Source organism: Mycobacterium sp. E802, assembly GCF_001666875.1.
GTDB lineage: Bacteria > Actinomycetota > Actinomycetes > Mycobacteriales > Mycobacteriaceae > Mycobacterium.
Genome location: NZ_LZJD01000086.1, coordinates 54728 through 110292 on the forward strand (window position 1 = coordinate 54728; position 55565 = coordinate 110292).

A 55565-nucleotide genomic window follows, 5' to 3' on the forward strand; every position below is an offset into this window, starting at 1 on the left:
GCGCTGACCGACGCTGTCGACGTGCACAACAAACGCCACCCCGGGGTTGCGGCCAAATGCTTCGTCGAGCCCGATTCGCCCGGCAAGGCACTGCTCAAGCACGTCACGGATTCCGGGCTGGTGGTCGTCGGCTCGCGTGGCCGCAACGCGCTGGCCGGTGTCCTGCTCGGGTCGACGAGCCTGAATCTGTTGCACCACAGCCCCGTTCCGGTGATGATCTGCCGCGCGGTGGCAGGAGATTTGCATGAGTGACCATGACGTCCGGCACGGAATCGTCGTCGGTGTCGACGGGTCGTCGGCATCGGATACGGCGGTGGCCTGGGCCGCACGCGATGCCCAGCTTCGCGGCGTCGAGCTCACGTTGGTGTACGCACTGCCCGGGGCGATGTCGCCGGTCTGGCTGGACGTCGCGCTGCCCGAGGAGTATCTGCAGGCCCAGGATGATCAGGCGCAGAACGTTCTCGACGCCGCACGCCGGGTCGCCGTCGACGCCACGACCAAGCCCGGCGCGCACCCGCTCCGGATCGTCGAGAAGGCCGTGCCCGGCCACGCGGTCGCCACCTTGATCGAATATTCCCGACGCGCCGACCTTGTGGTCGTCGGTTCCCGTGGGTTGGGCAAGTGGGGACGTCGGCTTCTCGGATCGGTGAGCTCAAGCCTGGCCCAGCACGCCCATGGGCCGGTTGCGGTGATCCCGGAGAACGAGCCGCCGTCGACGGCGCCGGTGGTCGTCGGGGTCGACGGTTCACCGGCTTCCGAGCTGGCCACCGAAATCGCGTTCGACGAAGCGTCGCGACGCAGGGTGGAGCTCGTCGTGGTGCACACCTGGACCGATGTGAACTTCGAGTTCCCCGACATCAAGTGGGACGATCTGACGCCGCGCGCCGAACGGGCGCTGGCCGAACAGCTTGCCGGGTGGGGCGAGCGGTATCCCGACGTCGCGGTGCGTCGGGTGGTCATGCCCGACCGGCCCGCCCGCCAACTGCTGGCGCAGGCCGAGACCGCGCAACTGGTGGTGGTCGGCAGCCGGGGCCGAGGCGGCTTCACCGGGATGCTGCTGGGCTCGGTCAGCTCGGCCGTCGTCCATTCCTCCACCGCACCGGTGATCGTCGCGCGTAGCTGAAATCCCGTCCGGTTCCCGGCCTGGCCGCTACATTCGGTCCTATGGCGGTGCGGGCCTCGCGGGAGGCCGTGTTCGATGCCTCACCCGAGGCGATCATGGCTGTGCTCGCCGACGTCGAGACATTGCCGGCCTGGTCGCCGGTGCATCGACGGGTCGATGTGCTCGACCGGTACCCGCACGGTCGTCCCCATCACGTCAAGACCACGGTGCGGCTTCTCGGGGTCACCGACAAGGAGATTCTCGAATACCACTGGGGTGAGAACTGGATGGTCTGGGATGCCGAAGCGAATCTCCAGCAATGCGGCCAACACGTCGAATACAACCTCACTCCCGAGATGGACCGGACCCGGGTGCGGTTCGACATCATCGTCGACCTGGCGATGCCCATCCCGGACTTCCTGATCCGTCGGGGCAAGAAGCTGGTGCTCGACGTGGCCATCGAGCGGCTCCGGCGGGAGGTCATGAGTAATGCTCACCATGCGTGAAACGGAATTGTGGTGCGCCCGGGGGCTGTTGATGCCGGTATGCCGACCGGAGTCGTCCTTGCCCTGAACCCGTCCGCCTCGAACGTCGTCGACGCTGCGATCGCACAGGCCCGCGCCGCGTATGCGGCCGGGGTCCGCCGGCTCTGGCTGGCCCAGCAGTTCGACGTCGACGCCATCACCCTGGCCGCGTTGATCGGGGCCGCGGTGCCCGGCCTGGCTGTCGGCACCTCGGTGGTGCCGCTCAACCCGCGTCACCCGCTGGTGGTGGCGTCGGCGGCGCAGACGGCCCAGGCCGCCGTCCACGGGAACTTCACGTTGGGTATCGGCCTGGGATCCCATGCCCCCGAGCACCGCGCCTTCGGCACGGTGTGGGCCGATCCGGTGGGCCGGCTGCGTGAGCACCTGCAGGTCCTGCGCTCGGTCTTCCACGATCGCGCAGTCAGCTTCCACGGCAACGAGTTCACCGCGGACCCGGAGTGGCCCGTGCATGTGCCCGGCGGTGCGCCGGTGCCCGTCTACGTCGCCGCGATGGGTCCCAAAGCGCTCGCGGTGACCGGAGAACTGGCCGACGGGACGCTGCCGTATCTCGCCGGGCCGCGCACGGTCGGAGAGTTCATCGTGCCGACGATCACCGCCGCGGCCACCGCGGCAGGGCGGCCGCAACCGCAGGTGGTGGCCATCGTGCCCGCCCTGATCGACGACGACGCCGACGCGGCCCGCGACGCTGCCGCAGCGCGGCTGGCGTTCTACGAGACCATCCCGTCGTATCGGAAAGTGATTGCCCGCGAACAGGTTTCCAGCATCGTCGAGCTGGCGGCAATCGGATCCGCGAAGCATGTCCACGCGCAGTTGCAGCGCTACCTCGACGCCGGCGCGACCGAGGTGGCGCTCAGCCCGATCCGGACCGAGGCGCAGGATCTGGCCGCGCTGTGGGAGGTGGCTGCCTCGCTGGGATAGGCCTGCCCACTACCACATGCGCTCCGGCTACGGGGCGGAATCAAGCGACAATGTGTCGCTATCTGTGGTGGATTCCTTACATGATGACAGCGCGGGGCTGTCGAGGCGACTGGCAGCATGACAGGCCACACGTTAATACCGTCCAAAGGGTGATCGCCGTTGTCTCGCACGCTTTTCGACCGCCTGCCGCCGGAACCTGTTGTGCCACAGGAGCTGCCCGGACGTCCGGCGATCCCGGTGTACCGGTCCCCGCGTAACCTGCCGCCACCGGCTCTCGACGAGTGGAGCTGGCAGCTCGACGGCAGCTGCCGGGACCATCCGGCCGAGGTGTTCTTCCCGGATGAGGTTCGCGGCCGAAAGCTCCGCCGGCAGGAGGAAGCGGCCAAGGCGATCTGCCTGCAATGTCCCGTGCTGAAACGCTGCCGGGAGCATGCACTGTCGGCCCCGGAACCCTACGGCATCTGGGGGGCGATGACGGCCAGGGAGCGTGCCGTCAAGCTGTGCAGCAGGTTCGGTTCCTGACGGGTCGAGCCGGATCACCGGCGGGGTCGTAGCACCCCGAGTCGCCGGATCGCTTCTTCCAACGTGTCGTCGCGTTTGCAGAATGCGAAGCGCACCAAGTGATTCCAGCTGTCGGCATGCTCCTCCCGTCCGCAGAAAGCTGACATCGGTATCGCCGCCACCCCGGCCTTGTGCGGAAGTTCGGCGCAGAACTGTGTGCTGTCGGAGTAACCCAACGGTCGCGGGTCGGCGCACAGGAAGTAGGTGCCGCGGCTGTCGTGTACCTCGAACCCGATGTCGGCCAGCGCGTTGCCCAGCCGGTCCCGCTTGGCCCGGAACGATTCGCGCAAATCGGCCACCCAGCCGTCCTCGTGATTGAGTGCGTGGGCCACCGCGGGCTGGAACGGCCCGCCACCCACATAGCTCAGGTACTGCTTGGCGGCCCGTACACCGGCGATGAGGTCGGCAGGTCCACAGGCCCAGCCGATCTTCCAGCCCGTGACGTTGAACATCTTGGCCGCACTGGAAATGGTCACGGTCCGGCCTGCCATGCCCGGATAGCCGGCCATTGGGCGATGCTCGACCCCGAAGACCAGCTGCTCGTACACCTCGTCGGTGATCACCAGCAGATCGTGCTCGATCGCCAGCGCCGCGATGGCTCGCAACTCGGCGTCCGACGCCACCGCACCGGTCGGGTTGTGCGGTGAGTTGAGGATCAGGGCCTTCGTCTGCGGGGTCACCGCCCGGCGCAGACCTTCGGTGTCGATCGCAAAGCCGGCACCCTCGGCGACCATGGGAACGGTCCGGCGGATGCACCCGGCCATCGCGATCACCGGCGAGTAGGAGTCGTAGAAGGGCTCGATCACCAGCACCTCCGAGCCCGGCTCGACCAGGCCCAGCACCGAAGCGGCGATGGCCTCAGTGGCGCCGACGGTCACCAGCACCTCGGTGTCGGCGTCATAGTCGATGCCGAAGTGGCGTTTGCGCTGGGCAGCGATCGCGGCCCGCAGCTCGGGAATGCCGAGCCCGGGCGGGTACTGGTTGTGGCCGCTGGAGATCGAGTCGATCGCGATTTTGAGCATCTCGGCCGGGCCGTCCTCGTCGGGAAACCCCTGACCCAGATTCACCGCACCGAGCTTCGCCGCCAGGGCGGACATCTCGGCGAACACTGTGACGGCGAACGGCTGCAGCCGTGTGACAGTCATGTTGCATGAGGCTAATGCGGGAATGATTGCCGCGCCGCCGACGCTCTTATGCGGCGTGACCTACACACTGAACGCCGACGCGGCATTGCTACAGCCGATCCAGGTGGGCGATACCGCCGCCACCAACCGTCTGTTCATGGCACCGCTGACGCGTTCGCGCGCCGACGCCGACGGCACCCCCTCACCGCTGGCCGCGCAGTACTACTCGCAGCGCGCCGGCGCGGGCCTGATCATCAGTGAGGCCACCGCCGTGGCCGAGACCGCCAACGGCGCCTACATGAACACCCCGGGCATCTACACCGATCGCCATCAGCACGGTTGGGCGGAGATCGCGGACGCGGTGCATGCCGCGGGCGGCAAGATGTTCGTCCAGCTCTGGCACGTCGGCCGCTTGGCGCACCCCGAGATCAGTGGGTTCGAACCCGTCGCGCCATCGGCGATCGCCGCGGACGTCATCACCCACACGCCCACTGGCAAGAAGCCGTTGCCGACGCCGCGGGCCCTCGACATCGACGAGATCCCGGCCATCGTCGCGCAGTTCCGTGCCGCCGCGCGCCGCGCGATCGATGCGGGCATGGACGGCGTGGAAATTCACGGTGCCAATGGCTATCTGCTGCACCAGTTCGCCTCCGATGTGGTCAACCAGCGCACCGACGCCTACGGTGGGTCGCCGCAGAACCGGGCCCGGCTGACCGCCGAGGTGGTCGAGGCCGTCGTCGACGAGATCGGCGCGGGCCGGGTCGGCTTACGGATCTCACCCGGGAACACCGCCGGAGGCATGCGCGAGACCGACACGATCGGCACCTACGAGGCCCTGCTGGAGCGCATCGAACCGCTGGATTTGGCCTATCTGCACGTGGTCATCGACCCGGCGGCGCACGATTTCGGTGTGCTGCGCGCGCTGTGGCCAGGCACGTTCGTGCTCAACACCGGGCGCGCCACCGGGACGGACTTCTGCCAGCTGGAGAGCTACGCCGAATGGGGCGCGATCAGCGCGGCCGCGGTGGGGCGGGCGTTCTTGGCGAACCCGGACCTGATCGACCGGCTGGTTCTGGGTGCCGAACTCAACGAACCCGATGTGTCGACCTTCTATGCGCCGGGCCCGATCGGCTACACCGACTACCCGACACTGGCCGAGGTTGAGGAGCCCCGCTCGGCCTGATCTGCGGCGGGGTGCTTTAGTGCCGCGCCGTTTTCCACGTGAGGGTCGTTGCAGCGGGCGTCGAGCAGCCCTGGTGTGGAAATCGGTGCGCCGGGCTGCGTGGTGGCGGCGGCGTGTGCCTGCTGTCGCGCCGTTTTCCACGTGAGGGTCGTTGCAGCGGGCGTCGAGCAGCCCTGGTGTGGAAATCGGTGCGCCGGGCTGCGTGGTGGCGGCGGCGTATGCCTGCTGTCGCGCCGTTTCCTACGTGAGGGTCGTTGCAGCGCGCGTCGAGCAGCCCTGGGGTCGAAAACGGTGCGCCGGGCTGCGTGGCGGCGGCGGCGTATGCCTGCTATCGCGCCGTTTCCTACGTGAGGGTCGCTGCACGACGCGTAGAGCAGCCCTGGGTCGAAAACGGTGACGCGACCGCGAAGGAGATGCTGAGCACAGGCCCAACCAACGGGTTGGGCGAGGCTGCTACGCTGCCGTTCAGAGAACCGCACTCGTGACGGGGCGGTTCCACAACCCAACCTGAACCTGAACGCCGACACGGCAGGGGAGCAGACATGTCCGAAGAAGCCTTCATCTACGAGGCGATCCGTACGCCGCGCGGCAAGCAGCGCGGCGGCGCCCTCAACGAGATCAAGCCCGTCAACCTGGTCGTCGGCCTGATCGAAGAGATCCGCAGCCGCTACCCCGACCTGGACGAGACGCTGATCAGCGACGTCATCCTCGGCGTCGTCTCACCCGTCGGCGACCAGGGTGGCGACATCGCCCGCACCGCGGGCCTGGTGGCCAAGCTGCCCGAGACCACCGGTGGTTTCCAGCTCAACCGCTTCTGCGCCTCCGGCCTGGAAGCCGTCAACCTGGCCGCCCAGAAGGTCCGTTCCGGTTGGGACGACCTGGTGCTGGCCGGTGGTGTCGAGTCGATGAGCCGCGTCCCGATGGGCTCCGACGGCGGCGCCTGGGCCTCTGACCCGGAGACCAACTACCGCATCGGCTTCGTCCCGCAGGGCATCGGCGCCGACCTGATCGCCACCATCGAGGGCTTCTCCCGCGACGACGTCGACGCCTACGCGGCCCGCTCGCAGGAGAAAGCCGCAGCGGCCTGGTCCGGCGGCTACTTCGCCAAGTCCGTCGTCCCGGTCAAGGACCAGAACGGCCTCGTCGTCCTCGACCACGACGAGCACATGCGTCCCGGCACGACCGTGGAGAGCCTCGGCAAGCTGAAGGCCGCGTTCGACGGCATCGGCGCGATGGGCGGCTTCGACGACGTGGCGCTGCAGAAGTACCACTACGTCGAGAAGATCAACCACGTCCACACCGGCGGCAACAGCTCCGGCATCGTCGACGGCGCCGGTCTGCTGCTCATCGGTAGCGAGAAAGCCGGCCAGAGCCAGGGCCTGACCCCGCGCGCCCGCATCGTGGCCACCGCCACCAGTGGTGCCGACCCGGTCATCATGCTCACCGGCCCCACCCCGGCCACCAAGAAGGTGCTCGACCGCGCCGGCCTGACCGTCGATGACATCGACCTGTTCGAGCTCAACGAGGCCTTCGCCTCCGTGGTGCTGAAGTTCCAGAAGGACCTCAACATCCCCGACGAGAAGCTCAACGTCAACGGTGGCGCCATCGCGATGGGCCACCCGCTGGGCGCCACCGGCGCCATGATCACCGGAACCATGGTCGACGAGCTCGAGCGTCGCGGCGCCAAGCGTGCCCTGGTCACGCTGTGTATCGGCGGCGGCATGGGCGTGGCCACCATCATCGAGCGCGTCTGAGAGGGCTGAAAACCAATGGCTGAGAACACCATTCAGTGGGACAAGGATGCCGACGGCATCGTCACCCTGACGTTGGACGACCCGACCGGTTCGGCCAACGTGATGAACGAGCACTACAAGGAATCCATGCACAACGCCGTGGAAAAACTTGTGGCCGAGCAGGATTCGATCACCGGTGTGGTGATCACCAGTGCGAAGAAGACCTTCTTCGCCGGTGGTGACCTCAAGGGCATGATGAACATCGGTCCCGACGACGCCGCTGAGGCGTTCGAGATGGTCGAGACCATCAAGGCTGACCTGCGCAAGCTGGAGACCCTGCCCAAGCCCGTCGTGGCCGCCATCAACGGCGCCGCGCTCGGCGGCGGCCTGGAGATCGCGCTGGCCACCAACCACCGCATCGCCGCCGACGTCAAGGGCAGCCAGATCGGCCTGCCCGAGGTCACCCTGGGCCTGCTGCCCGGTGGTGGCGGCGTGGCCCGCACCGTGCGCATGTTCGGTATCCAGAAGGCCTTCATGGAGGTCCTGAGCCAGGGAACCCGCTTCAACCCGGCCAAGGCCAAGGAGACGGGCCTGGTTGACGAATTGGTAAGCAGCGTGGAGGAATTGGTCCCCGCGGCCAAGGCGTGGATCAAGGCCAACCCCGAGGCCCACACCCAGCCGTGGGACGTCAAGGGCTACAAGATCCCCGGCGGCACCCCGTCCACCCCGGCCTTGGCCGCGATCCTGCCTTCCTTCCCGGCACTGCTCAAGAAGCAGCTCAAGGGCGCCCCGATGCCGGCACCGCGGGCCATCCTGGACGCCGCTGTCGAGGGTGCGCAGGTCGACTTCGACACCGCCAGCCGCATCGAGAGCCGTTACTTCGTCTCGCTGGTCACCGGCCAGACCGCCAAGAACATGATTCAGGCGTTCTTCCTGGACCTGCAGGCCATCAACGGTGGCGCCTCGCGTCCGGAGGGCATCGCCAAGCAGGAGATCAAGAAGATCGGTGTGCTGGGCGCGGGCATGATGGGCGCCGGTATCGCCTACGTGTCGGCCAAGGCCGGCTACGACGTCGTCCTCAAGGACGTCAGCATCGAAGCCGCCCAGAAGGGCAAGGCGTACTCGGAGGGCCTGGAAGCCAAGGCGCTCAAGCGTGGCAAGACCACCGAGGAGAAGATCGCGGCGCTGCTGGCTCGCATCACCCCGACGGCCGACCCGCAGGATCTCAAGGGCGTCGACTTCGTGATCGAGGCCGTGTTCGAGAACCAGGAACTCAAGCACAAGGTGTTCCAGGAGATCGAGGACATCGTCGAGCCCAACGCGCTGCTCGGCTCGAACACCTCCACGCTGCCGATCACCGGTCTGGCGACCGGCGTCAAGCGCCAGGAGGACTTCATTGGCATCCACTTCTTCTCGCCGGTCGACAAGATGCCGCTGGTGGAGATCATCAAGGGCGAGAAGACCTCTGACGAGGCGCTGGCCCGGGTGTTCGACTACACGCTGGCCATCAAGAAGACCCCGATCGTGGTCAACGACAGCCGCGGCTTCTTCACCAGCCGCGTGATCGGCACCTTCGTCAACGAGGCGCTGGCCATGCTGGGCGAGGGCGTGGAGCCCGCGTCGATCGAGCAGGCCGGTTCGCAGGCCGGTTACCCGGCGGCGCCGCTGCAGCTGAGCGACGAGCTCAACCTGGAGCTCATGCACAAGATCGCCGTCGCCACCAAGGAAGGCGTCGAGGCCGCCGGTGGCACGCACGTGCCGCACCCCGCCGAGGCCGTGGTGGAGAAGATGATCGAGATCGGTCGCCCGTCGCGCCTGAAGGGCGCCGGGTTCTACGAGTACGTCGACGGCAAGCGGACCCAGCTGTGGCCCGGCCTGCGGGAGACCTTCAACTCGGGTACCTCGCAGATCCCGCTGCAGGACATGATCGACCGCATGCTGTTCGCCGAGGCGCTGGAGACCCAGAAGTGCATCGACGAGGGCGTGCTCACCTCGACCGCTGACGCGAACATCGGCTCGATCATGGGTATCGGCTTCCCGCCGTACACCGGTGGCTCGGCCCAGTTCATCGTTGGCTACCAGGGTGAGCTCGGTGTCGGCAAGGAGGCCTTCGTGGCCCGGGCCAAGGAGTTGGCCGCCCGCTACGGCGACCGCTTCCTGCCGCCGGCCTCGCTGGAGAGCTAAGCGCAGTACGTCAAAAGCCCCCGACGCGAGTCGGGGGCTTTTGCGTGCGCCCACGACTACGGATTTCCAAGGGCGCGGACGCGTCCGGCCGCCATCAGGCTGGATACCACAGGTCGTATCGGGTCCACTCAGAAAGGTGGGTGATTGTGGACGTTTATGAGGCGGTGACGACCCGGCGTGCGGTGCGTGGGTTCACCGACGAGCCCGTTTCGAAGGAGGTGTTGCAGCGCGTGCTGTCGGCAGCAGCCTGGGCTCCGTCGGCATCGAACATCCAGCCCTGGCGCATATTCGTGGTGACCGGCGAACCACTTGCGCGGCTCAAAAAGCTTGCCGTCGAGCGCGTTGCCGCCGGTGACTCGTGGGACGAGCCGCAGTACGTGATGTATCCCGCTGAACTCAAATCGCCCTACGGTGAGCGTCGATCCCAGTTCGGCAAGGAGCGTTACAGCGCGCTCGGTATCGAACGTGCGGATTGGGAGGCCCGGCAGCGGGCCGCCATCGCGAACTGGGACGCCTTCGGAGCGCCCGCCGCGTTGTTCTGCTACGTCGACCGCGACCTCGGCCGTCCCCAGTGGTCGGACCTGGGAATGTATCTCCAGACCGTCATGCTGTTGTTGCGCGCTGAGGGCCTGCACAGTTGTCCGCAGATGTCGTGGGCGAAGGTCTACAAGACTGTCGCGGCGTTCGTGTCGCCCCCGGAGGAACTCATGCTGTTCTGCGGTATGTCGATCGGGTACGAGGACACCTCGGTCAACTACATCCGTACCGGCCGAGCCCCTCTCGACGAGACAGTCACCTTCATCGACGATTAGCGCGACCCTTCTGGGCCTGTCCTCAGCCGGCAGGCCAGTTCGGCAGGGGCATGGTGTCGTAGAGCCGTACCCCTCTGGTGTTGAGCCGGGCCAACGCTTGGGTGACGCCCAGTGGCAGCAACGAGATCACCTGGCCCGCGCCGACGAGTGCGCGGATGCCCCAACCACTCGTGGGCACAATGGCTTTCGCGTTCACGCGGGCCAGCTTTCGGCTGCCTTCGACCGGTCCGCGCATGGTGCGTTCGTACGCGGCGAACGCCGCGGCGTGATCGTCACCGGCACGCACCATTTCGGCAGCCAACACGTATGCGCCGTACACCGCGAGGCTGGTGCTTCCGCCGACCGCGGGACCGGGGCAGTAGCCCGCATCTCCGACGAGGGTGACTCGGCCTCGGGACCACGACGTCATCTCCAATTGGGTGATCGCATCGAAGTAGAACGTCGGTGTCCGTGGCACCTCGTCGAGCCAGCGATCCACTTCCGTGCTCGTCCCCGCGAAAGCCGCACGGAGGGCCGCCTTGTGGCGTTCGACGTCGCGGTAGTCAAAGTCCAGCGGTCGATCCGGGCGGAAGATGAATACCGCGCGGGCGTCGTCGAGGTGGTCGGCGGTGTAGATCCCGGCCATGTGACCGGGTTTGAAGTAGCCGCTCATCTCGCCGTCGCGGGCCATGTTCTTCGGCACGGACACCACCGACAGGTATCCGCCGAGGAAGTTCTCGGAGATGTTGTCGCCGAACGTCAGTCTCCGCACGCCCGAGTGTAGGCCGTCGGCCCCGACCACGACGTCGAAGCGCCGGGACCCGTTGTGCTCGAAGGTGACATCACCGTCGGGGGAGATGGTGGTGATCGTGTCGCCGAAGAGATACTCGACATCGTCGCGGCCGGCTCGGTAGTAGATCTCGCTGAGGTCGTCGCGCATGATCTCGACGTGCCGGTCGGACATGGCGCCGATGAGCTTGAGGTAATCGAGTTCCGCGGGTCGTGAGGCGCCCGGCCGGTGGACGACGAGTCGGGTGGTGCCGGTGGCGTGCGACATGATCTCGGGCAGTACGCCCATGCGCTCGGAGATCTCCATGGCGGGGCGGAACAGGTCGACGGCGTGCCCGCCGGTCTTACGCAGTGCGGGTGAGCGTTCGACCACGGTGACGTCGAAACCGTGTCGCGACAGCCAGTAGGCGAGTACCGGCCCGGAGATGCTGGCGCCAGAGATGAGTACCTTCACGATGCCCCTTACTTAACGGTCGGTAAGTGATCCTGTCGTGAGCTTACCGATCGTTAAGTAAGTTAGGGTGGCTACGTGGCCAAGCCCGCTGTGGATACCCGCCAACGCATCTTGGACGTGGCGCGCGAACTTTTTGCCGAGAAGGGTGTGCTGCGTACCAGCCTGCAGGACATCGCCGATCGTCTCGGCATCACGAAACCGGCGCTCTACTACCACTTCCGGTCACGGGAGGATCTGGTTCGCAACATCGTGCAACCCCTGATCGACGAAGGTGAGGCCTTCATCGACGAGCAGGAGCGCAGGCGCGGCGCGGCGCGGGCCACGGCACGCGAGCTTCTCGAGGGCTACTTCGACTTTCACTACCGGCATCGCGCCGACCTCGTGCTGATCGTCTCCGAGCTGACCACGTTGGCCGACCTGGGGTTGATCGACCAACTGCTGGCCTGGCGCGCTCGGCTCGGCGTGCTGGTGTTCGGCCGCCGGCCCACCCTCGAACAGTCCACCCGCGCCGTCATCGCTTTCGGTGGTCTACAGGATTGCTGCCTGCAGTTCCCCGACGTGCCCTATGAGCAGTTGCGCAGGACCACCGTGGACGGCGCGATGGCCGCGCTGGGGTTGTGACTGCGCTTCTCACCCGTCACGGCTGAACAGATAAAACCGCGCCGGATTCTTCCCGTTGTGGTCCATCGCGGGCTCGTCACCGCTCGATACCAGGGACCAACCGTCGCTGAAGCGCCGCTGCACCTCGTCGAAACCGATCCCCGGCACACCCGTCGATGTGCCCGGGATGAAGGCCACGATCAACAACCGCGCACCGGGCGCGGCCACCGCACTGACCTCCCGGACGTAGGCGTCACGATCCGCGCCGCTCATCCCGTGCAGGCAGCCGCTGTCGATGATGAGCCCGAACCCCGCTCCGAGGCCGGATGAACTCAATTGCGTCACATCAGCTTTCACGAATCTGACGGGCAGCGTTCCAGCTTTGTCCCGCGCCTTCTTCAGCGGCTTGTCCACATAGTCCACCCCGGTGACCTGCCAGCCGTTCCTGGCCAGGTACACCGCGTTGTCCCCGGTGCCGCAGCCCAGGTCGAGCGCGGCGCCCGGGGGCAACGAGCCACCTTCGATCAGGCCGGTCAGGCTGTGCGCCAGTGGATGGCCGTCCCAGGGCGTGAAACCAAGCCGGTAGAGCCAGCGGAACAGGCGTTGCCGCGAACTCATGGCCTCACAGCGACCCCAGATCGGCGGACAGCCAGTGCTCGGGCTTGAGGTAGATGGTGACGCCCTCGCCGTGCTCGCGCCGGGCGAACTCCAGGTAGGGCTCCACCTTCTCCGGCGGCAGGTACCGCCGGACCATCTCGACGAGCTGCTCATCGGTGGACGGTTCGATCCGGCTGACCGCACCGTCGACGGCCACATACCGCACCGACGGCTCCAGGCGCTCGGCCATCAACGAGAAATGCCCGGCCGCTTCGATCAACCGGTGCTTCCGGGAACCCAACCCCGTCTGCACCCACGGTTCACCGCCGGGGGTGTACTGGTACCAGATGGGGACGGTCAGCGGACCGCGCTTGTCGCCGGCGTACACCGACAACGCGGCGATGTGCGGCTCGGCCAGAAACTGTTCGCGTTCTTCCTTGGAAAGGGCCATGAAAACCAGGCTAGCCCCGTTCCCCGACACGGATCGGCGTCGTAGAGTCGAGATCCATGCGCTTTGGACTCTTCATCCCGCAGGGCTGGCGTCTCGACCTCGTTGACATTCCCGCTGAAGACCACTGGCAGGTGATGAGCGGTCTGGCGTCATACGCCGACGCCGGCGCCTGGGATTCGCTGTGGGTCTACGACCACTTCCACACCGTGCCGGTGCCCACCGACGAGGCCACCCACGAGGCCTGGACGCTGATGGCCGCGTATGCGGCGACGACGTCGCGGATCAAGCTGGGCCAGATGTGCACCGCGATGAGCTATCGCAATCCGGTGTATCTGGCCAAGGTTGCCGCCACCACCGACATCATCTCCGGTGGCCGGGTGCAGATGGGTATCGGCGGTGGCTGGTACGAGCACGAGTGGCGTGCCTACGGCTACGGCTTCCCTTCGGCCGGTGAGCGGTTGGGCCGGCTCGACGAGGGTGTGCAGATCATGCGTGACGCCTGGCGGGACGGGCGGGTCAGCTTCGACGGAAAGCACTATCAGGTGGACGGCGCCATCGTGGCGCCCAAGCCGTTGCAGGACAACGGAATTCCGTTGTGGATCGCCGGCGGCGGGGAGAAGGTGACGCTGCGCATCGCGGCCAAGTACGCGCAGTACACCAACTTCACCTCCGAGCCCGAGGGCTTCGCGCACAAATCCCAGGTGCTCGCCGCGCACTGCAAAGACGTCGGCACCGACTACGACGCCATCGTGCGCTCGGCGAACTTCAACGCCGTCATCGGTGATTCGGAGTCCGACGTCGCCGATCGCGTCGCGCGGCTGCGGGACCGGCAGGTACCGGTCGCCGGTGAGGGTGCCGTCGACGCGATGCTGGCCAACGCCACCGCGCCGGAATCCGCAAGCGGCACACCGGAACAGGTCGTCGAGAAGCTGCAGCGGATGCGTGATCTCGGTTGCGAATATGCGATCCTGTACTTCCCGGAAGCCGCCTATGACCGGTCGGGAATCGAACTGTTCGAGCAGAAGGTCATTCCGGCACTGAGCTGACCTGATAGTGAGCGATGCGCCACCCTTCGTCAGTGCCCGGCACTTTGGCCACCGTCCACCCGCAGGATCTCGCCGGTGACAAAGCCGGCACGCTCCAGGTACAGCACCGCATCCACCGCGTCGTCGATCTCACCGAGTTGGCCCATTCAGCCCGGCCATGAAATCGTGCGTGGAGGGATCGTGCATCGGGGTGTTGATCGAGCCCAAGGCCACCGCGTTCACCCGGATGCCGCGGCCACCAGGCCGGCGCCGATGCCCTGGGACGCGCCGGTGATGACGGCGACGCGGGTGGCGGTGTTGTCGGTGTCGGTGCTCATGTCAGTCCCTTTCGGTTGTCCGGTCTGCCCGGTTGCACTGCTCAACGCGGCGAGGCGCTGACTCATGTCCGGCCGGCGGGATCTGTCGGCTCCCTGCTGAGAGGCGCAGCCTATTACGCTGCAACGGTGGAGTTGCGCCAGCTGCGCTATTTCGTCACCGTCGCCGAAGAACTGAACTTCGGCCGGGCGGCCGAGCGTCTGCGGATCGCGGGGCCGTCGCTGTCCCAGCAGATCAAGGCCCTCGAACGTGATCTCAAGGTCACGCTGTTCGACCGGGACCGGCGTTCGGTGGCGCTCACTCAGGCCGGTGGTGCGCTGCTGCCCGAGGCCCGCGCGCTGATCCAGCGGGCCGACGAATTGCGCAGGCGGGCACACGGTTTGGCGGTGTCGGACCCGGTGCGGATCGGCTACGTGAACTGGTGCCCGACCGACTGGGCCGAACGCGCCGCAGGGGTGGCCCAACTACGGGTGGACACCTGGGTGATGCCCTCACACACCCAGGCCGCCCGGGTGGCCGACGGCAGCCTGGATTTGGCCATCTGCTGGGTGCAGAACGCTGATCTGGCGGCCCTGGCGCTGCAGGCTCGGCTGATCGGGGTGGACCGGCTGTACGCGTTGTGTCCCGGCACCGACGAATCACCGGTGACCGCCGGCGACACCACGGTGCTCATCGATTCGGATGCGGCCAGCTGGTCGTCGTGGAATCGCTACGGCGAACAGTTCGCCGCCGCCGTCGGCGCACCGGTGATGCGCACCGATGACGGCGGCGTCACCGGGCCCACCTTCTTCGAGCACGTCCGCCGGCTGCGTCGTCCGGTGCTCAACAATCCCAAGGGGCAGACCACCGCACTGCCCACCGGGCTGGTACGCCGCCCGGTGGTGGCTCCCTCACCGTTGTGGACCTGGTCGCTGGTGTGGCGCCGGGACGAGGCCAGTCCGGCCGTACTGGCCGTGGTCGACGAGTTCACCCGCGGCGTCGGCGATTTCGGGCTCGACGACGCGGATGTGTGGCTGCCACCCGATGATCCGCATCACCCCGGCCACCAACGCGGCGATTGACACGACCAGTGCGCCAACCACCAGGGCCGGACGGAAACCGTGGTGCAGCAGTGGTGTCACCACGATCGGTCCGAGGATCTGCCCGGCCGAATACCCGGCGGTGAGCAGCGCGACGGCCCGCGGATAGCGCAGCAGCCGTCCGGCGGCCAGGGCCAGCGTGCTCACCCCGATGAAGGTCCCGCCGAACAGCACGGCGCCGGTGAGCGCCGCACTCACCCCGCCGGCCAGTCCCGCGACGGCGATCCCGGCGGCCTGCACGCCCAGCGCCGCCATCAGCAGCGCCGGATGCGACCACCGGGTGCTCAGCGCGGCCCACAGCGCCGCGGACGGGACGGTGGCCAACCCCACCACCAGCCAGGCTCCACCACCCAGCCAGCTCGGCGTGCCTTGCGCGACGGCGGCCACCAGGAAGGTGCCGGCGATGATGTAACCGATGCCTTCCAAGGTGTAGCTGACCAGCAGCAGTGCGAAGGCGCCGTGCGGCGGACGGTTTCGAGCTTCGGCACCGGTTGTCGCGGTATCCGGCGCCGGGTGCATTGACCAGGCGGCGAGGCTGAGCACCGCGGCCACCGCTGCGGCCGCCCACCAGGCCACCTGCCAATCTCCGGCGGCGAGCACCAGCACCGCCGAGAGTGCGATGCCCGCGCCGACCCCGCCGAACCCCCACCCGGCGAGGTGCGCCGGGTGGGCGTGCAGGTGCTCCATCATGGTGTTGACCGCGATGACGAACACCAGCGCGCTGGTGATTCCGGCCAGCGTGCGCAGCGTGATCCAGCCAATGGCGTTGGTGGTCAACGGCATTGCCGCCAGGCTGACGATCAGCGCGACCAGGCACAGCCGACACGCGAACATCGATCGGGCCAGGCGCGGCCAGACCGTTCCGGCCAGCGCACCGACCAGATAGCCGACGTAGTTCGCGGTGGCGAGGTCGGCGGCGGTGTGAGCGCTTACCCCGGCCTGCGCGGTCATCAACGGCAGGATGGGGGTGTAGACGAACCGGCCGATCCCCATGGCGGCGGCCAGCACGGCGGCGGTGCGGGCGACGTGTGCATGATGGCGCATCGGTTCATCGTGCGGGGCAATTCGTTCGAAGAGCCATGACCGAATACCTCGCAGCTTCGAGGTATTGCCTTCCACCGGAAGGGATGTTCGCCGTCGGCACCGGTGTTGTCAGTGCCATGACGAACAACATCACCGCCCTGGTCACCGGCGCCAACCGGGGCCTGGGGCGACATCTGGCGGCTGAGCTGTTGGCCCGTGGGGCAAAGGTCTATGCGGCGGCGAGAAATCCGGAGACGGTTGATCTGCCCGGCGCGATCCCGATACAGCTCGACATCACCGATCCGGAATCGGTGCGTCGCGCAGCTGCCGTCGCCGACGACGTGACGGTGCTGGTGAACAATGCCGGGATCTCGACGCGGGCGCAGTTGTTGACCGGGCCGATCGAGGACATCCGCGCCGAGATGGAGACGCACTACTTCGGCACGCTCAACGTCACCCGCGAATTCGTCCCGATCATCGAACGCAACGGTGGCGGGGCCATCCTCAACGTGTTGTCGGTGCTGTCCTGGTATCACCCGCCGACGTCCGGGGCGTATTCCGCGGCCAAGGCCGCCGCGTGGGCGTTGACCGACGCCCTGCGAACCGAACTGGCGCCCCGCGGAATTCACGTGACGGCCCTGCACGTCGGCTATATGGACACCGACATGGTCTCCTACATCCCGGCCGACCAGAAAACCGACCCAGCGGTGGTCGCGGCCCAGGCCGTCACCGGCCTGCTCGATGGTCAGGCCGAGATCCTCGCCGATGACCTGTCCCGCCGGGTCAAGGCGCAACTCGCTTCGGCCTAGCGTTATCGGTACTGCTCACCATCGCCGGACGAGGGATGGCACGATCGTTGACTATGGAGAAGATCTCGCTCACCGCAGTTGCCCGCCAGCAGTTGGAGACGGCCCGCTCCGCAAGCAACGGGCGCAGTGCCCACACCGTCTACGGCGGTCACGAACACTCGCTGCGTCAGACGCTGATCGCGCTCACCGCGGGCACCGGCCTGGACGAGCATGAGAGCCCCGGAGAGGCCACCCTGCAGGTGATCGAGGGCCGGGTGAAGCTGGCCAATGCCGAGGCCAGCTGGGAAGGTTCGAAGGGCGATCACATCGTGATCCCGCGCACCCGGCACAGCCTGCAGGCGCTGGAAGATTCCGTGGTGCTGTTGACGGTGGTCAAGGCAACGGGACCGCACACCTAGAGGTAGGCCTCTGGCGGTGTCCGTGGTGAGTCCTTGTACCCATTCACTCAGGTGGTACTTGGATCACCGCGTTCACCGACTTGCCATTTCCACGCTGTGTGCGTTGGCGCTTCTCGTCAGCCGATTCGGAAAATCGGTGTATTTCGCCCCGCTCTGCTGCGGCTAGCGTTGACTGTACGGAAGGGGGGTGCAGTGGAACCTTTTGGCATCATCGACAAGTTTGTCGACGGCGTATCGGAAGTGGCGGAGAAGGTCAAAGACACCGCCGAATGGGTCAAAGAGATCGCCGATACCCTCGGGCTGCCTAAGCTCGGCGAGGTTGCGAAGCAAGTCGGTGACCGCGCTGGTGTCTTGGTCATCGCCCCAACTGAGATCCTTGAACAGGGTCAGAAGCGCATCGAGAAGATGCTCAAATCCTGTGGTGAGGGTCAGCCGGAGGATGGGATGAGTTTCCTCGAGTCGGGTCGGGTTTTCAAGGCCGCCCTCCCTCTGGTTGACGGCGCGTTTCCCAGCGACGAATGGTCGGACAGTGATGCGGCTGGCCGGTACTCCGCAAAGAACGACCAACAAAAGAGTCGCGTGGTAACGCTCGCTGATCTGGATAGCCGACTTCACACATTGATAAGCGCCGAGGCGAATCTGCTTCCCCCGGTACGCAGATCGCTGGAGAACCATCACAAAAGCTTGGCGGACTTCGGCGAATTCACGAAGTACTTCGGAGCATTCGGCCGTCAAGGAAAGGCTGCACAGTATCTGATGGAGACCATCATGGTTTCGAGCACACTGGCACTCGCCATTCCGGAGTACGAAGGAATGCAAGATGAGGCGGACGCTATCGCGCAGGCTGTCGCCCAGGTGGGCGATGAATATAAGAGGCTCGCGGACGGTGTCACCATTTCGGACTCCGCAAACGACTTTGACCCGCCAAAGCCGCCACGTGCGAGGAGATGACGATGAGCGCACCGTTGGGTTCCCTGAAGGTCAACGCGGCGTACGTTCGATTGCTGGCATACCAGCAACAACAGGTCGCAGATGCTGTCTGGGATGCGCGTTTCAAACCGGCGCAGGTCGGTGAGTATGTGAAGAAAACTCACGGGACCGTCTGTGATGACACCTCTAAGGCGCTCCAGCGTGCTGTGGACGAACGTGGACGTGCGACCTTCCTGACTCAATCGCAGTCCGAGGACCTCGCCGTGAAGCTTGAGCACGCGGCGGCAACGTACGAGGAGATCGACAGACAAGCAAAGGACACTATTGATGGGCAGATGCGGCCCGGAGGCTGAGTTTAGGGCGGCGCGCCTGTGAGCGGTGACTCGTGGGACGACGACGACCTGGAGGACGATTACGTCGCTGGCGCGCAGGACAGCGATGCGCTCGGGGCGCTGGACATCTTCGCGCCTGACGACGAAGAGTTCTGCGACGATCGTGACGGCCTGGACGGCGCCCTCTATGCGGGGGAGACGTTGGAGGATCCGGTTTTCACCGTGACGAACCCGGCGGGCACGATCTCGGCCACCGCGTACTTCACCGGGCCGGTTCAACGGATAGATCTCGATGCGAGCGTCGTCAGAATGACCGAACACGAACTCGCAGAGGAGATACAGGTGATCGCCGAGTTGGCACAACTCAAGGCGCGATCAGTGGCGCACACCTTCTTGCTGGAGGGCATGACCCGGATGGGACATGACCGATCGGAATGGAGTTCCATTCTGAACCGGGATATCAATCTGCCGTCGCCTGATCAGGCGGACGAGAAGATCGCCGAGGTGTTCGCGACCCGGTACGGGCACGACGAGCCCTGATGTATAAAAAATCTGATCAGTGTTCGTTCAGACGACCCACGCAGCCAATTAAGCCACTGACCGTGCGCTCCTCAGCGATTGTCTGCCCATTAGCGGTTACCCGGCAGGCCAATTCTTGGTCGGACCCGTCTGCTGTTCGCGCGGAGACATCGAAGTAAGCGTCCGCGCCGTGAAGTATCACTTCCTTGCGCCATGGGAGGGGGACTGTCGCCGGGCGCGCCTGACGCTCTGAGTCCCGATACGAAAGCTCCACGGTCCCGACTGCACCGGTTACCTCGTATATCACGATGGTGCTTTGCTGGGCTTGCGCATCGTCGTCATTCTTGGAAGCAACGGTTTTGGTCACGACGGTGATGACCACGACCATGACCACGACGACCGCGGTGAGTCCGAGGATCCACAGCCACGGGCTCTTGCGCCTCCGGGGCGTCGGTGGTTGTTGCGGATAGCCGGGGTAATTAGGGGGCAGTCCCTCGGCGCCGCCCCACTGTTGGCCGGCTGGCGGCGGGTAATCGCCGCCGCTTCCATATGTCACCGTTGAATCCCCTCGTGCGAAATCGGTGAGTCGATAGTAGCCACGCGCGCAGGCAGTTCGATGCGCCAATGTGCGACGACGCTGCTGACCTCGCCGCTAAGAACTCCGTCGCGCCGTCAGATCGCCGGGCCGAGCAGGGTTACGGGTACATCATCAAAGACGCCGACGACCTGCTCGGCCAGGAACCGTTGCCGGTGGGCGGCGTATTCCGCGTCCAGCGAGTCCCGCGAGACCACTGAGTAGAACACCGCCCCGCCACCGTTGGCCTTGGGCCGCAGCAATCGGCCCAGGCGTTGTGCCTCTTCCTGCCGGGACCCGAAGGTGCCCGAAACCTGAACGGCCACAGAGGCTTCCGGTAGGTCGATGGAGAAGTTCGCCACCTTCGAGACCACCAGGGTGGAGATCTCCCCGCGGCGGAACGCGTCGAACAGCGCCTCGCGTTCGGCGTTCTTCGTTGACCCCTGGATCACCGGGGCGCCCAGTTCCTCGCCGAGTTCCTCAAGCTGATCCAGGTAGGCGCCGATCACCAGGGTCGGCTCGCCGGGATGACGTTCCAGGATCGAGCGCACGACGGCGATCTTGGTGTGCACCGTCGAGCACAGCTTGTAGCGCTCCTCGGGTTCGGCGGTGGCGTAGAGCATGCGCTCGTTGTCGGTCATCGTCACCCGCACCTCGATGCATTCCGCCGGTGCGATCCAGCCCTGGGCCTCGATGTCCTTCCACGGGGCGTCGTAGCGCTTCGGCCCGATCAACGAGAACACGTCGCCTTCGCGGCCGTCCTCGCGGATCAGCGTCGCGGTCAGGCCCAGCCGCCGGCGCGACTGCAAGTCGGCGGTCATCCGGAACACCGGTGCGGGCAGCAGGTGCACCTCGTCGTAGATGATCAGCCCCCAGTCGCGGGTGTCGAAGATCTCGAGGTTCTTGTATTCGCCTTTGCTGCGCCGGGTGATCACCTGGTAAGTCGCGATGGTGACCGGGCGGATCTCCTTCTTCTCGCCTGAGTACTCGCCGATCTCGTCCTCAGTCAGCGAGGTGCGGGCCACCAGTTCACGTTTCCACTGCCGGCCGGCCACGGTGTTGGTGACCAGGATCAGCGTCGTCGCGCCCGCCTTGGCCATCGCGGCCGCGCCCACCAGCGTCTTACCGGCACCGCAGGGCAGCACCACCACACCGGAGCCGCCCGCCCAGAAGGAGTCGGCCGCCATCTCCTGGTAGTCGCGCAGGGCCCAGCCGTCCTGGGCCAGCTCGATGGGGTGGGCCTCGCCGTCGACATAGCCGGCGAGGTCCTCGGCCGGCCAGCCGATCTTGAGCAGCATCTGCTTGACCCGGCCGCGTTCGCTGTTGTGCACGATCACGGTGTCGTCGTCGATGCGCGCGCCCAGCATCGGGGCGATCTTCTTGTTGCGCAGCACCTCTTCCAGCACCGCGCGGTCCAGGCTGACCAGCGTCAATCCGTGTGCCGGATGCTTGATCAGCTGCAGCCGCCCGTAGCGGGCCATGGTGTCGACGATGTCGACGAGCAGCGGTTGCGGCACGGGATACCGCGAGAAGGACACCAGCGCGTCGACCACCTGCTCGGCGTCATGGCCGGCCGCCCGGGCGTTCCACAAGGCCAGCGGCGTGATGCGGTAGGTGTGCACATGCTCGGGCGCGCGCTCGAGCTCGGCGAACGGCGCGATCGCCGCGCGCGCCGCACCAGCCTGCTCGTGGTCGACTTCGAGCAGCACCGTCTTGTCGGACTGCACGATCAGTGGGCCGTCAGTCATCCCGGGCTCCTCGTAGGAAAGTCATCGGCGTCCATTATTCCGAATCGGTGCGACTAGCCGGGGGTCAGCGGTGCGCAGCGCTGCGCCGAGCACAAGGTTGAAGATCGCAGCCACCTGGTGACCGCGATCTTCAGCGTAAGCGCCGCGGAGTCCGGCACCCTCAGTCGTCGGCGGAGACCACCGAGGTCACCCGGTGGATCGCGAACTCGCGTACCCGCCCGGCCGCCGGGTCGAACGCGGTCAGCTGGCCACCGCGCACGTTGATCGGGGAGACCACGCGTTGGGTGGCCACCCCCGCCGGGTCGACGTAGCCGATCACCACCGAGGTCTGGTTGATCGCGGCGTCTTGTAACTGGGTGATGGCCATGGCCGGGTCCAGTCGCACGCTGGAGAACGGGCCGGCGGCCACCTTGCGCAGCACCGCGACGATCGCGCCGAGCGTCTGGGCCGTCGGCGGGGTGGGCGGACGGTAGACGCGACGCCGGGTCGGGGCGACGACGCGCGCGCCGCGCGCCCTGATGTCGACGACGGTGCCGGTGGAGTCTTCGGCCGCGGGGGCGAAACCGGCCTCGCGCAGCACCGTGAGTACATCGGCGATCGGCGCCTGCGACACCGCCACGGTGGGGGCGAGCAATCGGAGCTCGAGGCGGTCGGCTCCCGGCGAGGCGACGGCCTGGGCCAGCAGGGCGGGATCCTCGCACCGCAGGAACGACGCGGCGATACCGACGCGCAGCTGGCCGTGGCGGCGTGCGACGTCGTCGATCAGGTAGGTCAGGCCTTGCGGCACCGGGGTTTTCGAATGTTTGTCGAACAGCGCGTGCAGTTCGCCGGCCGTCCGGCCGGCGTCGAGCGCGCGTCGGATGGAGGTCTCGCTGATCCGGTAGACCATGGCCGCGCCCGCCGATTCCACGGTGGCGACCTCGGCAAGATGCTCGGCCAGATCCCGTTCCAGCGGGCCGGGCACGATCACGGTGAGATCGGCCTGAAGCAGGAAGTGGTCGAGCGGTTTCGGCAGTGCCTTGGCCATCGCGGCCAGCACGTCCTCGTCGGCGTCGCCGGCCAGCATGCCGCGCGCCGGTGTGCTGATCGCCCCGCGGCCGACCATGCCCAGCGCGTGGGCCTCGGTCAGCAACCCGCCGATCGTGCCGGGCTGCAGCCGCACCGCCCAGCGCGGGCGGCGCCAGATCATCGCGCGGGAGGCCTCGCCAGCGTCGATCCCGGTGCCCGGCGGCAGGTCGGCCAGCACGCTCAACAGTAGGCGGCGGTCCAGGGGAGCGGCCGTCGAGTACAACGAATCCGACAGGGCGGCAAAGGGTTTATTGTCCGGCCCGCGGCTGCCGATCAGGGCCGGCCGCGCCGGCAGGTCCAGCCAGGTCGAGGCCAGCAATTGCCAGCGGGCCGCAGTCGTGGCTTCGACGAAGCGATCGGCGGCCACCGTCGGCGCCCAGTAGGGGCCGGCGCCGTCACCCGGGTCGGGGTCCGGCATCCCGGCCGCGATCAGCCCGGCACCGGCCGTGAGCTCCAGCAACAGTCCCAACCGCGGCTCGTCGATGCCGGTGATCTTGGCCAGCCTTTTGACGTCGCGCACGCCCAGTCCGCCGGCGCGTAGCTCGGGAACCGGTGCGCTGCCCAGGGTTTCGATGATCAGCTCGATCTCGCGCAGCAGGTCGATGGCGGCACCGGCGGCCACCGCATCCACGTCGGCCGGCGTGGTGGTCGACGTCTGCAACACCGGTGCGGTCAACTCCGTCGGGCCGAGCGCCTCCCCGCGCATGGCCTGCCCGACCAACCGGGGCAGGATCACCGTCTCGTCGTCGATCCGGCGCAGCAGCCCGGCCTCCACCAACCGCGGCACCGGCCGGTCGGGCGGCGTGCCCGGTGCCGCGTCGCGGGTACGGCCGACGGGTGAACCCTCCAACAGGCGGGCCAGCAGATCGTTCTGCGGATCATCGAGCCCACCGAGCCGCGCGGCGATCTCGTCGGCACTGAGCTCGGACCCCTCGACGGTGGCCTGGCCGACATGCCAGGGCAGCCCCGAGGCCACCTCGGCGGCCACCCGGACCTCGGACTGGCCCCATAGGAGGGCCCGCTCGCGCAGATCGTCCAACGCCGCGGTCAGTTCCTCCGCGCCGACCCGCCCGCCCAGCAGCTCGGTCAGCTGCGTCACCGCGACCGCGTGGGCGTCGGCATGCAGGACCAGCAGCGCATCGAGGACGGCCAGCCGCAGGAAGTCCAAGGCGTCGGTGGCAGCCTTGACCGATTGCCGTGAGGTGGCACGTGCGGCCAGGGCGGCGATCGTTCCTGGTGGCGGCTGGCTCAGATCGGGCCGCAGCTCCAGCAGGCGGATGAGACCCGAGTCATCGAGGTCGGACAGCCAGGCACCCAACGGGATTCCGGGGGTCTTTGCGGCGGTCATATCCTGACCAGCGTAAAGCTACTTCGGGCGGTGCACCGCGCCGGTATCGCCACCAGATCGGCGGCCTGCCACAATGTGGGGCGTGGCTGACAAGAAGAAGAACCATTACGTCGACAATGGCTGGCCCGTGCTCTCCGACGGTGACGATCATGCCGTCAGCGAGCTCGCCACCGACCGCACCGGCGCGCTGTCCCCGTTCGGTGACGTGACCTTTCCGCTGCCGGCCGAAGAACTGCCCTTCATCCAGTCGGCAACCGTCGTCAACCGGTAACGGTGGAGCTGTCGCATCTCGACTCCTCCGGCGCGGCGCACATGGTCGACGTCACGGCCAAGGACGTCACGAAGCGCACCGCGGTGGCTACCGGGACGCTGCACACCCGGCCGGATGTGGTGGCCCTCATCGCCTCGGGCGGATTGCCCAAAGGTGATGCCCTGGCCACGGCGCGTGTGGCCGGGATCCTGGCCGCCAAGCGGACTCCCGACCTGATCCCGCTGTGCCACCAGTTGGCGCTGACCGGCGTGGACGTGGATTTCGATCCCGGCGAGGGGGCGGTGGCCATCACCGCCACCGTGCGCAGCACCGACCGCACCGGCGTCGAGATGGAAGCGCTGACCGCGGTGAGCGTGGCGGCGCTGACGCTCTACGACATGATCAAGGCAGTCGACCCCGCCGCACGCATCGACGACATCAAAGTGGTGCGCAAAGAAGGCGGTAAAACGGGACTGTGGGAAAGAACGTAGGAAAACACGAAGCAGTGACGCGTTCGGCCCGCGTCATCATCGCCTCCACCCGAGCCGCGGCCGGGGTATACGACGACCGGACCGGACCGCTGATCGTCGGTTGGCTGTCCGACCGTGGCTATGACGTCACCGAGCAGATGGTGGTGCCCGACGGGCATGCCGTCGGTGATGCGTTGCGCGCCGCGCTGTCCGAACGTGTCGACGTGATCATCACCTCGGGCGGTACCGGCATCTCACCCACCGACGCCACCCCTGAGGCGACGGTCTCGGTGCTCGACTATCAGATCCCCGGCCTGGCCGATGCCATCCGCCGCGCCGGTGTGCACAAGGTTCCGACCGCGGTGCTCTCCCGCGGTGTGTGCGGTGTCACCGGACAAACCCTGATCGTCAACCTGCCCGGATCAGCCGGTGGGGTCAAGGACGGCCTTGGCGTGCTCGCCGGCGTGCTGGAGCATGCGTTGGACCAGCTCGGTGGGAAGGACCATGCCAGATGAGTGCGACAGTCGTGCGGGTCGATTTGACCGAGACACCGATTTCGCTGACCGAATACGAGGCGCTGGTGGCCCATGAGGCGGCCGGGGCGGTGGTCGGTTTCTCCGGGGTGGTGCGTGATCACGACGGCGGCCGTTCGGTCACGCGGCTGGATTACTCCGCGCATCCGAATGCCCTGCAGACCCTGCAGGAGGTGGCCGCGGAGGTCGCCGCGCAGGCCGAGGGGGTGCGGGCGATCGCGGTCAGCCACCGCATCGGCACCCTGCAGATCGGCGACGCCGCCCTGGTGGCCGCCGTGGCAGCAGACCATCGCAGGGCGGCGTTCGAAACCTGCGCCCTACTCGTCGACACCGTCAAAGAGCGGCTACCCGTGTGGAAACACCAGTACTTCTCCGACGGCACCGACGAATGGGTCGGTTCGGCCTGAAACTCAGCCGCTGATGACGATGTTGCCGTCGAGGCCCTGATTCTCGATGGCCTGCTGGATCTGATCGACGTAGCTGACCGGCTGTGCGGGCGCAGGCGCCGCTTCGGGAGCCGGGGCCTCAGGGGCCGGAGCGGGGGCCTCGGGAGCCGGCGCCTGCAGTGCGGCATCGGTGATCGGGGCGGCCTCGGGTGCCGGAGCCTCGGGAGCCGGCGGCAAGGCTTCAGGTGCCGGCGGCAGGTTCTCGGGTGCCGGCGGCAAGGCTTCGGGGGCAGGCGGCAGCGGGGCGTCCATCGGGGCGGCCTCGGGTGCCGGGGGCGGCGCGTCGGGCGGCGGCGGAAGTTCACCGTTCACCTCGGGCGCATCCAGCGGGGCTGCCTCGGGCTCGGCCACGACGTTGCGCGGGGTGGCGCTGGAAAGGCCGCGCCCGCAGGTGGGCCATGCGCCCTTGCCCTGGCTGGCGAGCACGCGCTCGGCCACGGCGATCTGTTCTTCCTTGGTGGCCAGGTAGGCGGTGGGTGCGTACTCGCCGCCGCCGTGGGAGGACCACGTGCTGGGGGAGAACTGCAGACCACCGTGGTAGCCGTTACCGGTGTTGATGGCCCAGTTGCCGCCGGACTCGCAGCGGGCTACCTGGTCCCATTCGCCGTCGGTCGCGGCCATCGCGTGGCCGGCCATCGCCAGGCCGCCGCCACCGAGCACAGCCCCGGTGAAGGCGATTTTGGCGACGCTTTTTGCTGACGACGATGAAGTGGGCTTGCGGTGCCGTCCACTCATAAGCGTGAGGATTCCTCTCGTATGCGCCCACGAGGTCAGCTGTCGGGTTCGGGTGGGAGAGGTCACCCGGCCGGCGTCGTCGAAACGACGGCGGCTTCACCCCAAGGAACCGCACGCGATTCCTGGTCCTGATAAATCGGTGGACCGGTTGGGTCCCCCGCCTCCATCCTGGTGTTCGTCGTAACCCCCGCCCGGTGGATGGAGCTCGGCGCTACCGGGATGGGGTGGGTCAACTGATTAGGGTCGGTTGACTTGGAAATGAACGGTAACTGTTCCCGGCTACCGCGTCACCTTTGACGGCCTCGGGCGTTTTCCCCGCGAGCAAACATTAAAAGTTGTTTAAAGGTGCTGGTTACCGCCGCGTTCTCGCAGGTGAGAGCGGAGCTCCACCCCGCCGTAGCCAGCTCGTGACCATTTCGTTATGTGACGGGAATCACGTTAGCCGCCGGCGAAGGGGGGTAACACATCCAGCGTTTGAAGCGTTGAGACTGGCTTGCCCATATCGCGGACGGCCACCCCGTCCGACAGGTATGAGCAGCGCTTTAATACTCGGGCGAGTTCCGCGTCGCGCTCGCTGAGGTGCTCGACGAGCGTGGCGATCGTCGCGTCGCTCGCCAAATCTAACGTTTCCGTATCAACTCCGGCTGCGGCCGCGGCAGCGGCGAAATAACGGATTGTGACGGCAGTTGTCTGGGGTGTCATCTAGCCGCCGATCGCGCTCATCGGCCGGACAGGTTGGACGAAATCGGGGTCGTTGATGCCGTGCCCCGCCGGCTTGGCCCACATTGCCGTCCGCCAGGCGGCCTCGAGCGCGTCGTCGGAGGCTCCGCCACGCAACAACGCCCGCAGATCGCTCTCCGCGGTCGAGAACAGGCAACTGCGGATCTGGCCGTCGGCGGTCAGTCTGGTGCGGTCACAGGCCGAGCAGAAGGCATGCGACACCGAGGCGATCACCCCGACGGTGCCGGCGGGATGGGCCGCAGACGCGGCCACCTGCCACAGCTCGGCGGGGGCCGATCCGCGCGGCGCCTCCGAAGGCCGAAGATCGAAGTGGCGGCCCAGGGTCGCCAAGATCGTGTCGGCGTCGATCACCGTGCCGCGCTGCCAGGTGTGCCCGGCGTCCAGCGGCATCTGCTCGATGATCCGCAGCTGGTATCCGTGATCCAGGCAGTAGCCGAGCAGGGTCACCGCGTCGTCCAGTCCGGACACCGGATCGAGTACGGCGTTGACTTTCACCGGATCCAACCCGGCCGCCTTGGCCGCGGCCAGCCCGTCGAGCACATCGGCGAGCCGGTCCCGGCGGGTGATCCGGGCGAAGTGGGCGGCGTCGACGCTGTCCAGGGACACGTTGATCCGGTTCAGCCCGGCGTCTTTGAGGCCTGCCGCCCGTCGGGCCAAGCCGATGCCGTTGGTGGTCAGGGTGATCTCGGGTCGGGGTGACAAGGCGGCCGCGGCGGCCACCACGTCCTCGAGATGACGGGTGACCAGTGGCTCACCGCCGGTGAACCGCACGCTGGTGATGCCCAGCCGGGTCACCGCGATGCGCAGCAGTCGGCTCAGCTCGTCGGTGCTGAGCAGCGCTTCGCCGGGCAACCAGTCGAGGCCCTCGGCGGGCATGCAATAGGTACAGCGCAGATTGCACTTGTCGGTCAGCGAGACCCGCAGGTCGGTGGCCGCCCGGCCGTAGGTGTCGACCAGCGGGCCGCTGGTCGGGGCCGGCTCGAGCGGCTGGCGGGTCACGGTCGGCAGTCCGAGTGAGGTCAGCGTCATGCCGGCACCTTCACCGAGTCGACGGGAACGATCTCCTTGCCCAGCGGCACCAGTGACACGGGGATCATCTTCAGATCGGCCAGCGCCAGCGGGATCCCGATGATGGTGACGGCCATGGCGGCCGCGCTGACCAGGTGGCCGATGGCGAGCCAGATGCCGAACAGCAGTACCCAGATGATGTTGCCGATCAGGGCGCCGGGCCGGGTCCCCGGTTTGTCGACGATGGTGCGGCCGAACGGCCACAGGGCGTAGGAGGCGATGCGCAGGGACGCGAACCCGAACGGGATCGTGATGATCAGGACAAAACAGATCAACGCGGCCAGCAGATAGCCCAGCGCCAACCACAGGCCGCCGAAGATCAACCAGATGATGTTCAGTATCACTCGCATATGCGGCGTATCTCTCCTTTAGAGGTGCTGCAAGCCTACCGAGTAATCGAGGTGAACCGCCTGGCCGACTCCGAGTAAGATCGCTGCATCGCGTCCCGGCGCCGTCGGGACGCGGTCTTTATGTGTGTAGGTAGTTCTGACAAACGACGAGCGGGTGAGAGCAGTGCCGACCGGCAAGGTTAAGTGGTACGACGCTGAAAAGGGCTTCGGCTTTTTGTCCCAGGAAGAGGGCGAGGACGTCTATGTGCGGTCCTCGGCGTTGCCCGCGGGCGTCGAGACCCTCAAGGCCGGTCAGCGCGTGGAGTTCGGTGTGGCCGCCGGACGGCGCGGCCCGCAGGCGTTGAGCCTCAAGCTCATCGACCCGCCGCCGAGCCTGAGCCGCAGCCGGCGTGAAGCCGAGCGTCCCGAGCACAAGCACACACCCGATGAACTGCACGGCATGGTCTCGGACATGATCACGCTGCTCGAGGACATCGTTCAGCCTGAGCTGCGCAAGGGGCGCTACCCCGACCGCAAGGTGGCCCGGCGAGTGTCCGAGGTGGTCAAGGCCGTCGCGCAGGAGCTCGACGCCTAGCAGCTCGGCGGGAACACTGGGGGCATGGCTCAGGGTTCCTACGTCGCGAGCGGCAGCGGCGAATTCAACCGCGACACCAACTACATCACCACGCGCATCACGCGCAATGGTGCTGACGGCTACCCCGTCGAGGCCGGCCGTTATCGGTTGATCGTGGCGCGAGCCTGTCCGTGGGCCAATCGAACGATCATCGTGCGCCGGTTGTTGGGCTTGGAAGATGCGCTGTCCATCGGCTTTTGCGGCCCGACGCACGACGCGCGCAGCTGGACGTTCGACCTCGACCCCGGTGGGGTCGATCCGGTGCTGAAGATCCCGCGGTTGCGCGACGCGTACCTCAAGCGGTTCGGCGACTACGAGAAGGGCATCACCGTGCCCGCGATCGTCGAGGTGGCCACGGGTGAGGTGGTGACCAACGACTACGCCCAGATGACGCTGGACTTCTCCACCGAGTGGACGGAGTTTCACCGCGACGGTGCCCCGCAGCTGTATCCCGAGCCGTTGCGTGCCGAGATCGACGAGGTGGCCCAACGGATCTACACCGAGGTCAACAACGGCGTGTACCGCTGCGGTTTCGCCGGTTCACAGCAGGCCTACGACAAGGCCTACGACCGGTTGTTCGCCGCGCTGGACTGGCTGAGCGAACGGCTGAGCACGCAGCGGTATCTGGTGGGCGACACCATCACCGAGGCCGACGTCCGGTTGTTCACCACGCTGGCCCGCTTCGATCCGGTGTATCACGGCCATTTCAAGTGCAACCGGTCCAAGCTCAGCGAGCTACCGGTGTTGTGGGCCTATGCCCGCGATCTGTTCCAGACGCCGGGGTTCGGCGACACCATCGACTTCGTCCAGATCAAGCAGCACTACTACATCGTGCATTCCGACATCAACCCGACGCAGATCGTGCCCAAGGGTCCGGATCTGGCCAACTGGCTTACGCCACATGGCCGGGAAGCGTTGGGCGGCAGGCCTTTCGGCGACGGTACCCCGCCGGGGCCGACGCCCGAGGGGGAGCGAGTACCGGCCGGGCACTCAGCGGGCTGACGCCGGTTTCTGCGGCCAGACGGTGCTCACCGACCACTCGGCGTGCGGCAGCGCGAACTCTTTGCCGTCCTGGTCCTGCACCAGGGTCAACAGTTGGACGGCCAATCCGGTGAGCCGGCCGCGGTTGGGGTCGACGGTCGGGATGGTGACGGCCAGGGTGGTCTTGGGCGCGTAGTACGAGACCGTGGTGTCGATCGGGTTCTCGTAGACCCGCAGCAGCCGCCACGGTGCCCGCGCGATCGCGCTGGATACCGAGAGCTGTACCGGGTTGTCCTCGCGGACCGGCAGCTCGCCGGTCTCCTGCGGGTCGACGCAGTCGTCGAGGTTGAGCACCTGGCAGTACTGGAACGGGCCGATGCGCACCGAGTGCCCGTGTGAGTAGGCGCTGATCTGCGGCAGTTGATCGCCATGGCCGCGGCTGAGCTTCCAGATTCCGACGCCGGTGCCGGCGATGGCCAGGACCACGACGGCGGCCAGGATCATCACGGTGCGCTTCACCTGCTGCCGCCTTGTCGAGCGGCCAGCACCGGGCGGTTGCCGCCGAGGCCGGGAATCAGCGATTCGCCGCGATAGCTCACGATTGTCTGCGCGAGACCGAGTATCAGCACGGCCGTGATCGTAGTGAACCCGACTGAGAGGTCTGTATAGATCAGCACTCCGGTCGCACCGCCGGCCACCCAGGCCAGCTGCAACACCGATTCGGAGCGGCCGAAGGCCGAGGCCCGGGACGCCTCGGGAAGGTCATCCTGCAGGGAGGCGTCGAGGGAGGCCTTGGCGATGGCGCTGGCGGCGGAGGTGACGAGCGTGGCCCCGGCGGCCACCAGAAGGTTTCCGGTGAGCGCGGCGGCCAGCGCGACGACCGTCACCGCGGTCGCGGCCCGCACCACCAGTTGTGCGGGGTGGCCCAGCTTGAGCCGGGCGGCAGCGATGTTGCCGCCGAAGTTGCCGATGCCGGCCGCGGCGCCGATCAGGCCGAGGATGAGCAGCTGTTCCCAGCCGCTGGCGTCGTGCGACTTGGCGACGAACGCGGGATAGAGGAACAGGAAGCCGACCATCACCTTGATGGTGCAGTTGCCCCACAGCGCGGTGATGGTGTTGCGACCCAGGGGTTGTCGCTCGGCCTTGGGCTTGTCGGGGTGACGGCGCAGCTCGCCGGCACCACCGCCCGACTGACCGTGGTAGCTCAGCGTCGTGGGCACCTCACCTTCGGTGACCTCCACCCACTTCGGGATCCGCATCGACAGCACGGCGCCGGCCACCGTGACGGCGACCACCACATACAGCGCGCCGGGCAGTTGCGCGACGTTGAACAGATACTCGGCGCCCGCAGCGATCCCGCCGCCCACGACGGTGCCGCCGAGCAGACCGAACGTCGTCAGCCGCGAGTTCACCCGGACCAGGTCGATCGACGGCGGCAACACGCGCGGAGTGACCGCGCTGCGCAGCACCGAGAACGATTTGGACAGCACCATCATGCCGAGCGCGCACGGGTAGAGCACCCAGGACGGATAGCTTCCGGTGGCACCGTCGTAGTTGGCGATCAGCACGACGATCAGCGCGGTGCGCAACGCGAACGACGCGGCCAGCGCCATCCGTCGGCCGTGTTGCAGGCGGTCCAGCGCGGGCCCGATCAGCGGGGCGATCACCGCGAACGGGGCAATCGTGATCAGCAGGTACAGCGCGACCTTGCTCTTGGACTCGCCGCTGGCCGCGGCGAAGAACAGCGTGTTGGCCAGGGCGACGGCCATGGCCGCGTCGACGGCGAAGTTCGCCACCACGGGCCAGGTGAGCGCGGTCAGGCCGGACTTGTCGGCGCCGTCGGCGGTGGCGGCGCGGTGCACGAAACCGTACATCCGCGTGCCCATTTCGCGGCTTCGGGCGGCGGCGGCCCGAGTGACGGTGACCTTCTCGCCGGCCGCCGAGCCGACCCCGCGCGAGCGTGGCGGTTCATCGTGCTCGGAATACGTGGCGGTGTGTTGCTCGTCGAGCGGTGGCAGCCAGCGATTGGAACTGGGCACCGATTGCCGGCGTGGCCGACGCGGCGTCTCATCACTGGGATAGTTGGCCATTCCGGGATGTTCCGCACCGCGATCGGTCGGTGGCCGCGGCGGGTAATAGGTCACGCCCCGATTCTCTCTCATCTGCCGCCGCGGTGGCCGACAGGCAACCGGTGTGGCTCGAGGTTGCCCCGGTCAGGCACTATGGAGGCGATGGAAAGCGTGACCGAACCAGCTGAGCAGTCTGCCCAAACCCCTCCGGCGGCCCCGTCGCCGGAGCAGGAAGCGGTGCTGTTGGGTGCCACCGAGCAGGCCCGCGCGGCGCTGATCGAGTTCAGCGGCCTGGGCGCGGTGGGTGAATACCTCGGTGCGAGCATCGAGGACTCCGCCTCGGCTACGCACCGGTTCCTGGCCGATCTGCCTGGTTACCGCGGCTGGCAGTGGGCCGTCGTGGTGGCCGCCTACCCGGGTGCCGACCACGCCACGATCAGTGAGCTGGTGCTGGTGCCGGGCCCGACGGCGTTGCTGGCTCCGCAGTGGGTGCCCTGGCAGGACCGGGTGCGCCCCGGCGATCTCGGCCCGGGCGATCTGCTGGCCCCGGCTCCGAATGATCCGCGGCTGGTGCCCGGGTATGCCGCCACCGGGGATCCGCTGATCGATGACACCGCGCTGGAGCTCGGCCTGGGCCGGCGCCAGTTGCTCAGTGAATGGGGCCGCGCGCAGGCGGCGCAACGCTGGCACGACGGGGATTACGGGCCCGGTTCGGCGATGGCCCGCTCGACGCGCCGGGTCTGCCGTGATTGTGGCTTTTACCTGCCGCTCGGCGGCGCGCTGGGCGTGATGTTCGGAGTCTGCGCCAACGAGCTGTCCGCCGACGGGCACGTGGTGGAGGCCGAGTACGGCTGCGGCGCCCATTCGGACACGCCGCAACCGCCGGGCACCGGGTCGCCGATGTACGAACCGTACGACGACGGTGTGCTCGATCTCGCCGACTGAGGCGGGCTCAGCTCTCGGCGGCGGCCTTGATGCGGGCCAGCGAGGCCTTCATCCCGTCGACGAGCTCGTCCTCGAAGCTGGGCACGCCGCCCATGAGGGCATTCACCAGCGCATTGGACACGGCCGAGGTGCCGTTCTCGGCATGGCGGGACTCCGTCACCCGGGTGCCGTTCGCCGTCGGCTCGAGTTCGTAGGTCCACACGGTGTTGTTGGCCTCCACCAGGAACGCCAGCTTCTGTTTGTCGATCACCTCGGTGAGGCGTGACGTGGTGGGCCAGAACAGGAACTTGCGCCGGTTGAGGTTGAACGTGCGGGTGCCCGGACGCACCGGTCCCAGCGGTTTCATCAGCCGGCACTGCGGGCTCCACTGCGGCATCAGGCGCAGGTCCGAGATCAGGCCCCACACCTTGTCGACGGGCGCGTCGATGTCGATGCTGGCTTGCAGTAGTGGTGCGGCCATGGTGTCTCCTCAGGTCAATCCGCTTTGCGCGCCGCGAGATCCGCGTCGCACCGCACGGCGCTGGATCAGGAATATAGACGTGCCGAGCACACCGATCGCCAGCCCCGCGACGGTGAACGGCCGCCACTCGTGCAGTGCGTCCACCGTGAACGACAGGATCGTGGCGATCAGCCAGGCCGTGGCGATCACCAGGATCACCGGCCACGGTTCCAGCAGCGCGGCAGGCAATGCCGGAGGTTGCGGCGCCGGGTCGTTGGTTTCCTCGGTCATCGCCGACCAACGTATCCGATCCGGTGACCATTCATTGGTCTTCGTTTTAGCCCTTTGCGCTCGGCGGCTCAGTACTATTTGCGATGTGAAAGATCCGGAATCGGTGCTCGCGAATGATCTGGCGCTCGCAGTTGTGCGTCTCGCGCGCCAATTGCGCACGCGGCGTGCGGAATCCCCGGTTTCGCTGACCCAGTTCTCGGCGCTGGCCACGTTGGTCAAGGAAGGCGCGATGACGCCGGGCGCGTTGGCAATCCGGGAGCGCGTACGCCCGCCGTCGATGACCCGGGTGATCGCGTCGTTGTCCGAGCAGGGTCTGGTGATCCGGGCCGCCCATCCGGTCGACGGGCGTCAGATCGTGGTCTCGGCATCGTCGGCTGGCAGGAGTCTGGTCGAGGCCGAACGCCGCGCCAGCCAGGAATGGCTGATGACTCATCTGTCCCGGCTGAACGCGGCCGAACGTCAGACCCTGCTCACCGCGACCAACCTGATGTCGGCCATGGTCGTCGAAGGCGCGTGAGTCTGCTGAACGTCGTCGACATCGATGATCCGGCCGATCCCCGGTTGGACGACTTCCGCGATCTCAACAGCGTGGACCGCCGCCCCGATCTGCCCAGCGGCAAAGGCCTGGTGATCGCCGAGGGGGTGCTGGTGGTGCAGCGGATGCTGGCCTCCCGCTTCGTCCCTCGGGCGCTGCTGGGCACCGACCGGCGGCTCGCCGAGCTGGCCACCGACCTCGACGGCGTGGAGGTGCCGTTCTATCGCGCCAGTGCCGAGGTGATGGCCGCCGCGGTCGGGTTTCATCTGAACCGCGGCGTGCTGGCCTCGGCCTCGCGCGCGCCGGAACTGTCGGTGGCCGAGGTGATCTCCGAAGCACGCACCGTGGCGGTGCTCGAAGGGGTCAACGATCACGAGAACCTCGGGTCGATCTTCCGCAATGCCGCCGGGCTGGCAATCGATGCCGTGGTCTTCGGCGCCGGATGTGCCGATCCGCTGTACCGCCGTGCGGTGCGGGTGTCGATGGGGCATGCCCTGCTGGTTCCGTTCGCCCGCGCCTGCTCCTGGCCTGATGAGTTGGAACTGTTGCGAGACAAGGGATTTCGACTTCTGGCCATGACGCCGGACCCGGCCGCGGCGACGCTGTCGGAGGCGATGACGCAGCTGGACGCGCAGCGGGTGGGCATCCTGGTCGGCGCGGAGGGGCCGGGCCTGACCGAGCGGACGATGCGGGCCAGCGATGTGCGCGTGCGGATTCCGATGTCGCGCGGCACCGATTCGCTCAATGTGGCGACCGCCGCGGCGTTGGCGTTCTACGAGCGTGCCCGCCTCGGAGGCTGACGCTAGATTGACACCGTGACCGACGATTCCACGCCGTGGGGTACCGGCTTGACGGTGGCCGGCTTTGTGGCCGCAGTGCTGGGTGCCGCGATCGTGGTGCTCGGCATGGGGCTGTTGCGGGTGCACCCGCTGCTGGCGATCGGGCTCAACATGGTGGCGGTCGGCGGGCTGGCTCCCACGGTGTGGGGGTGGCGGCGCCGTCCGGTGTGGCGGTGGTTTGTGCTGGGGTCGGCCGTCGGCGTGGCGGGTGGCTGGTTGGTGCTGTTGGCCATCGGGTTGAGCCAAGCCTGAGCGGGTCCTCCTCAGTGCTGAAGATTGGGGTCGCCAGGTAGCCCCGATCTTCAGCGTTGGCGGCTTTCCACGTCAGGCCGCCAGTTCCACTCGGCCGAATTCGCAGTCCGGCCCGCAGGCGTGGCCATTCACCGTGATGCCGTGTCGCCGCATCACCTGGGCGATCTTCGCGGCGGTCCGGCACGGTCGGTCGAAAACCTGACGGTAGGACAGTCGGACGGTCGAGCGGCCATCGACCGCGGCGTCCAGGTCACGTTCGGCATCCCGGCTGCGGGCCGATGCCGTGTTGTGAAACAGGAGACCATCGAGTTCGACACTCGACATCTCGGTAGCTCACTCTCGCCGACGAGGTCGACCGCTTCTGACGGATGGCCCGGGGCAACCCGTGCGCCCGTTCCACACGATTGAGGTACCCGTGCTCCAGGACCGAGCAGGTGCCCTCGGCGATGTCGACGATCACCGCACGTAGCCAGCGGCGTCTTCGAACCCGCTGACGAGCGTCGAGGGCGTGCAGTAGGCGCCGCGCGGTGGTCCGCCGCGACTGGCACGCGTCGGCCAGCACCGCGATCGCATCGAACTCGGATTTGGCCAGGCATGCGACGTCAAGGGCGGCTTCTTCGAAACGCAGCCGTGGCGGCCCGACGTGCCAGAGCACCCGCTCTTCCAGGTGGGTCAGATGGTGGATTCGCACTCCTGGGGGCTCGGCCAGCACGCCCCGGTCGCGGGAGACTGCGACATGGATTACCGCACCCTCGTCGGTCAACGCCGATTGCAGGCACAACGCCGCCGGCGCCGCGTAAAGCACTGCGGCCCAAGCTCGTTGCAGCCATGTCAATGGTCCGGTGTGATCGATGTATACGCCGTCGTGGACCCGGGCCCACTCATTGCGCCGGAGCAACCGTCGAATGTCGTGCGGCTGCAGCCCCGCATCCAGGGCTTGTCGACGCGAAATGACGCCCGACTGCTGCCGAAGCACGTCATCGATATCCACGCCGTCGATGCTCGCCGACCAGCCCCGCTGTGACCAGACCCGTTCCGCGCCTCTGTGGATAACTACCAACGCTGAAGATTCGGGCTACCTGGTGACCACAATCTTCAGCACAGGCAGTGAGATCAGAGGATCAGGGTTGCGTGCCCGACGAGCGAACCCCCAGCAACACGTCCTCCCAGGCCGGAACCGTCGCGCGGGCCTTGCGGCTGCGCTTGGGGGCCGGGGGAGCCGGAGCCTGCACTTCGGGCGCCGCGACCTGCTGGGGCTCGGAAGCGTCCTGGACCTCGTGCGTCTCGTGGTCGTCGAACAGGTGCGGCACCGCGGCCACAGGACGCAGCGGCCGGCCCATCTCGGGGTTGATCAGCTGACGGGCGGCGTCGTCAGAGGCGGTGACGGTGCCACCGTGGGCGCCCGGGCTGAACCGGAAGTGTGCGACGTTGTCCGACCGCCCCGCCTTCCAGGCCAGCTGCACCGTCCAGCGGCTGTCCTCGTTACGCCAGGCGTCCCAGGCGATGGAGTCGGGATCGAGGCCGCGGGCCACCAGCGCCGTCGTGACCGTTTCCAGCAGGGTGAGCACGGCCGGTCCGTCGGCCAGCACCGGGTGCGCTGCGGTGGCCAGCTCAGCCGCGCGGGCGCGCTCCAGCAACACCGGATGGGCGAACCGCTCGACCCGCTCGATGGGCACTCCGGCGGCGGTGGCCAACTGCTCGACCGATGCCCCGGCGCGGATCTTCGCCTGAATCTCCTTGGGTCGCAGCACGTTCTGCACCTCTACATCGATCTCGGACTGATTCGAGGTGACCGTGTCGCCGCGCATCGCTGCGCGCAGACGGTCGTCGACACGCAAGCTGAACATGTCCTTGGCGGAGTCGTCGGATTCGCAGATGATGCGCCTGCCGTCGACGTTCAATCCAACGACTCTGAGTTCTCGCATACCGACCAAACCTCCTGCGCGAACCCTACTGCGTTATCAGCCCGTGACCGCGCTGACACGCTGGGGAGGCGTCAGAGGTTCTGCACGACCCAGTCGACGCAGCTGGTCAGGGCGCTCACGTCCTCGGGATCCACGGCCGGGAACATGCCGATGCGCAGCTGGTTACGGCCCAGCTTGCGGTAGGGCTCGGTGTCCACGATGCCGTTGCTGCGCAACACCTTGGCGACCGCGGCGGCATCGACGGATTCGCTGAAGTCGATCGTGCCGACCACCTGCGAACGCAGCGCCGGATCGGTGACGAACGGTGTGGCGAAGCTCGACGCCTCGGCCCACGAGTACAGCCGCTGCGAGGAATCCGCGGTGCGTTTGACGGCCCAGTCCAGGCCACCGTTGCCGTTGAGCCAGTCCAGCTGTTCGGCCAGCAGGATCAGCGTCGCGATGGCCGGGGTGTTGTAGGTCTGGTTCTTCAGGCTGTTCTCCACCGCGATCGGCAGCGACAGGAAGTCGGGCACCCAGCGGTCCGTCGCGGCGATCGTCTCGATACGCGCCAGCGCGGCCGGGCTCATGATGGCCAACCACAGCCCACCGTCGCCGGCGAAATTCTTCTGCGGCGCAAAGTAATACGCATCGGCGTCGGTGATGGTCACGGGCAGGCCGCCGGCCGCAGAGGTGGCGTCGATCAGCACCAGCGCGTCGCCGGCCGGGCGGGTCACCGGCACCGAGACACCGGTCGAGGTTTCGTTGTGCGCCCAGGCCACGGCGTCCACCGAGGGGTCGGACTGCGGCTCGGGGGCGGTGCCCGGGTCGGTCTTGACCACGATCGGGTCACCGATGAACGGGTTCTTGGCCACGCACGAGGCGAACTTGCTGCTGAACTCGCCGTAGGTCAGGTGCAGGGACTTCTTGTCGATCAAGCCGAACGCCGCGGCATCCCAGAACGCGGTCGACCCGCCGTTGCCCAGGATCACCTCATAGCCGTCGGGAACCGAGAACAGCTGACGCAGCCCGTCACGGACCCGGCCCACCAGATTCTTAATCGGGGCCTGCCGATGGGACGTGCCGAACAGATCCCCGGCAGCAGCCAACGCGGTCAGTTGCTCGGGGCGGACCTTGGAGGGGCCACATCCGAAACGGCCGTCGCGGGGCTTGAGTTCGGCAGGGATGATGAGTTCAGCCATACCGACCAGCCTAAAGACGGCCGTTACCGCGTCAAAATTCGGGCACCGCGGGTGGTGACGGCCACAGTGTGCTCACTGTGCGCGGCGCGGGCCCCGGTGGTGCTGCGCAGCGTCCATCCGTCCGGGTCGTGGACGTAGCCGGTGGTTCCGTCGGCGATCAGCATCGGCTCGATCGCGATCACCAGGCCGGGCTGCAGTGTCATGCCTTCGCCGCGTCGACCGACGTTGGGGACGTGGGGCGCCTCGTGCATCGTGCGTCCGATGCCGTGTCCGCCGTGGTTGGCCAGCAGTCCGTATCCCGCCTCCCGGGCCACCGCGGCAATCGCGTGGCCGATGTCGCCCAGCGTGTTGCCGGGGCGCACCGCGGCGATGCCGGCGTCCAGGGCCGCGTCCGTCGCCTCGATCAGGGCGGTGTCGGCAGGGTCGGGGGTGCCGACGACGAAACTGCGCGCAGCGTCGCCGCACCAGCCGTTCAGCGTTGCGCCGAAGTCCACCGACACCAGGTCACCGTCGGCCAGCACGGTGCCGTCGGGGATGCCGTGGACGATCGCGTCGTTGACGCTGACGCACAGCACCGCGGGGAAGGGTTTGGGGGCCCAGCGGGGGTGGTAGTTCAAGAAGGGCGAGGAGGCGCCATGCGCGGTGAGGATGTCGGCGGCGATGCGGTCCAGATCGGCGGTGGTATCCCCGGCAGCGGCCTTCGCGACGATCGCCTGCAACACTTCGGCGACCACCGCTCCCGCGGCTGCCATCGCCTCGACCTGCGTTTCTGTCTTCAGGCTGACCATGGCGTGTTCCTGGTTGGCAAACTTTTCGAATCAGGCATGGACATCTACTCGATACCTGCGGTACCGTTGTACAACAAGTGGGTAGATGTAAACCTCAGACAATGATAGAGAGGTCTGCAACATGGCTCGGACCAAGATGGTCAGGCGTTGGCGCAAGAACATGGACGTCAGCGACGACACCCAGTACGTCGACATGCTCACCACACTGTCCGAGGGGTCGGTGCGGCGCAACTTCAACCCGTACAAGGACATCGAGTGGGACTCGCCGGAATTCGCCGTCGTGCCCAACGACCCGCGCTGGATCCTGCCCGCGACCGATCCGATGGGCGGCCATCCCTGGTACCAGGCGCAGCCCGTCGAGCGGCAGATCGAGATCGGCATGTGGCGTCAGGCCAACGTCGCCAAGGTCGGCCTGCACTTCGAGAACATCCTGATCCGCGGGCTGATGGAGTACTCGTTCTGGGTGCCCAACGGGTCGCCGGAGTACCGGTACTGCCTGCACGAGTCGGTTGAAGAGTGCAACCACACCCTGATGTTCCAGGAGATGGTGAACCGCATCGGCAAGGATGTGCCGGGCATGCCGCGGCTGCTCAAGTGGGTGCAGCCGCTGATCCCGCTGGCCGCCGGCCCGCTGCCGATCCCGTTCTTCTTCGGCGTGCTCGCCGGTGAGGAGCCCATCGACCACACCCAGAAGAACGTGCTGCGCGAGGGCAAGGCCCTGCATCCGATCATGGAGCGCGTCATGGCGATTCACGTCGCCGAGGAGGCCCGGCACATCTCGTTCGCACACCAGTACCTGCACAAGCGGGTGCCGAACCTGCGCCGCCGGCAGCGCTGGATCCTGTCGCTGTTCGTGCCGCTGACCATGCGCATCCTGTGCTCGGCCATCATCGTGCCGCCGCGGGCGTTCTGGAAGGAATTCGACATCCCCCGCTCGGTGCGCAAGGAGCTCTTCTTCAAGGCGCCCGAGTCGCGGAAGATGCTGCGGGACATGTTCGGCGACGTCCGGATGCTGTGCACCGACACCGGGCTGATGAACCCGATCGCCAAGCTGATGTGGAAGATCTGCAAGATCGACGGGCCGCCGAGCCGGTACCGCAGCGAGCCGCAGCGCGAGCACCTGGTCCCCGTGACGGCCGCCTAGTCCTGTCATGCCCCATGTGATCACCCAGTCGTGTTGCAGCGACGGGTCCTGTGTCTACGCGTGCCCGGTGAACTGCATCCATCCCTCACCGGATGAACCGGGCTTCGCCACCGCCGAGATGCTCTACATCGATCCCGACGCATGTGTGGATTGCGGTGCCTGCGTGAGCGCGTGCCCGGTGGGTGCGATTGCGGCCGATACCCGGCTGACCGAGAAGCAGCTGCCGTTCATCGAGCTCAACGCGGCCTTCTACCCGAAGCGGGAAGGCAAGCTGCCGCCGACGTCCAAGCTGGCGCCGGTGATCGCGGCGCCCAAGGTCGAGCGTCGCGACGGACATCTCACGGTGGCCATCGTCGGCTCCGGGCCGGCGGCGATGTATGCCGCCGACGAGCTCTTGACGCAGCGCGGGGTCCGCGTGAACGTGTTCGAGAAGCTGCCGACGCCCTACGGGCTGGTACGGGCCGGTGTGGCACCGGACCATCAGAGCACCAAGCGCGTGACGCGGCTGTTCGACGTCATCGCCCGGCAGCCGGGGTTCAAGTTCTTCCTGAATGTCGAAGTCGGCAAGCATCTTTCGCATGCCGATCTGCTGGAGCATCACCACGCCGTGCTGTACGCGGTCGGTGCACCCAACGACCGTCGCCTCGACATCGAGGGCATGGGGCTACCGGGTACCGGCACCGCCACCGAGATGGTGGCCTGGATCAACGGGCATCCCGAGTTCACCGATCTGCCCGTCGATCTCAGCCACGAGCGGGTCGTCATCGTGGGCAACGGCAACGTCGCCTTCGACGTCGCCCGCATCCTCACCACCGATCCGGATGCGTTGGCCCGCACCGACATTTCCGATCATGCCCTGGCGGCCCTGCGGACCTCGCGCGTGCAGGAGGTGGTCGTCGCGGCCCGCCGCGGCCCGGCGGAGTCGGCCTTCACGCTGCCCGAGCTGATCGGCCTGACCGCCACCTGCGACGTCGTGCTCGATGAGGCCGACCACCAGTTGGTGCTTGCAGACCTGGCCCGCACCACAGATCCGCTGACCCGCAACAAGCTGGAGATCCTGGCCAAGCTGGGTACCGCCTCGGCGCCGATCACCCGGCCACGGATCCGGTTGGCCTACCGGCTGACCCCGCAGCGGGTGTTGGGTGAGGACAGAGTTGCCGGTATCGAATTCGGGATCACCGGAACCGACGAGGTGTGCACGCTGGACGCCGGCCTGGTGTTGACCTCGATCGGATACCGCGGCAAGGCAATTGCCGACCTGCCGTTCGACGACGACGCTTCCGTCGTGCCCAACGATGCCGGACGCGTCGTCGGAACTCGCGGCGCGTACGTGGCCGGGTGGATCAAACGCGGACCCACCGGATTCATCGGCACCAACAAGTCGTGTGCGGCGCAGACGGTGCACCAGTTGGTCGACGATTACAACGCCGGGCTGCTGACCGATCCGGCGCACAAGCCGGCCGCGTTGGACAAGCTGGTGCGGTCCCGTCAACCCGCCGTGGTCGACGCCGCCGGCTGGCAGGCGATCGATGCCGCCGAGATCGCCCGCGGCGGCGAGGACCGGCCGCGCGACAAGTTCACCTCGGTGGCCGACATGCTGGCCGTGGCCGCGAGTGCCCCGAAACCGACGGTGCGACAGCGGGTTCTGGCCGGACTGCGCGGCTAATCGGGCGCGACGACGAGGTCGGCGCATGCCCGGGGCCGGAAGCGGGCGATGAACTCGTCCTCCTGGGCGGCCCACCGGTCCCAGTGCGGTCGGTAGGTGTCACCGTCGCGCTCCAGTGCTCGGCGCTTGCGTTCGGCGTCGTCGGCGTCGACCCAGATGCCCAGGTCGGCCAGTGCCCGGGTGGTGGGGGTGAGCGCACCGATGCCCTCCACGATCAACCGTTGCTCGGGCCCGACGTCGTGCCACCCGCTGGGGGCTTCGGCGGCCCAATCCCATTGCCGCCAGCGGCCGGTACGCCCGGCCGCCCGGGGTGCGAGCAGTGAGCGACGGACGTGCTCAGCGGCCCACAGCAGCCCGTCCCAGCCGGGATAGATGTCATCGAGTCGGACGACCACACTCCCGTCCCACTCGCGGTGTAGCCGCTGCGCCAGCGTCGACTTGCCCGAACCCGAACGGCCGTCGATCAATACGGTCGTCGCGTCGGCGCCGAGGCGGCGCAGGATGTCATCGAGCACCAATGAAGTTCCACGTCCCAACCGCCATCGACACCCCGACGGCGACCGCGGCGATCACGAACCCGGCTGCGATCAGCGCGAATTCGCGTACTCCGAACGGTGATGGCCGGGCCCAGGTCCGGCTCGGATAGGCGCCGAATCCTCGGGCTTCCATCGCGGTGGCCAGTTTCGAGCCGCGCCGCACCGCGAAGACCAGCAGCGCGAAGGCCTGCCCGGCCATGCGTCGCAGCCGGGCGTGGTCGGCCACGCCACGGGCCCGACGGGCGTAACCCAGATACCGCCAGTCCTGCCCGAGCAGACCCACGAGCCGCAGACCGGCCAGTGCGCCCAGCACGAACCTGGCCGGTAGCCGCAGCACCTGCCCCAAACCGTCTGCCAATTCCGTGGATTCGACGTCGATGAACAAGATGACCGAAGGTAGCGCGATCGCCAGCACCCGCAGGAAGGTAGCCACGGCCAGGGCGATGGAGCCGTCGCTGACCGTGATGAGCAGGAAATGCCAGTGGACGGTCCCGGCGGTCTGTCCGTAGAGCAGGATGGTGATGGCGGTCAGGGTGGCCGCGACGAGGACCACCGCGGCGCGCGTCAACGCCGGCCGCAGCTTCACACCGAGCGCGGCGAACAGCACGAGCTCACCGGCGAGCGCGGTGAGCGCCGAGACCCAGTCGACCGACAACACGAGCACACAGGCGATGACGAGCGCCGTGAGCAGCCGTGCGACCGGGTTCACCGACCGGGTCATGACGCCGCCTCCGCCGGTGGTTCCCAGGCCGGCAGTTCGATCTTGCGGTCGGCCAGCAGTGCGGTGAAGTCGAGGTCATGGGTGGCCGCGACGACAGCCGTGCCGGCATCGGCGATCTCGGCCAGCAGCCGGATCAGCTCCTCCCAGGTGCGGCGGTCCTGTCCGAAGGTGGGCTCGTCGAGAATGATGACCTTCGGTGCGGTGGCCAGCATGGTGGCCACCGAGAGTCGACGTTTCTCGCCGCCGGAGAGCGTGTAGGGGTTCACCGTGGCGAGGTGCGTCAGTCGCAGGCGTTCGAGCAATTCGTCGGTGCGAGAGGCTATCTCGGCGGCAGGAAGCTTGATCGCCTTGGGGCCCAAAGCCAGTTCGTCGCGCACCGTGGCGGTGAGGAATTGATGTTCGGGGTCCTGGAAGACCGTGCCGAGCCGGGTGAGCAGTTCTTTCGAACGCCAGCTGATGGGTGCGCGGCGCGCCGGTGCCGGGGCGAACGCGGCGGCGGCTTCGAGCCGCCCGGCCGGAACCGGCAGCAGGCCGCCGAGGGTCAGGGCCAGTGTCGATTTGCCCGCGCCGTTGGGGCCGGTGATGACCGTGGTCTGGCCGGCTCGGATCTCGAACTCCAGCCCGACGTGCATCGGTGGATAGCCGGGGTGCGCCAGCGTCAGATCCTCGGCGCGCAGCAGTGACTCGGCGGTTGCGGCGCGCCGGCGGTCGAGCACGGGGAGCGGGGTGTGGGGCACCCATACACCCGAGCTGACCAGGTAGTCATGGTGGTGGCGCAGCGTCTGCTCCGGTGTGCCGTCGGCGATCACCGCGCCGTCGGCGCCGAGCACGATCACCCGGTCGATGATCGGCAGCCACACCTGAGTGCGGTGCTCGATGACGACGAGCGTCGCGCCGGTCTGCTCGGCCGCGTGGGCGACCGCGTCGCGAACCTCGATCACTCCCTGTGGGTCGAGGTTGGCCGTCGGCTCGTCGAGCAGGATGAGACCGGGATTCATGGCGATCACGCCGGCCAATGCCAGCCGCTGCTTCTGGCCGCCGGACAACTCGGAAGTGGGTTGGGACAAGCCGAGATTGAGCCCCATGGCGGACAGGGCGGTTCGGACCCGCGGCCAGATGCGGTCACGTTCGACGCCGAAGTTCTCCATGCCGAAGGCCACGTCGTCGCCCACGCGGGGCAGGATCACCTGCGCATCGGGGTCCTGCAGCACCATGCCGATCCGGTGTCGCTGCCGGTTGGGTGCAGCGTCGTCGACCAGGAGGCTGCCGGTCTGTTGGCCTTCCTCGGCGCCGCCGAGCAATCCGGCGATGCCGTGGAGCAGAGTCGATTTCCCGGCCCCGGACGGCCCGAGCAGCAGTACCCGTTCGCCGGGGTCGATCCGCAGTTCGAGATCGCGCACGGCCCAGGTGTCGCGGCCGGCATGGCGCCAACCCCAGTGGTGCGCCGTGACGGCGGCACCGGTGCCGTGCGGCGGGCTCATCGAGTGGTCGAGCCGATCCGGCCCGAGGCAAACCGGCTCAGCGCACCGGTTTTCGCCAGACCTCTGACGGCGAACCAGGACAGCAGGCCGGCCACCAGGATGCCGGAGACGATCGCCGAGGCGGTGTAGATCGTCGCGAACATCCTGGCTGACGCGGGATACCACAGGATGAGATCGTTGACGGCCAGTGCCAATCCGGCGACACCGCCGGCGAGCAGGGCGACGGGTAGTCCCCAACGGCGGTAGAGGAACACCGCGAATACCAGCTCTGCGCCGAGGCCTTGGACCAGACCCGATTCGATGGTGAGGACACCCCACTGGTTACCGACCAACGCCGAGACCGTGGCGGCCACGAGCTCGCCGTACAGCGCCGCGCCCGGCTTACGGATCACCAGGGCCGTGAGCACGCCGGCGAACAACCAGCCGCCGGCGAGCAATGCCTGCAGACCGGGCAGCGCTGCGGTCAACGGGGCACTGATCGGGTTGGACGCGATGTTCCACACCACGAAGACCAGGCCCGCCGCCGTCGCGAGGACGCTGGCGACGACGATGTCCACCACCCGCCAGTGCAGGGCACGGGCAACCGGCGTGGTGTCGGTGGGGTGGGGTTTCATCGGTCTCCTTCGGCGAGGAGATCAGTATGACGCCCCGCCCCGGCACCGCGAGCGCAGGCCGTTACCCCTGTTTCATGGCCTGTTCGATCTCTTCCATGCTGACCTCGCGCACCGGCTGCCCGAGTGACCACTGGTGTCCGAACGGGTCACGCACCACGCCGTACCGGTCGCCCCAGAACTGATCTTCCAGGTCAGCGACCACCTCGGCGCCCGCCTCGACCGCGCGGGCGAACTTCTCCTCCACATCGGTCACCGTGAGGTGAATGGTCACCGGCGTGCCGCCCAGGGCCGTGGGTGTGGACGATTTGCCGTCGTTGTAATCGGGGAAGTCGTCGTTGAGCATGACCGTGGACCCGTTGATGGTGAGGGCGGCGTGAACCAGCTTGCCGTCGGGGCCGGGCACCCGGCCCAGCTCGGTGGCGCCGAATGCCTTGACGTAGAAGTCGATCGCCGCTGCGGCGTCGTCGACAACCAGATGGGGAGTGACTGCAGGGGTTACTTCGATCGCCATGTTCTTCTCCTGATGAGTTGAGCGGACTCAATGCAGACCCGCCCGACGGGCAGATCTCATCGGCGGACCACCCCATGCAACCACCACGGTCCGACAAGAACGCGGCAAGAGAACGCGGCAGGAGAACTCAGTGCGCGATCTTGTCCCACCCGGCGACCGATTCCACGCTGCGCGGCTCGGGTCCGACATAGATGGCCGCCGGGCGGACCAGCTTGCCCAGCCGCTTCTGCTCCATGATGTGTGCGCACCAGCCCGCGGTTCGCCCGCAGGTGAACATCGCCGGCATCATCGTGGCCGGCACACCGGCGAAGTCCAGGATCACCGCGGCCCAGAACTCGACGTTGGTCTCGATGGCGCGGTCCGGGCGGCGCTCGCGCAGCTCGGCCAGCGCGGCCTGCTCCAGGGCCTCGGCCACCTCGTAGCGCGGCGCCGCAAGGCGTTTGGCGGTGCCCCGCAGCACCCGGGCCCGCGGATCCTCGGCCCGGTACACCCGGTGCCCGAAGCCCATCAGCTTGTCGCCGCGATCCAGGATGGCCTTCACCACCGCGCGGGCGTCACCGGATTTCTCGACCTCTTCGATCATCGGCAGTACGCGGGCCGGGGCGCCGCCGTGCAGCGGCCCGCTCATCGCGCCCACCGCGCCCGAGAGCGAGGCGGCCACGTCGGCACCGGTGGAGGCGATCACCCGGGCGGTGAACGTCGATGCGTTCATCCCGTGTTCGGCGGCGGTGACCCAGTACGCGTCGATCGCCTCGATGTGCTTGGGGTCTGGATCTCCCTGCCAGCGTGTCATGAAACGTGCTGTCACGGTGGAGCATTCGTCGATCCGACGCTGCGGTACGGCGGGTTGGTAGATGCCCCGGGCGGATTGGGCGACATACGACAGTGCCATCACCGAGGCGCGGGCCAACTGGTCGCGCGCGGTCGTGTCGTCGATGTCCAACAGCGGGGCGTAGCCCCAGATCGGCGCCAGCATCGCCAGCCCGGCCTGGACGTCGACGCGGACGTCACCGCTGTGGATGGGCAGCGGGAACGGTTCGGCCGGGGGCAGGCCGGTGCCGAAGCTGCCGTCGACCAGCAGCCCCCACACGTCGCCGAAGGTGACCCGGTGGTCCACGAGTTCCTCGATGTCCACGCCTCGGTAGCGCAGCGCACCACCGTCCTTGTCCGGCTCGGCGATCTCGGTGGTGAAGGCGACGACGCCTTCCAGGCCGGCAACGAAGTCTTCCGGTACGGCTGGCATGGCCAGATTCTTGCACCAAGCTCAGGCGTAGCGTTAGCGCGGTGGCAAGACCCTCTGGACAAACCCCGGACCACCACGTTCACGACCTGGCTGCCATGCGGGTGGACTATGTGGAGAAGGACGGTTGCGGCGACCTCGATGTGGACTGGCTCGGGGACGATCCGGCCACCGGTTGGCTGACGCTGCTGCGGACCTGGCTGGCCGACGCCTACCGCGCCGGGGTGGCCGAGCCCAACGCCATGGTCGTGGGCACCACCGACGACGAGGGAAGACCGGTCACCCGAACGGTGTTGTGCAAGAGCATGGACGAGACCGGCATCACGTTCTTCACCAACTATGACTCTGCCAAGGGCACGCAGCTGGCGGTCAATCCCTATGCCTCGGCGACGTTTCCGTGGTACCAACTGGGCCGCCAGGTACACGTGCGCGGCCCCGTCACCCAGGTCAGCCGCGAGGCCACCGAGGACTACTGGGCCAAGCGCCCGCGGGGTTCGCAGCTGGGTGCCTGGGCGTCGCAGCAGTCGAGCCCGATCGCCTCGCGTGAGGCGTTGCTGGACCAGTTGGCCGAGGTGACCGAACGATTCGCCGATCTCGACGCGGTCCCGGTGCCGCCGAACTGGGGTGGGTACCGGATCGCCCCGGACAGCGTCGAGTTCTGGCAGGGCCGGGAAAACCGGGTGCACAACCGGATTCGGGTCCGCGAGCACCGCGTCGAGCGGCTCCAGCCGTAACCGGTGAGAAGCCTCTTCGCCGACACCACCCCGCTGCGGACACCGGATTTCCGGCGGTTGTGGCTGGCCGGCATCCCGACCGTCATCGGCGCGAACCTCACCATCTTCGCGGTGCCGGTGCAGCTGTACGTGCTGACCCAGAACTCCGCCTACGTGGGGTTGTCCGGCCTGTTCGCGCTGGTTCCGCTGGTCGTGTTCGGCCTGTGGGGTGGCGCCTGGGCCGACGCCATGGACCGCAGGCTGTTGCTGATCATCGCCTCGATCGGGCTGGCCGCGTCCTCGGTGCTGCTGTGGCTGCAGGCCGCGCTGGCGCTGAACAACGTGTGGGTGGTGCTGTGCCTGCTGGCGCTGCAGCAGGCGTTCTACGCCGTCAACAGCCCCACGCGCTCGGCGGCCATTCCGCGGATGTTGCCCGGCGAGCAGTTGCCCGCGGCGAATTCGCTGAACATGACCGTGATGCAGTTCGGCGCGATCGTCGGCCCGTTGCTGGCCGGGTTCCTGCTGAACTGGGTGGACCTGTCGACGTTGTATCTGATCGACGCGGTGACCTGTCTGGCGCCGATCTGGGCCACCTTCCGGCTCGCTCCGATGCCGCCGTCGAGCATCGAGACCGGCTCGTCCCGCTGGGGTCTGGCCGCGGTGCTGGACGGCTTCCGCTACCTGGCCGGCAACCGCGTGGTGTTGATGTCGTTCGTCGTCGATCTGGTGGCGATGATCTTCGGCATGCCGCGGGCGCTGTTCCCCCAGATGGCGCACGAGAGCTTCGGCGGCCCCGTCGAGGGCGGCACCGCGATGGCACTGTTGGCGGCGGCGATGTCGGTGGGCGCGGTGGCCGGTGGGGTGTTCTCTGGCTGGTTGCCGCGCATCCGCAGACAGGGGCTGGCCGTGGTGGCGGCGATCGTGGTCTGGGGCGTGGCGATGGTCGGGTTCGGCATCGCGGGTGGGTCAGCAGGTGGCCAGGCCGGTCTGGTGATGTGGATTGCCTTGGCGTTCTTGGCCATTGGCGGGGCGGCCGACATGGTCTCGGCTGCGTTCCGGTCGACGATCTTGCAGCAGGCGGCCTCCGATGAGCTGCGCGGTCGGTTGCAGGGCGTGTTCACCGTCGTGGTGGCCGGTGGCCCCCGGTTGGCCGATACGTTGCACGGCGCTGCAGCGGCGGCGGTGGGCACCACGGTGGCCGCGGCCGGCGGGGGCGCACTTGTGGTGGTCGGCGTGGTGATCGCCGCGTTGGCGGTGCCCGCGTTCGTGCGTTACCGCGTGTCGACGCCACGGCCGAGAGCTGCGCAGGAAGAGTCCGAGGCGGACAAAGTATGACGACCGGCATATGGCGCGGGGCGGCACATAGTTGCTCAAACGGCCCGAAACGTCAGTGGTGAGCGATAACATCCGGTCTCGTGGCTGACGTGGTGCCCCAGGCCGAACCGGGTTTGCGTGAGCGCAAGAAGCAACGCACCCGCGCGATGTTGATCGAGGCCGCGATCGAGTTGTGTGACCGCCAGGGCTTCGAGCAGACCACGGTCGAACAGATCGCCGCGGTTGCCGACGTGTCCCCGCGCACGTTCAGCCGCTACTTCGCCACCAAGGATGCCGTCGTCTTGGCGTTCGTCGACGAGGTGATCGAGATGGTCGCACTCGAGCTCGCGGCCCAGCCGCCCGGAATCGGCGATCTCGAGGCGCTGTACCGGGCGCACGTTCAGGCATTCCTGAAGACGAAGACCGCCCCGCCGCCCCAGCTGACCTCCGAACGGCTGCTGGCCTCGGCGCGCATCATCACCTCGTCGCCGACGTTGATGCAGTCGGCCTCGGAGTTCCGGGCGGATGCGGTCAACGTGGTGCTGGCGCGACGGATGGGGGTGCCCGGCGACGATCGCCGGCTCAAACTGACGGCGGTCATCTGGGGGTCGATCATCATGACCGGCATCGCTGAGCTGGGATCTCGTGCCGATTGGGCAAGCGTCACCGTGGATGACATCGTCGACCGGATCAACGCGACGTACGCCGACTTCCTGGAGGTCGCGGCGGGCGTCTGCCAGCCCGGGCAACAGCCGGTTGCACGGTGACGGTGACCGGTTGGTAACCCCCCGCGGGCAGCGCCGATCGATTGCGACTACCTTTTGGTAGAGCAGTTAGTTGGTTCCCAACGACTTCCCAACGAGGATGAAGGGATTCCCGTGGCCGAAAACCCGTCGAGTGGGCAGGAGCTTGCCACCCTCAAGTACCCCGGTGGCGAGCTTGATCTGGAGATCGTCCACGCCACCGAGGGCAGTGACGGCATTGCGCTGGGCCCGTTGCTGGCCAAGACCGGCTACACGACTTTTGATGGTGGCTTCGTCAACACCGCCTCCACCAAGTCGGCGATCACCTATATCGACGGTGATGCCGGCATCCTGCGGTACCGGGGCATCCCGATCGAGCAGCTGGCCGAGAACTCGACGTTCATCGAGGTCAGCTACCTGCTGATCTACGGTGAGCTGCCGACGGCCGAGGAGTTGGAGAAGTTCACCACCCAGATTCAGCGGCACACGTTGCTGCACGAGGATCTGAAGCGTTTCTTCGACGGCTTCCCGCGCAACGCGCATCCGATGCCGGTGCTGTCCAGTGCGGTGAACGCGCTGAGCGCCTACTACCAGGATTCGCTGGATCCGTTGGACACCAAGCAGGTCGAGCTGTCGACGATCCGGTTGTTGGCCAAGCTGCCGACGATCGCGGCGTACGCCTACAAGAAGTCCGAGGGGCAGCCGTTCCTGTACCCGGACAACTCGCTGACGCTCGTAGAGAACTTCCTGCGGATGACGTTCGGCTTCCCGGCCGAGCCGTATGAGGTCGATCCCGAGATCGTCCGCGCGCTGGACATGCTGTTGATCCTGCACGCCGATCACGAGCAGAACTGCTCGACCTCGACGGTGCGCCTGGTGGGCTCCTCGCAGGCCAACCTGTTCACCTCGATCTCCGGCGGCATCAACGCGCTGTGGGGGCCGCTGCACGGCGGCGCCAACCAGGCCGTGCTGGAGATGCTGGAGAAGATCCGCACCGGCGACGACGACGTGAAGACGTTCGTCAAGAAGGTCAAGAACCGCGAAGACGGCGTGAAGCTCATGGGCTTCGGTCACCGGGTGTACAAGAACTACGATCCGCGCGCCCGCATCGTCAAGGAGCAGGCCGACAAGATCCTGGGCAAGCTCGGCGGCGACGACGAGTTGCTCGACATCGCCAAGCAGCTCGAAGAGATCGCGTTGACCGACGACTTCTTCATCGAGCGCAAGCTCTACCCGAATGTCGACTACTACACCGGCGTGATCTACCGGGCGATGGGCTTCCCGACGCGGATGTTCACCGTGCTGTTCGCGCTGGGCCGGCTGCCGGGCTGGATCGCGCACTGGCGGGAGATGCACTCGGAGCCCAACAAGATCGGCCGTCCGCGCCAGATCTACACCGGCTACACCGAGCGCGGCTACGTAGACATCACCAAGCGCTGATTCTTTTCCGCGAACAGACACAAACCTGCGCAAAAACACTGGTTTTGGTGCGGGTTTGCTGGGGGCCCCTCCCGCTTGCGGGGGACTGGTCGCAAGGTAGTCGGCTTGCACCCTTGACAGTTGTAGTTTCACAATAGTTGTGTGAACACAACTGTCGGTTCGCTCAGCGCTCGGCGCAAGGCGATCATCCTCGTCTCGTGCTGCCTGAGCCTGCTGATCGTGTCGATGGACGCCACCATCGTCAACGTCGCGTTGCCCAGCATCCGCGACGATCTGGCGGCCACCCCGTCGCAGCTGCAGTGGATCGTCGATGTCTACACGCTCGTGCTGGCCTCGCTGCTGTTGTTGGCCGGTGCGACGGGCGATCGGTTGGGTCGCCGGCGGACGTTTCAACTCGGCTTGACGGTCTTCGCGGTGGCCTCGCTGTTGTGCAGCCTGGCGCCCAACATCGAGACGCTCATTGCCGCCCGGTTCCTGCAGGCGATCGGCGGCTCGATGCTCAACCCGGTGGCGATGTCGATCATCACCCAGGTGTTCACCGGCCGGGTCGAACGGGCCCGGGCCATCGGCGTGTGGGGCGGTGTGGTCGGGATCTCGATGGCACTCGGCCCGATCGTCGGCGGGGCGCTGATCGAGTACGTCGACTGGCGGTCGGTGTTCTGGATCAACCTGCCGATCTGCGCGTTGGCCGTCGTGCTCACCGCGATCTTCGTGCCGGAATCGAAGTCGACGACGATGCGTGATCTCGATCCGGTCGGTCAGGCCCTCGGGGTGGCGTTCCTGTTCGGCGTCGTCTTCGTACTGATCGAGGGGCCCGGATACGGCTGGACGGATCCGCGCACGCTGGGGGTGGCCATCGTCGCGCTACTGGCCCTGGTGGCCTTCCTGCGCTACGAATCGCAGCGGCGGGACCCGTTCATCGATCTCCGGTTCTTCCGCAGCGTGCCGTTCGCCTCGGCCACGGTGATCGCGGTCTGCGCGTTCGCCGCCTACGGGGCGTTCCTGTTCATGATGTCGCTGTATCTGCAGACCGAGCGCGGTTACTCCGCGATGCACACCGGTTTGATCTATCTGCCGGTTGCCGTCGGGGCGTTGATCTTCTCGCCGTTGTCGGGCCGGCTGGTCGGGCGGTATGGCAGCCGGCCTTCGCTGTTGGCCGCTGGGGCGACGATCACCGTGGCCACGATCCTGCTGACCCGCCTGACCGCCGACACCCCGGTCTGGCAGCTGTTGGCGATGTTCGCGGTGTTCGGCATCGGTTTCTCGATGGTCAACGCGCCGATCACCACGACAGCGGTCAGCGGTATGCCGCTGGACCGAGCCGGTGCGGCCTCGGCGGTGGCCTCCACCAGTCGTCAGGTCGGCGTGAGTATCGGTGTGGCCCTGTGTGGTTCGGTGGCCGGCACGGCGCTGGCGGACGCCGGCGCGGACTTCGCCGCGGCTGCTCGTCCGTTGTGGTTCGTCTGTGCCGCACTCGGTTTGGTGATATTCGCGCTCGGCGTCGCCTCCACCACGCCGTGGGCTCTGCGCTCCGCGCAGCGGTTGGCACCGCTGATCGGAGCGCACCACACCTCGGAGGTGACCCATGTCCGGTGACCGGCGGGCCGAGTTGGCCGATGAGGTGTGGCGCGCCCTGACCGGGTTGGTCTTCGACCATCGCGACCGCTGGCGTCGCGCGGTGATCGAACGGACCGGGCTGCCGTTCAGCCGCGTTCGCATCGTGAAACGACTTGCGCACAAACCGTTGACGGTCAAGCAGCTGGCCTACGCCGCCACCGTCGACGCCCCGGCCGCCACGGTCGCGGTCAACGACCTTGAGGAACGCGGCCTGGTGGTGCGCGAAATCGATCCGGCCAATCGGCGCTGCAAGCTGGTGTCGCTCACCGACGCCGGTCGCGCACTGTTGGCCCGGATCGACGAGATCGAAGACCCGGCGCCCGAGGTGTTCGCGGCGCTCGACCTCGGGGATCTCGAAGCGCTGCAAGTGATCCTGGGCAAGGTCTCCGGGGCGTAGCCGCGGATCAGCTTTCGCCCCACCCGCCCTGCACCATGGTCTGGAACTTCCAGTCGCCACCGCACTTGACGAGTAGGTCGCCGTAGCGCACCTGCTGGCTGAACCCGTCGGCGGTGAAGGTCGCATCGGTGATGACGAACACCAGGTTCTCGTTGATGAAGTGCGGCGTCCGGGTGCACTCCATCGCGAAATCGGTGCTCTGGCTCAACTGGTCGGTCATCTGCGCGACAAATCCGGCCCGGTCGACGGCCTCCGCGCGGCCGTCGGTGACTTCGTTGAGCGGAAACATCGCCTCATCGGCCATGGCGTCGATGTTCTTGTCCAGGGTCAGGGCGTCGTAGCGACTGAACCACGCCAGCACCGAGTCGATGTCGGCCGTGGTGGGGCTGAATGCGCCGGCTTGCGGCAAGTTGATCAGGTGGAGACCGCAGCAGTGCCGGCGATCCGGCACGCACGCTCGAGTTGCTCTGGCGTGGGCCAGACGGCAGTGTCCGCACGCGCGGCCCCAAACAACGCACCACGGTCGACGCGGTCGTCGCCGCTGCCATTCGACTCGCGGATGACGACGGCCTCGAGGCGCTCACCATGCGGGCCGTCGCCGCGGAGCTGGGGGTGACGCCGATGGCCACCTACACCTACGTGCCGGGCAAGGCCGAACTGCTCGACCTGATGCTCGACACCGTCTATCAGCAGATGCCGCGCCCCGACTTCGGCGGAAAGCCTTGGCGGGAAAGGGTTTCCAGTGTTGCCGCGGACAATCTCGCGATGTTCCAGGCGCATTCGTGGCTGATCCAGCTGGCCACCACCCGCCCGCCGCTCGGTCCCGGCATGATGGCCAAGTATGACCATGAGCTGCGCGCGTTCGAATCACTGGGACTCAGCGACCTGGAAATGGATTCGGCTCTGACGTATGTGCTGGGCTTCGTGAACTCCGTCGCCCGCATCGACATCGATTCGCGGCGGGCCGCGACTGACAGCGGGCAGAGCGACGCGCAGTGGTGGGAACGCGTCGGCCCGCTGCTGGAGCGGGTGCTCGACGGCGACCGATATCCGCTCGCGTCGCGGGTGGGCACCGCGGCCGGACAGGCGTTCGACGCGGCCTACAGCGCTACGCACGCCTACGAGTTCGGCTTGGCGCGGGTGCTGGACGGGCTGGCCGAGCTCATCGACACGGACTGACCCGTCGGTTCAGTTCTCGAGCACCGCCATCGCCGCGTTGTGGCCGCCGATCCCCGAGACCGCGCCGCCCCGGCGGGAACCTGAGCCGCACAACAGGATTCGGTCGTGGCCGGTGGCCACTCCCCATCGGCGCGCTGCCGTCTCGAGCGGTTCGTCATCCTCGGCGAACGGCCAGCGCAGCGCACCGTGGAAGATGTTGCCCGCGGTCATCCCCAGCACCTGTTCCAGATCGGCGGTGGTCGTCGACTCGATGCACAGCCGCCCGGCGGCATCTTCCATCAGCACATCCTGAATCGGCTCGGCCAGAACCGAATTCAGCGAGTTCAACACGGCCGATGTCAATCGGTCCCGCATCCGGTCAGGGTCGGCCAGGGCCAGTGAGTGCGGGGTGTGCAGACCGAAAACGGTCAGGGTATGGGCGCCTGAGGCGCGCAGATCGTCGGACAGGATGCTGGGGTCGGTCAGTGAGTGGCAGTAGACCTCGCACGGCAGCGGGTCGGGCACCCGCCCGGCGGCCGCGGCCTCGTAAGCGTCGGCGAGCTGGCGGTATGACTCGTTGACATGGAAGGTGCCGCCGAAT

At 67.4% G+C, this 55565-nt stretch carries 61 protein-coding genes, 4 pseudogenes and 1 riboswitch (1 of these 66 cut by a window edge); of the genes and pseudogenes, 36 read left to right on the forward strand and 29 right to left on the reverse strand.

Going from position 1 to position 55565, the window contains the following annotated elements; translation table 11 throughout:
- The 5 genes from A5699_RS13220 to A5699_RS13240 form a co-directional block, all read left to right on the forward strand.
- Positions 1-252: the 3' portion of a universal stress protein gene (locus A5699_RS13220; RefSeq protein WP_067769879.1), read on the forward strand. It extends 651 nt beyond the left edge of the window; the window shows 252 of its 903 coding nt (coding positions 652-903); the start codon falls outside the window, past its left edge; its stop codon occupies positions 250-252.
- Positions 245-1123: a universal stress protein gene (locus A5699_RS13225; protein ID WP_067769881.1), complete on the forward strand. Its 879-nt coding sequence runs from the start codon at positions 245-247 to the stop codon at positions 1121-1123. Before A5699_RS13220 ends, A5699_RS13225 begins: the two co-directional genes overlap by 8 nt.
- Positions 1124-1164: 41 nt before the next feature.
- Complete coding sequence (locus tag A5699_RS13230) at positions 1165-1608, forward strand: SRPBCC family protein (RefSeq protein ID WP_067769883.1); 444 nt, start codon at positions 1165-1167, stop codon at positions 1606-1608.
- Positions 1609-1647: 39 nt separating this feature from the next.
- A complete protein-coding gene (locus A5699_RS13235) occupies positions 1648-2565 on the forward strand; it encodes a TIGR03564 family F420-dependent LLM class oxidoreductase (RefSeq protein ID WP_067769885.1) in 918 nt (305 codons plus the stop codon).
- A 159-nt stretch (positions 2566-2724) separates the two neighbouring features.
- The gene (locus A5699_RS13240) at positions 2725-3087 is read left to right on the forward strand and encodes a WhiB family transcriptional regulator (RefSeq protein ID WP_369806697.1); all 363 of its coding nucleotides are present in this window, start codon (positions 2725-2727) and stop codon (positions 3085-3087) included.
- 14 nt (positions 3088-3101) lie between these two features.
- On the opposite strand, the gene A5699_RS13245 is transcribed toward A5699_RS13240, so the two are convergent.
- Positions 3102-4271, reverse strand: a complete 1170-nt coding sequence (locus tag A5699_RS13245) for a pyridoxal phosphate-dependent aminotransferase (protein WP_067769888.1) — start codon at positions 4269-4271, stop codon at positions 3102-3104.
- A gap of 22 nt (positions 4272-4293) precedes the next feature.
- Between A5699_RS13245 and A5699_RS13250 the strand changes: the two genes are divergently transcribed.
- The 4 genes from A5699_RS13250 (at position 4294) to A5699_RS13265 (ending at position 10162) form a co-directional block, all read left to right on the forward strand.
- A complete protein-coding gene (locus tag A5699_RS13250) occupies positions 4294-5433 on the forward strand; it encodes an alkene reductase (RefSeq protein ID WP_369806698.1) in 1140 nt (379 codons plus the stop codon).
- A gap of 542 nt (positions 5434-5975) precedes the next feature.
- The gene (locus tag A5699_RS13255) at positions 5976-7187 is read left to right on the forward strand and encodes an acetyl-CoA C-acetyltransferase (RefSeq protein WP_067769891.1); all 1212 of its coding nucleotides are present in this window, start codon (positions 5976-5978) and stop codon (positions 7185-7187) included.
- A gap of 15 nt (positions 7188-7202) precedes the next feature.
- A complete protein-coding gene (locus A5699_RS13260) occupies positions 7203-9350 on the forward strand; it encodes a 3-hydroxyacyl-CoA dehydrogenase NAD-binding domain-containing protein (RefSeq protein ID WP_067769893.1) in 2148 nt (715 codons plus the stop codon).
- A gap of 146 nt (positions 9351-9496) precedes the next feature.
- Complete coding sequence (locus A5699_RS13265; protein WP_067769895.1) at positions 9497-10162, forward strand: nitroreductase; 666 nt, start codon at positions 9497-9499, stop codon at positions 10160-10162.
- Positions 10163-10184: 22 nt separating this feature from the next.
- Here the strand turns inward: A5699_RS13265 and A5699_RS13270 are convergent, their stop codons facing one another.
- The gene (locus A5699_RS13270) at positions 10185-11384 is read right to left on the reverse strand and encodes an FAD-dependent monooxygenase (protein ID WP_067769897.1); all 1200 of its coding nucleotides are present in this window, start codon (positions 11382-11384) and stop codon (positions 10185-10187) included.
- 75 nt (positions 11385-11459) lie between these two features.
- On the opposite strand from A5699_RS13270, the gene A5699_RS13275 reads away from it, so the two are divergent.
- A complete protein-coding gene (locus A5699_RS13275) occupies positions 11460-12005 on the forward strand; it encodes a TetR/AcrR family transcriptional regulator (protein ID WP_067769899.1) in 546 nt (181 codons plus the stop codon).
- Positions 12006-12014: 9 nt separating this feature from the next.
- On the opposite strand, the gene A5699_RS13280 is transcribed toward A5699_RS13275, so the two are convergent.
- The gene (locus A5699_RS13280; protein ID WP_067769901.1) at positions 12015-12602 is read right to left on the reverse strand and encodes a bifunctional 2-polyprenyl-6-hydroxyphenol methylase/3-demethylubiquinol 3-O-methyltransferase UbiG; all 588 of its coding nucleotides are present in this window, start codon (positions 12600-12602) and stop codon (positions 12015-12017) included.
- Positions 12603-12606: 4 nt separating this feature from the next.
- Positions 12607-13032, reverse strand: a complete 426-nt coding sequence (locus tag A5699_RS13285) for a pyridoxamine 5'-phosphate oxidase family protein (RefSeq protein WP_067769903.1) — start codon at positions 13030-13032, stop codon at positions 12607-12609.
- A gap of 56 nt (positions 13033-13088) precedes the next feature.
- Between A5699_RS13285 and A5699_RS13290 the strand changes: the two genes are divergently transcribed.
- A complete protein-coding gene (locus tag A5699_RS13290) occupies positions 13089-14078 on the forward strand; it encodes an LLM class F420-dependent oxidoreductase (protein ID WP_067769905.1) in 990 nt (329 codons plus the stop codon).
- A 29-nt stretch (positions 14079-14107) separates the two neighbouring features.
- Here the strand turns inward: A5699_RS13290 and A5699_RS28515 are convergent.
- Positions 14108-14312, reverse strand: a pseudogene (locus tag A5699_RS28515) (SDR family oxidoreductase); the annotation flags it as partial.
- Between the two features lie 209 nt (positions 14313-14521).
- Here A5699_RS28515 and A5699_RS28520 point away from each other — a divergent pair.
- Positions 14522-15454, forward strand: a complete 933-nt coding sequence (locus tag A5699_RS28520; protein ID WP_082957693.1) for a LysR family transcriptional regulator — start codon at positions 14522-14524, stop codon at positions 15452-15454.
- 42 nt (positions 15455-15496) lie between these two features.
- Here A5699_RS28520 and A5699_RS13295 read toward each other — a convergent pair.
- Positions 15497-16516, reverse strand: a pseudogene (locus A5699_RS13295) (YbfB/YjiJ family MFS transporter); the annotation flags it as partial.
- Positions 16517-16632: 116 nt separating this feature from the next.
- On the opposite strand from A5699_RS13295, the gene A5699_RS13300 reads away from it, so the two are divergent.
- The 5 genes from A5699_RS13300 to A5699_RS13320 all read left to right on the forward strand — a co-directional run bounded on the left by A5699_RS13300 (position 16633) and on the right by A5699_RS13320 (position 19504).
- Positions 16633-17304 (forward strand): SDR family oxidoreductase, encoded by a 672-nt coding sequence (locus tag A5699_RS13300; RefSeq protein ID WP_067770024.1) that lies wholly within the window; start codon positions 16633-16635, stop codon positions 17302-17304.
- 53 nt (positions 17305-17357) lie between these two features.
- On the forward strand, positions 17358-17702 hold the full coding sequence (locus tag A5699_RS13305) for a cupin domain-containing protein (protein ID WP_067769909.1): 345 nt from the start codon (positions 17358-17360) through the stop codon (positions 17700-17702).
- A 192-nt stretch (positions 17703-17894) separates the two neighbouring features.
- Complete coding sequence (locus tag A5699_RS13310; RefSeq protein WP_067769911.1) at positions 17895-18653, forward strand: EspA/EspE family type VII secretion system effector; 759 nt, start codon at positions 17895-17897, stop codon at positions 18651-18653.
- Between the two features lie 2 nt (positions 18654-18655).
- Positions 18656-18985, forward strand: coding sequence for a type VII secretion target (locus A5699_RS13315; protein WP_197508282.1), 330 nt, complete (start codon positions 18656-18658; stop codon positions 18983-18985).
- An 18-nt stretch (positions 18986-19003) separates the two neighbouring features.
- Positions 19004-19504: a hypothetical protein gene (locus A5699_RS13320; protein WP_082957694.1), complete on the forward strand. Its 501-nt coding sequence runs from the start codon at positions 19004-19006 to the stop codon at positions 19502-19504.
- 16 nt (positions 19505-19520) lie between these two features.
- Here the strand turns inward: A5699_RS13320 and A5699_RS13325 are convergent, their stop codons facing one another.
- The 3 genes from A5699_RS13325 to A5699_RS13335 form a co-directional block, all read right to left on the reverse strand.
- Complete coding sequence (locus A5699_RS13325) at positions 19521-20039, reverse strand: MmpS family transport accessory protein (RefSeq protein ID WP_157561225.1); 519 nt, start codon at positions 20037-20039, stop codon at positions 19521-19523.
- Between the two features lie 116 nt (positions 20040-20155).
- Entirely contained in the window at positions 20156-21805 is a 1650-nt protein-coding gene (locus tag A5699_RS13330) for a DNA repair helicase XPB (protein WP_067769917.1), read from the reverse strand.
- A 160-nt stretch (positions 21806-21965) separates the two neighbouring features.
- Positions 21966-24221: a helicase-associated domain-containing protein gene (locus A5699_RS13335; RefSeq protein ID WP_067769919.1), complete on the reverse strand. Its 2256-nt coding sequence runs from the start codon at positions 24219-24221 to the stop codon at positions 21966-21968.
- 73 nt (positions 24222-24294) lie between these two features.
- On the opposite strand from A5699_RS13335, the gene A5699_RS13340 reads away from it, so the two are divergent.
- Genes A5699_RS13340 through A5699_RS13355 form a run of 4 tightly spaced genes read left to right on the forward strand, consistent with a single transcriptional unit; the run spans position 24295 to position 25881 of the window.
- Positions 24295-24492 carry a hypothetical protein gene (locus A5699_RS13340; RefSeq protein ID WP_067769921.1) on the forward strand — a complete coding sequence of 66 codons (198 nt, stop codon included), beginning with the start codon at positions 24295-24297 and terminating at the stop codon, positions 24490-24492.
- A 2-nt stretch (positions 24493-24494) separates the two neighbouring features.
- Positions 24495-24962, forward strand: a complete 468-nt coding sequence (gene moaC / locus A5699_RS13345; RefSeq protein WP_067769923.1) for a cyclic pyranopterin monophosphate synthase MoaC — start codon at positions 24495-24497, stop codon at positions 24960-24962.
- A gap of 14 nt (positions 24963-24976) precedes the next feature.
- A complete protein-coding gene (locus A5699_RS13350) occupies positions 24977-25456 on the forward strand; it encodes a molybdenum cofactor biosynthesis protein B (RefSeq protein ID WP_067769925.1) in 480 nt (159 codons plus the stop codon).
- On the forward strand, positions 25453-25881 hold the full coding sequence (locus A5699_RS13355; protein ID WP_067769926.1) for a molybdenum cofactor biosynthesis protein MoaE: 429 nt from the start codon (positions 25453-25455) through the stop codon (positions 25879-25881). Before A5699_RS13350 ends, A5699_RS13355 begins: the two co-directional genes overlap by 4 nt.
- A 3-nt stretch (positions 25882-25884) precedes the next feature.
- Here the strand turns inward: A5699_RS13355 and A5699_RS13360 are convergent, their stop codons facing one another.
- The 4 genes from A5699_RS13360 to A5699_RS13375 form a co-directional block, all read right to left on the reverse strand.
- Positions 25885-26655 carry a transglycosylase family protein gene (locus tag A5699_RS13360; RefSeq protein ID WP_067769928.1) on the reverse strand — a complete coding sequence of 257 codons (771 nt, stop codon included), beginning with the start codon at positions 26653-26655 and terminating at the stop codon, positions 25885-25887.
- 9 nt (positions 26656-26664) lie between these two features.
- Positions 26665-26876, reverse strand: a riboswitch (cyclic di-AMP (ydaO/yuaA leader).
- Between the two features lie 217 nt (positions 26877-27093).
- Positions 27094-27357 carry a MoaD/ThiS family protein gene (locus tag A5699_RS13365; RefSeq protein ID WP_067769930.1) on the reverse strand — a complete coding sequence of 88 codons (264 nt, stop codon included), beginning with the start codon at positions 27355-27357 and terminating at the stop codon, positions 27094-27096.
- On the reverse strand, positions 27358-28425 hold the full coding sequence (gene moaA / locus A5699_RS13370; protein ID WP_067769932.1) for a GTP 3',8-cyclase MoaA: 1068 nt from the start codon (positions 28423-28425) through the stop codon (positions 27358-27360).
- Positions 28422-28814, reverse strand: a complete 393-nt coding sequence (locus A5699_RS13375; RefSeq protein WP_067769934.1) for a YccF domain-containing protein — start codon at positions 28812-28814, stop codon at positions 28422-28424. Before A5699_RS13375 ends, moaA begins: the two co-directional genes overlap by 4 nt.
- 163 nt (positions 28815-28977) lie before the next feature.
- On the opposite strand from A5699_RS13375, the gene A5699_RS13380 reads away from it, so the two are divergent.
- Together A5699_RS13380 and A5699_RS13385 are read left to right on the forward strand one after the other, a co-directional pair.
- Positions 28978-29388 (forward strand): cold-shock protein, encoded by a 411-nt coding sequence (locus A5699_RS13380; protein WP_067769936.1) that lies wholly within the window; start codon positions 28978-28980, stop codon positions 29386-29388.
- Between the two features lie 24 nt (positions 29389-29412).
- On the forward strand, positions 29413-30429 hold the full coding sequence (locus A5699_RS13385; RefSeq protein ID WP_067769938.1) for a glutathione S-transferase family protein: 1017 nt from the start codon (positions 29413-29415) through the stop codon (positions 30427-30429).
- Here the strand turns inward: A5699_RS13385 and A5699_RS13390 are convergent.
- Both A5699_RS13390 and A5699_RS13395 read right to left on the reverse strand, forming a co-directional pair.
- On the reverse strand, positions 30418-30927 hold the full coding sequence (locus A5699_RS13390) for a DUF2771 domain-containing protein (protein WP_067769940.1): 510 nt from the start codon (positions 30925-30927) through the stop codon (positions 30418-30420). The two genes, A5699_RS13385 and A5699_RS13390, sit on opposite strands and share 12 nt — an antisense overlap.
- On the reverse strand, positions 30924-32498 hold the full coding sequence (locus A5699_RS13395; protein WP_157561231.1) for an MFS transporter: 1575 nt from the start codon (positions 32496-32498) through the stop codon (positions 30924-30926). The genes A5699_RS13390 and A5699_RS13395 overlap by 4 nt, the downstream gene beginning before the upstream one ends.
- 141 nt (positions 32499-32639) lie before the next feature.
- Between A5699_RS13395 and A5699_RS13400 the strand changes: the two genes are divergently transcribed.
- Positions 32640-33422 (forward strand): DUF3027 domain-containing protein, encoded by a 783-nt coding sequence (locus A5699_RS13400; RefSeq protein ID WP_067770028.1) that lies wholly within the window; start codon positions 32640-32642, stop codon positions 33420-33422.
- Between the two features lie 7 nt (positions 33423-33429).
- Here A5699_RS13400 and A5699_RS13405 read toward each other — a convergent pair whose 3' ends face one another.
- Together A5699_RS13405 and A5699_RS13410 are read right to left on the reverse strand one after the other, a co-directional pair.
- A complete protein-coding gene (locus tag A5699_RS13405; protein ID WP_067769945.1) occupies positions 33430-33882 on the reverse strand; it encodes an SRPBCC family protein in 453 nt (150 codons plus the stop codon).
- A gap of 9 nt (positions 33883-33891) precedes the next feature.
- Complete coding sequence (locus A5699_RS13410) at positions 33892-34152, reverse strand: DUF2530 domain-containing protein (RefSeq protein WP_067769947.1); 261 nt, start codon at positions 34150-34152, stop codon at positions 33892-33894.
- An 85-nt stretch (positions 34153-34237) separates the two neighbouring features.
- Here A5699_RS13410 and A5699_RS13415 point away from each other — a divergent pair, with 85 nt between their 5' ends.
- The 3 genes from A5699_RS13415 to A5699_RS13425 are packed head-to-tail and all read left to right on the forward strand — an operon-like array spanning position 34238 to position 35778.
- A complete protein-coding gene (locus A5699_RS13415) occupies positions 34238-34669 on the forward strand; it encodes a MarR family winged helix-turn-helix transcriptional regulator (RefSeq protein ID WP_067769949.1) in 432 nt (143 codons plus the stop codon).
- A complete protein-coding gene (locus A5699_RS13420) occupies positions 34666-35487 on the forward strand; it encodes an RNA methyltransferase (RefSeq protein WP_067769951.1) in 822 nt (273 codons plus the stop codon). Before A5699_RS13415 ends, A5699_RS13420 begins: the two co-directional genes overlap by 4 nt.
- Positions 35488-35502: 15 nt before the next feature.
- Complete coding sequence (locus A5699_RS13425) at positions 35503-35778, forward strand: DUF2537 domain-containing protein (protein ID WP_067769953.1); 276 nt, start codon at positions 35503-35505, stop codon at positions 35776-35778.
- 72 nt (positions 35779-35850) lie between these two features.
- Here A5699_RS13425 and A5699_RS13430 read toward each other — a convergent pair.
- The 4 genes and pseudogenes from A5699_RS13430 to map form a co-directional block, all read right to left on the reverse strand.
- Positions 35851-36769, reverse strand: a pseudogene (locus A5699_RS13430) (type IV toxin-antitoxin system AbiEi family antitoxin domain-containing protein).
- A gap of 130 nt (positions 36770-36899) precedes the next feature.
- Positions 36900-37703 carry a septation protein SepH gene (sepH, locus tag A5699_RS13435; protein WP_067769955.1) on the reverse strand — a complete coding sequence of 268 codons (804 nt, stop codon included), beginning with the start codon at positions 37701-37703 and terminating at the stop codon, positions 36900-36902.
- A gap of 71 nt (positions 37704-37774) precedes the next feature.
- Positions 37775-38881, reverse strand: coding sequence for a phosphoserine transaminase (gene serC, locus A5699_RS13440; RefSeq protein ID WP_067769957.1), 1107 nt, complete (start codon positions 38879-38881; stop codon positions 37775-37777).
- Positions 38882-38904: 23 nt separating this feature from the next.
- A complete protein-coding gene (gene map, locus A5699_RS13445; protein WP_067769959.1) occupies positions 38905-39669 on the reverse strand; it encodes a type I methionyl aminopeptidase in 765 nt (254 codons plus the stop codon).
- 121 nt (positions 39670-39790) lie between these two features.
- On the opposite strand from map, the gene A5699_RS13450 reads away from it, so the two are divergent.
- Complete coding sequence (locus tag A5699_RS13450; protein WP_067769961.1) at positions 39791-40813, forward strand: diiron oxygenase; 1023 nt, start codon at positions 39791-39793, stop codon at positions 40811-40813.
- A 7-nt stretch (positions 40814-40820) separates the two neighbouring features.
- Positions 40821-42479, forward strand: a complete 1659-nt coding sequence (locus A5699_RS13455; RefSeq protein ID WP_067769963.1) for a 4Fe-4S binding protein — start codon at positions 40821-40823, stop codon at positions 42477-42479.
- Here A5699_RS13455 and A5699_RS13460 read toward each other — a convergent pair.
- The 6 genes from A5699_RS13460 to A5699_RS13485 form a co-directional block, all read right to left on the reverse strand.
- Positions 42476-42997 carry an AAA family ATPase gene (locus tag A5699_RS13460; RefSeq protein WP_067769965.1) on the reverse strand — a complete coding sequence of 174 codons (522 nt, stop codon included), beginning with the start codon at positions 42995-42997 and terminating at the stop codon, positions 42476-42478. The genes A5699_RS13455 and A5699_RS13460 overlap by 4 nt on opposite strands.
- A complete protein-coding gene (locus A5699_RS13465) occupies positions 42984-43736 on the reverse strand; it encodes an energy-coupling factor transporter transmembrane protein EcfT (protein WP_067769967.1) in 753 nt (250 codons plus the stop codon). The genes A5699_RS13460 and A5699_RS13465 overlap by 14 nt, the downstream gene beginning before the upstream one ends.
- Positions 43733-45217 carry an ABC transporter ATP-binding protein gene (locus A5699_RS13470; RefSeq protein ID WP_067769969.1) on the reverse strand — a complete coding sequence of 495 codons (1485 nt, stop codon included), beginning with the start codon at positions 45215-45217 and terminating at the stop codon, positions 43733-43735. The genes A5699_RS13465 and A5699_RS13470 overlap by 4 nt, the downstream gene beginning before the upstream one ends.
- The gene (locus A5699_RS13475) at positions 45214-45831 is read right to left on the reverse strand and encodes an ECF transporter S component (RefSeq protein ID WP_067769972.1); all 618 of its coding nucleotides are present in this window, start codon (positions 45829-45831) and stop codon (positions 45214-45216) included. Before A5699_RS13475 ends, A5699_RS13470 begins: the two co-directional genes overlap by 4 nt.
- A gap of 61 nt (positions 45832-45892) precedes the next feature.
- Complete coding sequence (locus A5699_RS13480) at positions 45893-46342, reverse strand: VOC family protein (protein ID WP_067769974.1); 450 nt, start codon at positions 46340-46342, stop codon at positions 45893-45895.
- 127 nt (positions 46343-46469) lie between these two features.
- Positions 46470-47585 carry a citrate synthase 2 gene (locus A5699_RS13485; RefSeq protein ID WP_067769975.1) on the reverse strand — a complete coding sequence of 372 codons (1116 nt, stop codon included), beginning with the start codon at positions 47583-47585 and terminating at the stop codon, positions 46470-46472.
- 95 nt (positions 47586-47680) lie between these two features.
- Here A5699_RS13485 and pdxH point away from each other — a divergent pair, with 95 nt between their 5' ends.
- From pdxH to A5699_RS13515, 6 genes are all read left to right on the forward strand, one after another.
- Complete coding sequence (pdxH, locus tag A5699_RS13490) at positions 47681-48316, forward strand: pyridoxamine 5'-phosphate oxidase (RefSeq protein ID WP_082957695.1); 636 nt, start codon at positions 47681-47683, stop codon at positions 48314-48316.
- Positions 48317-48319: 3 nt separating this feature from the next.
- Entirely contained in the window at positions 48320-49630 is a 1311-nt protein-coding gene (locus tag A5699_RS13495; protein WP_067769980.1) for an MFS transporter, read from the forward strand.
- A gap of 80 nt (positions 49631-49710) precedes the next feature.
- The gene (locus A5699_RS13500; protein WP_142254080.1) at positions 49711-50376 is read left to right on the forward strand and encodes a TetR family transcriptional regulator; all 666 of its coding nucleotides are present in this window, start codon (positions 49711-49713) and stop codon (positions 50374-50376) included.
- A 111-nt stretch (positions 50377-50487) separates the two neighbouring features.
- Positions 50488-51792, forward strand: coding sequence for a citrate synthase (locus tag A5699_RS13505; RefSeq protein WP_067769982.1), 1305 nt, complete (start codon positions 50488-50490; stop codon positions 51790-51792).
- Between the two features lie 141 nt (positions 51793-51933).
- Positions 51934-53388 carry an MFS transporter gene (locus A5699_RS13510; RefSeq protein WP_067769984.1) on the forward strand — a complete coding sequence of 485 codons (1455 nt, stop codon included), beginning with the start codon at positions 51934-51936 and terminating at the stop codon, positions 53386-53388.
- Positions 53378-53806, forward strand: coding sequence for a MarR family winged helix-turn-helix transcriptional regulator (locus A5699_RS13515; protein ID WP_067769987.1), 429 nt, complete (start codon positions 53378-53380; stop codon positions 53804-53806). Before A5699_RS13510 ends, A5699_RS13515 begins: the two co-directional genes overlap by 11 nt.
- A 7-nt stretch (positions 53807-53813) precedes the next feature.
- Here the strand turns inward: A5699_RS13515 and A5699_RS13520 are convergent, their stop codons facing one another.
- The gene (locus A5699_RS13520) at positions 53814-54257 is read right to left on the reverse strand and encodes a nuclear transport factor 2 family protein (protein ID WP_231965706.1); all 444 of its coding nucleotides are present in this window, start codon (positions 54255-54257) and stop codon (positions 53814-53816) included.
- An 11-nt stretch (positions 54258-54268) separates the two neighbouring features.
- Between A5699_RS13520 and A5699_RS13525 the strand changes: the two genes are divergently transcribed.
- On the forward strand, positions 54269-54985 hold the full coding sequence (locus A5699_RS13525; protein WP_067769988.1) for a TetR/AcrR family transcriptional regulator: 717 nt from the start codon (positions 54269-54271) through the stop codon (positions 54983-54985).
- Between the two features lie 9 nt (positions 54986-54994).
- Here the strand turns inward: A5699_RS13525 and A5699_RS13530 are convergent.
- Positions 54995-55565 (reverse strand): annotated as a pseudogene (locus A5699_RS13530) (NAD(P)/FAD-dependent oxidoreductase); the annotation flags it as partial.

Bases quoted from the DNA above. Each gene is read 5' to 3' on its own strand.
- A5699_RS13375 (WP_067769934.1), bottom strand. From the start codon at position 28,814: ATGCGAGTGATACTGAACATCATCTGGTTGATCTTCGGCGGCCTGTGG.
- A5699_RS13225 (WP_067769881.1), top strand. From the start codon at position 245: ATGAGTGACCATGACGTCCGGCACGGAATCGTCGTCGGTGTCGACGGG.
- map (WP_067769959.1), bottom strand. From the start codon at position 39,669: ATGGTCAGCCTGAAGACAGAAACGCAGGTCGAGGCGATGGCAGCCGCG.
- A5699_RS13230 (WP_067769883.1), top strand. From the start codon at position 1,165: ATGGCGGTGCGGGCCTCGCGGGAGGCCGTGTTCGATGCCTCACCCGAG.
- A5699_RS13470 (WP_067769969.1), bottom strand. From the start codon at position 45,217: ATGAGCCCGCCGCACGGCACCGGTGCCGCCGTCACGGCGCACCACTGG.
- A5699_RS13305 (WP_067769909.1), top strand. From the start codon at position 17,358: ATGGAGAAGATCTCGCTCACCGCAGTTGCCCGCCAGCAGTTGGAGACG.
- pdxH (WP_082957695.1), top strand. From the start codon at position 47,681: ATGCGGGTGGACTATGTGGAGAAGGACGGTTGCGGCGACCTCGATGTG.
- A5699_RS13395 (WP_157561231.1), bottom strand. From the start codon at position 32,498: ATGGCCAACTATCCCAGTGATGAGACGCCGCGTCGGCCACGCCGGCAA.
- A5699_RS13385 (WP_067769938.1), top strand. From the start codon at position 29,413: ATGGCTCAGGGTTCCTACGTCGCGAGCGGCAGCGGCGAATTCAACCGC.
- A5699_RS13340 (WP_067769921.1), top strand. From the start codon at position 24,295: ATGTGGGGCGTGGCTGACAAGAAGAAGAACCATTACGTCGACAATGGC.
- A5699_RS13475 (WP_067769972.1), bottom strand. From the start codon at position 45,831: ATGAAACCCCACCCCACCGACACCACGCCGGTTGCCCGTGCCCTGCAC.
- A5699_RS13410 (WP_067769947.1), bottom strand. From the start codon at position 34,152: ATGACCGAGGAAACCAACGACCCGGCGCCGCAACCTCCGGCATTGCCT.
- serC (WP_067769957.1), bottom strand. From the start codon at position 38,881: ATGGCTGAACTCATCATCCCTGCCGAACTCAAGCCCCGCGACGGCCGT.
- A5699_RS13405 (WP_067769945.1), bottom strand. From the start codon at position 33,882: ATGGCCGCACCACTACTGCAAGCCAGCATCGACATCGACGCGCCCGTC.
- A5699_RS13250 (WP_369806698.1), top strand. From the start codon at position 4,294: ATGATTGCCGCGCCGCCGACGCTCTTATGCGGCGTGACCTACACACTG.
- A5699_RS13245 (WP_067769888.1), bottom strand. From the start codon at position 4,271: ATGACTGTCACACGGCTGCAGCCGTTCGCCGTCACAGTGTTCGCCGAG.
- A5699_RS13455 (WP_067769963.1), top strand. From the start codon at position 40,821: ATGCCCCATGTGATCACCCAGTCGTGTTGCAGCGACGGGTCCTGTGTC.
- A5699_RS13260 (WP_067769893.1), top strand. From the start codon at position 7,203: ATGGCTGAGAACACCATTCAGTGGGACAAGGATGCCGACGGCATCGTC.
- sepH (WP_067769955.1), bottom strand. From the start codon at position 37,703: ATGCGAGAACTCAGAGTCGTTGGATTGAACGTCGACGGCAGGCGCATC.
- A5699_RS13235 (WP_067769885.1), top strand. From the start codon at position 1,648: ATGCCGACCGGAGTCGTCCTTGCCCTGAACCCGTCCGCCTCGAACGTC.
- A5699_RS13485 (WP_067769975.1), bottom strand. From the start codon at position 47,585: ATGCCAGCCGTACCGGAAGACTTCGTTGCCGGCCTGGAAGGCGTCGTC.
- A5699_RS13450 (WP_067769961.1), top strand. From the start codon at position 39,791: ATGGCTCGGACCAAGATGGTCAGGCGTTGGCGCAAGAACATGGACGTC.
- A5699_RS13465 (WP_067769967.1), bottom strand. From the start codon at position 43,736: ATGACCCGGTCGGTGAACCCGGTCGCACGGCTGCTCACGGCGCTCGTC.
- A5699_RS13290 (WP_067769905.1), top strand. From the start codon at position 13,089: ATGCGCTTTGGACTCTTCATCCCGCAGGGCTGGCGTCTCGACCTCGTT.
- A5699_RS13285 (WP_067769903.1), bottom strand. From the start codon at position 13,032: ATGGCCCTTTCCAAGGAAGAACGCGAACAGTTTCTGGCCGAGCCGCAC.
- A5699_RS13300 (WP_067770024.1), top strand. From the start codon at position 16,633: ATGACGAACAACATCACCGCCCTGGTCACCGGCGCCAACCGGGGCCTG.
- A5699_RS13360 (WP_067769928.1), bottom strand. From the start codon at position 26,655: ATGAGTGGACGGCACCGCAAGCCCACTTCATCGTCGTCAGCAAAAAGC.
- A5699_RS13515 (WP_067769987.1), top strand. From the start codon at position 53,378: ATGTCCGGTGACCGGCGGGCCGAGTTGGCCGATGAGGTGTGGCGCGCC.
- A5699_RS13255 (WP_067769891.1), top strand. From the start codon at position 5,976: ATGTCCGAAGAAGCCTTCATCTACGAGGCGATCCGTACGCCGCGCGGC.
- A5699_RS13400 (WP_067770028.1), top strand. From the start codon at position 32,640: ATGGAAAGCGTGACCGAACCAGCTGAGCAGTCTGCCCAAACCCCTCCG.
- A5699_RS13335 (WP_067769919.1), bottom strand. From the start codon at position 24,221: ATGACCGCCGCAAAGACCCCCGGAATCCCGTTGGGTGCCTGGCTGTCC.
- A5699_RS13365 (WP_067769930.1), bottom strand. From the start codon at position 27,357: ATGACACCCCAGACAACTGCCGTCACAATCCGTTATTTCGCCGCTGCC.
- A5699_RS13315 (WP_197508282.1), top strand. From the start codon at position 18,656: ATGAGCGCACCGTTGGGTTCCCTGAAGGTCAACGCGGCGTACGTTCGA.
- A5699_RS13480 (WP_067769974.1), bottom strand. From the start codon at position 46,342: ATGGCGATCGAAGTAACCCCTGCAGTCACTCCCCATCTGGTTGTCGAC.
- A5699_RS13355 (WP_067769926.1), top strand. From the start codon at position 25,453: ATGAGTGCGACAGTCGTGCGGGTCGATTTGACCGAGACACCGATTTCG.
- A5699_RS13280 (WP_067769901.1), bottom strand. From the start codon at position 12,602: ATGAGTTCGCGGCAACGCCTGTTCCGCTGGCTCTACCGGCTTGGTTTC.
- A5699_RS13330 (WP_067769917.1), bottom strand. From the start codon at position 21,805: ATGACTGACGGCCCACTGATCGTGCAGTCCGACAAGACGGTGCTGCTC.
- moaA (WP_067769932.1), bottom strand. From the start codon at position 28,425: ATGACGCTGACCTCACTCGGACTGCCGACCGTGACCCGCCAGCCGCTC.